Raw genomic sequence first — 55,421 nt, 5'->3', positions numbered from 1 at the left:
TTCCCTTCCGGTTTGGGAAAACGTCGCCTTCGGCCTGGTTCAGGGCAAAGGCATGGATCGCATTGAGGCGAAGGCTTTAGCACTGGAAAAGCTGGCTGCCGTGGGCCTCAATGAAGAAGTCGCCGAACTGTCTCCAGCAGAGCTGTCCGGCGGCATGCGTAAGCGCGTCGGCCTGGCCAGGGCGATTGCGAGTAATCCGGAAATCATCTTTTTCGACGAACCGACCACGGGTCTCGATCCGATCATGGGCGATGTGATCGATCGTCTGATCGTCCAATGTGTGCGGGGCCTTGGCGCGACGGCGCTCTCAATCACTCACGATATGGCCAGTGCGCGGCGCATCTCAGACCGGGTCGCCATGCTGTTTCAGGGCAAAATCATCTGGTCCGGCCCGACAAAGGATATCGATCACTCAGGTAATCCTTATGTCGAGCAGTTCATCCATGGCAGTTCGGAGGGACCGATCCAGATGCAGATCCGCTCGCTGTGACCCAGTGGTCTACCTGTTCAAGCACCGCACGAGTTTGCAGCGACTCATGGAAAATCTAAGGTACGCGTCGCCGAATGGCTAAGACCCAGTCCCGTTACGTCTGTCAGTCCTGCGGTGCCGTCACCGCAAAGTGGATCGGCCGTTGCGAATCCTGCAACGAATGGAACTCCATTATCGAGGAAGCGCCGCGTGAGACTGTGCCCGGTGGTTTGGGGCGCAGCAACGGACTCTCGGGCGCCCGGCGGAGCGCGGGCCAGCGGCTGGAGTTCGTCGAGCTTCAGGGCACCAGCGAGCAGGCACCGCGCCTGCCGACCGGCATTGCTGAATTCGACCGGGTCTGTGGTGGCGGCTTGGTTAACGGGTCAGCCGTCCTTATCGGCGGCGATCCCGGCATCGGCAAATCGACGCTCTTGACCCAGGCCGTAGCAGCTTTGGGATCGGGTGCAGGCGGTGTTGCCGTCAAATGCGCCTATATCTCCGGCGAGGAAGCCGTCGATCAAGTCCGGTTGCGCGCAAAGCGTCTTGGGCTCGATGGCACCAATATCGTGCTAGCCGCCGCGACCTCGGTACGCGATATCGCCGCCAGCCTGGACAGTGCCGACGCTCCGCGGATCGTCGTGGTCGATTCCATCCAGACCATGTATATCGACAGCCTGGACTCCGCGCCGGGCACCGTGACCCAGGTCCGGGCCTCCGCCCAGGAACTGATCCGTCTCGCAAAAAGGCGTGGTTTTGCATTGTTGTTGGTTGGTCATGTCACCAAGGAAGGCGTCATCGCCGGCCCCAAGGTGCTCGAACATATGGTTGACACAGTCCTGACCTTCGAGGGCGAGCGCGGCCACCCCTTCCGGATTCTTCGCGCAGTCAAAAACCGCTTTGGACCAACCGACGAAATCGGCGTTTTCGAGATGACCGAAGACGGTTTGAGCGAAGTTGCCAACCCTTCGGCGCTTTTTCTGGCAGAACGGCGCGGCAACGTTTCAGGCTCAGCAGTGTTCGCCGGGCTGGAGGGATCGCGCCCTGTTCTGGTCGAGATGCAAGCCCTGGTTTCACCCTCACCGCAGGCCACACCACGACGGGCTGTAATCGGCTGGGACACCAGCCGGCTGGCAATGGTGTTAGCGGTCCTTGAGGCCAGATGCGGGCTGGCATTGGCGGGCAATGAGGTATATTTAAACGTTGCCGGTGGGTTACGGATTGGTGAACCCGCTGCAGACTTGGCGGTGGCCGCGGCTTTGGTCTCCGCAGCGACGGATCAGGCGGTGGCGGATGAAACGGTGGTTTTTGGCGAAATCGGCCTGTCCGGCGAAGTCCGAGCGGTCAGTCAAGCGGATACTCGTTTGAAAGAGGCCGCAAAATTAGGCTTTACGCGTGCCTTGATTCCGCCCAGACGGTCACGAAGTAAGAAACGCGAATCGGATCACGGCCTGGAGATTAGGGAAATCGAGCATTTGCAGGATCTCGTTGCGATGTTTGCCGCGAAATCGGTCCGCCGGCGGGATGCCGAGGACGAATGACGCACCTTTCGATTAAAGCCTGAGACGAACGACTATGGAAAGCCTGCCCATCAACGTTGCGGATATCGCCGTTATCGCGGTTATCGTGATTTCCGGCATTCTGGCGCTGTTTCGCGGCCTCGTTCACGAGGTCTTGGCTGTCGGCTCCTGGATTGGCGCCAGTTTTGCCACGCTCTACGGCTTCGGTTATGCCCTGCCCTACGTCAAACAGGTGATTACCGTTGATCTTTTCGCAGAGGTCACGACCGCCGTCGTGCTGTTTGTCGCCGTACTGGTTGTCCTTACAATCTTCACCAGGATGCTTTGCCAGCATGTCAGAAACAGCGGTCTGGGACCGCTCGACCGTACGCTTGGGATGCTGTTCGGATTTTTACGCGGCGGAGTCATCGTCTGCCTGGCCTGGATCGCCTACACCTGGGCTATCCCACAACAGGATCATCCGGTGTGGATCGAAGAAGCCCGCACAAAGCCCCTGATTGAAGAAGGCGCTTTGATGTTAAATGCCCTGATCCCGGAACAGTATCGCAGCCGGGCGGAAGACACGGCGCGCGATGCGGTTGAAAAGGCACAGGATATCCAAGGCGCCAATCAGGCGTTTCAAGACATCGTCTCCCCTCGCCCCAAGGCAGATGCCCGAGAGGGGGAACCCGAATATAACCGGCTGATGCGCGAACAGATGCGCCGCGCAATCGAGGCAGCCGGTGACAAAGAGCCAGTGCGGGAGCAGGCCCAATGATGACTACCGATCCCTTCGACGACGACAAGTTACGCGAAGAATGCGGCGTTTTCGGTATCTTCGGGTACAACGACGCATCGGCACTCGCGGCCCTGGGCCTTCACGCGCTTCAACATCGAGGCCAGGAAGCTGCCGGCATCGTTGCCTATGACGGCGAACAGTTCAACGCCCACCGCGATCTCGGGCACGTCGGCGATATCTTTTCCTCCGGAGATGTGATGACCCGGCTCGCCGGGCAGTCAGCAATCGGACATGTCCGCTATTCGACGACCGGCGAGACGGCTTTGCGCAATGTCCAGCCGCTCTTCGCCGATTTGCACTACGGCGGCTTTGCGCTGGCACACAACGGTAACCTGACCAATGCGCGGCATTTGCGGCAGGACTTGGTCCGCAACGGGTCTCTCTTTCAATCGACCATGGATACCGAGGTCATTATCCATCTGATCGCCATGTCGCGTGGCGTGACACTGATTGATCGGATGATTGAAGCGGTCCGCAAGATCGAAGGCGCCTATTCTCTGGTCGCAATCACCGACAGCAGCGTTGTCGCAGTCCGCGACCCGCTTGGCGTACGGCCTCTGGTGCTGGGCAAACTCGGGGACGCCTACGTGGTCGCATCTGAGACCTGCGCTCTCGACATCATCGGCGCCGATTTTGTCAGGGACGTCGAGGCAGGCGAGATGATTGTGCTTGATTCCGCAGGAATCCATTCAATGCGGCCCTTCCCCGAGCTCAAGCAGCGTGCCTGCATCTTTGAATTCATTTACTTCGCGCGCCCCGATTCGATTATGGAAGGCCACAGCATCTACGAAGCGCGCAAGCGCATCGGGGTCGAACTGGCCAATGAAACGCCGATCGAGGCAGACGTGGTTATCCCGGTGCCTGACTCGGGTGTTCCAGCAGCAATCGGCTATGCAGCGGAAGCCCGGATCCCCTTCGAGCTCGGCATCATCAGAAACCATTATGTCGGCCGAACCTTTATCGAACCGGGGCAGCAGATCAGACATCTTGGCGTGCGCCTGAAGCACAACGCCAACCGTGGCATGATTGAAGGCAAGCGGGTCATTCTGGTCGACGATTCGATCGTGCGCGGCACCACTTCGATCAAGATCGTGGAAATGGTCCGCGCGGCCGGTGCCACCGAAGTTCATATGCGGATCGCTGCGCCACCGACAGCGCATTCCTGCTTCTACGGCATCGACACGCCCGAAACCAGTGAACTGCTGGCTTCGCAAATGAACGTGCCGGAGATGGCGGAACACATCGGTGTCGACAGCCTCGCTTTTATCTCAATGGACGGCCTCTACAGGGCCATGGGCGAGGAAAAGCGGGATAATGAAACGCCCCAGTTCTGCGATGCCTGTTTCACCGGCGACTATCCGACACGCCTCACGGATCATTCAGAACCAACGAACGCGCCGCAGCTGTCCTTACTGGCCGAGCTCGCCTGACGCCTTGCCGACGGCAAAGCAAAGGCGGCCACACCTTGAACTGATCGAAAGCGCCGAATGCCGCTGATCGCCAGGATCGTATATCTTACCGCGGCTGCAGCAGGCGGGTCGACGACCTCGCAGTTTCCCGAGTTCTTTCAGCAGTATCTGCAACGTTTGGGTGGGCACCTGGATCAGGCTGCCTTGCAGGCTGATCGGATCAAGGAGGCAGCAATTGCAGAAAAACTTCCACTTAAGGAATATCTGGATAGCTTTCTGACCAGTCAGATTCCGGCGCACCGACGGCAAGGTGAGATCCTTCTTCAGGAATTGGCCGACGTGGACCGCTTACGCATCAGCCTGGAAAGTTTGACCCAGTCGCCGGTTTGGCAGCGCCCCTTCATCATGGCGTCTCAGGCAGAGGCCGATATACTGGAGGCCGCGGCAACGGCTTACAAGCCTGCCGTCCCCATTACCCCGGAAGGTCTCGCTTATGCTGCCGCAGGCGCTTTTCTCGCGATCTTCCTCTTAAAATCGCTTAAATCCATTCCTTCTCTTTTTCGCCGAAAAGCACCGCAATGACCGACGAAACCACAGAACAAACTCCTTCCTCGACTGCCAACGGACGCCTTGCTGGCCGGATAGCCCTGATCACCGGGGCATCCCGCGGCATCGGCGCTGCAGTGGCGAAACGATTCGGCGCCGAGGGCGCGCACCTTATTCTGGTCGCGCAAACCGTGGGCGGCTTGGAGGAGATCGACGATGAGATCAGGGCTGCCGGTGGCGCCCCGGCGACTCTGGTGCCACTCGATCTTCGGAACTTCGACGCGATCGACCAGATGGGCGCCTCGATTTATGAGCGCTTCGGGCGCCTCGACATCCTGGTTGGCAACGCCGGACTTCTCGGAACCTTATCTCCGGTTGGGCACATTGCCCCCAAGGTCTGGAGTGAGACCCTGGACATCAATCTGACCGCCAACTGGCGCCTGCTGCGCAGTTTCGATCCCCTGCTCAAGCTATCGGACGCGGGACGCGCAGTCTTCGTAACTTCAGGGGCGGCTTCCAAGCACAAAGCCTATTGGGCGATTTACAGCGCCACGAAGGCGGCTCTCGATTCCCTGGTTAAGATCTACGCTGCCGAGAACGAGAAAACCAATATCTGCGCCAACTTGCTGTCGCCTGGTCCGATCCGGACTTCGATGCGCGCAAAGGCCTTCCCAGGTGAAGATCCCGAGACCCTGCGTACCCCCGAGGAGATAACGGAACTTTTCGTTGAACTGGCGTCTGCAGACTGCCAACGCAATGGTGAAATCGTCGAGGTACCGCGTTGACTTTCGTCACATAAAAGCTAGCAGCGTGTTCCGCAGGCGTCGCGTCGCCGTTGGTAGCTAATAATATTGCCCCGAGAGTCGAGTTCTAGAACGCAGCAGCGTAAAAGCGCCTGCTTCAATTTGGTCCGCCCTCTTTTTACACGAGACTTCACGGCCGGAAGCGACAAGCCAAGTTGGCGTGCGACTTCCGGTTGGGTCTTTCCGCCAATTTCCGTCAGCATCAAGATTTCCGCGTAAAGCTTTGGCAAACTTCGAATAAACGGTGTCAGACAAGCGGTAACTTCCGTGTTTGCGGCAACATCGGGAAGTTCTGAAGTCTCCACCGAGAGCGTATTCTCCGTCGATACGGCAGCATGTTTTCTCTGCTCCCTCGCCCGGCGGCGATAATGGTCAGTAATCACGTTGGTGGCGACACGCATCATCCAGGCCGTCGGATTGCTTGCGGCCGAGAGACCATCTTTAGAAGAAACCAGTTTGAGCAGAATATCACCGACAAGATCGTCTACCTCGTCGGGACGCACACGCCCGCCAACGTAACCGCGCAAACGCTGTTGGAAGCCCGCCCAGGTCTCCGAATTCACATTGCGATCATCCGGCTGGACGTCCTTAAACTCTGAAGTCGCCATCTTGGATCAGCACATTTCTGCGCCCTGCTCTCCGGAACAACAGACAGCACCAGACCTCTGTGGTTCTTCCTTTGGGGTATCATCGGTAATCCGGTACCACTCCCAACTTAGACCTTGCGGCTCTTGCGACCAGATTTTGTCCTGGGCCGCATGGCAGCAAACCTGATCGAATTCCAGCTTACCGGCCGATCCAGCCGTTTCCAGGCGTTGCGCCACATTGGCAAGCACATCGGCGTCAAACACTTCAACACCCAGATGGTTCAACCGTTCGCTGGCGTCACGGTTTTCAAAGAGTACCAGCTTCAGCGGGGGCTGTGTGATAGCGAAGTTAGCATAGCCCGGCCGGCGCTTATGAGGCTGGCAGTCGAAAAGTTTGCTGTAGTAATCTACGGCTTCGTCGATATCACGAACATTGAGAGCCAATTGAAGGCGCATTTTCCGTCTCCTTACGCTGTGTCGTCACTTCTTAAGACGCAGTGGCAGGCGAAAGGATGCAAAAAAAATTTAAAAGAACGTCAGAGCAGGCTAGCGCCCGTCCTTCGCGTAAGGATTATCGCCCTTTCTGAAATTTAGGCGGATGGGCGTGCCGTAGAGATCAAAATCGTCTCGCAGAGCGTTTTCGAGATAACGCCCGTAGGACAGCGGCAGATCGTCCGCCTTGGTACAGAAAATGGCAAACGTCGGTGGCCGGCTTTTCGCCTGTGTCATGTACTTGAGTCTGATCCTGCGGCCACCCGGCGCGGGCGGCGGATGGGCCGAAGTCACGGCATCGAGCCAGCGGTTCAGAGCCGAGGTCGAAATCCGCTTATTCCAGACTTTGTAAGCATCAAACACGCGCTTGAGCAGATTATCGAGGTTCTGCCCCCGAAGTGCCGATATGGTGACAACCGGAACCCCGGTCAGCTGCGGCAGTGAACGCTCCAAGCGATCACGCAGGTCCTTGATGACATCATTGCGATTGCGACAGGCATCCCATTTGTTGACGGCCAGGACCAGCGCCCGCCCCTCTTCCTCCACCATGCGTGCGATGGTCAGGTCTTGTTTCTCAAGCGCAGCGTCGGCGTCGAGGACCAACACAACCACCTGTGCAAACTTGATGGCCCTTAAGCTATCTGCCACCGAAAGCTTTTCGACTTTGGACTGGACCCTGGGGCGACGCCGGATCCCTGCTGTATCGAACAGCTTGATCGGCCGATCACCATAGGTCCATTCAACACCAATGGAATCCCGCGTGATGCCCGCTTCGGGCCCGGTCAGGAGCCTGTCTTCACCGAGCAGGCGATTGATCAGGGTTGACTTGCCGACATTGGGGCGCCCGACGATCGCGAGTTGAAGAGGTCGCGTTTCGACATCGTCTTCATCATCAGACATCTCATCGTCTGACGCCACGCCACCAAGAGAAGCTCTTTCCTCCTCCCAGCGTTTCATGTGCTCGTCAACCACGTCATAAAGATCCGTCATGCCGAGGCCATGCTCGGCGGACATGGGTACGGGCTCACCCAATCCGAGCCGATAGGCGTCCATCAGGCCGCTATCCCCCTGTCGGCCCTCGCACTTATTTGCCAGCAAAAATACAGGTGTCGGCGTGCGCCGCAGCCACTTTGCAAAGTGCTCATCCATCGGGGTCACACCTGCGCGTGCGTCGATGATCAGAAACGCCAGGTCTGCGTCTTCGACAGCCTGTTCGGTTTGGGCGCGCATACGCGCTTCGAGACTGTCGTCGAAGGCTTCCTCCAGCCCTGCCGTATCGATGACCGTAAAGGTAATATCGTAGAGTTTGGCTGTGCCCTCCCGGCGGTCGCGCGTGACACCTGGCTGATCGTCAACCAGGGCCAGCCGCTTGCCAACCAACCGATTGAACAGCGTCGATTTGCCGACATTCGGTCGGCCGATAATGGCTACCTTGTATTCCATTTTCTTACTTTAACTGCCCCGGTCCTTTGGACCCGGGGCATCCGAAAAGCCGTTAGCGCATCACCACCAGGTCCGCACTGTCGGTCAAAAAATATAGGCTGTTGCCGGCCACCACGGGTGACAGAGCTGCACCGTCGGGAAGTTCGATAAAGCCCAGGACCTCGCCGGTATAAGGCGAGATCGAAACTGCCTCACCGTGCGAGCCGGCCACGATCAGGCGATCACTGGCCAGCACCGGCCCGGACCATTGAATCAGGTCTTCCTGATCTTCCTCGTCTTCAAAGCGTTGCAACGGCCGGACCCAGCGCAGCCTGCCGTCACGCCGGCGCAGCGCCACCACCTGGGCATCATTGGTCAGAACGAATACGAACTCGCCTGCCACCCAGGGCGTCTGCACCCCGCCAAGATCAATATCCCAAGCCCGGACACCGCGTTCGATGTCCAATGCGATCATGCGGCCGGAATGACTGATGGCCAGCACGACGCCGCGGTCAATGACCGGCTGGCCACGAATGTGCGCCAGATCCGCAAGCGGATCGATACGGTTGACTGAAGACAGGCTGTCGCTCCAGATCACCCGGCCGTCGGTGACAGAAAGCCCGATGATTTCACCCGATGAAAACGGCACGACGACAGTGGATCCTGCGACTGCCGGACTTGCTGCGCCCAGCAGGCCGGCATCTTCCTGAATTCCGATGTGACTCCACAACCGGCGGCCATCGTCGGCAGCCAGAGTCAGAAGCTGATTGTCCAGAGTGACTACGAAAACACGCCCGCCATTAACGGTCGGCGCCGCCCGCAGCGGGCCCGGCATGTCTTTTTCCCAGATGATGTTCCCCGAGCTGGCATCAAGTGCAAAGACACGGGCAAAGCCAGTGGTTACATAAATCCGGCCTTCGGAGTAAGCGATGCCGCCTCCAAAAAATCCATCGTCCTCATCCTCGGGTTCCAGGTCCACACGCCAATACTGCTTGCCGCTGACCGTATCGTACGCAGAGATCTCGGTCTGCGCGTCCATGGTGAAGACGACATTTTCGACGACGATCGGCTGTGCCAGCAGGCTCTGCGAATCATCAGAACCCTCACCGATGTCGGACCGCCAGGATTCTTCAACGTTGTCGTTCATCGAGAGGTGATACATGGCATGCGTCGGATTTCCGCCGGCATGGGTCCAAAAGTTGTTTTCGAAGGGTTTAGGCAGAATGATCTGTTGATCGGCGATTTCAGGATCGGGCGTTAGGCCCTTGTCCAGTGCCAGGATCGCAATGCGGTCGCCCGGCAAGCGCGGTTCTTCGGCCGAATCGAACCAGTCTGTGATCCCGCAGCCGGCAAGGCCGAGGCCCAAACCGCAAAGGGCGGCCAGAGTCAAAAATCGCTGCTGCATGGAGTTCAGTCCTTCAGGGCCTCAATCATCTGCGTGGCACGCGCACGGATACCCGCAGGTGCCGACAAGTCGTCTGACAGGCTCGTAAAGAGCTCCCGTGCCGTCTGCTTGTCGTTCTCTCTGAGCGCCAGAATGGCCAGGAGCTCTGTTGCTGTGGGACGGAAGGCTTTTCCGGGCGATGCCAGAGGCTCCAGCCGAGCTTTGAGGCTTTGGATATCTCCATCGTCAATCTGATGCATCGCCGAAAGCAGGGTTGCGACCGCGCCGAAGGCTTCGTCTGTTCCACGCTCCGTGGCAATCCGGTCCCACGCAGCAATGGCCTCGTCGGTTTTTTCCGCAGCCGCCAGCAACCGCGCTTCCTCAAAGGACGCGAGCACGCTGTAGCTGTCCGAGCCGGACGCAATCTCCGAAAAATCCGCTAACGCCTTGGCATCGTCCGCCTGACTGGTCGCCAGCGTCAAAGCGGCGGCATAGGCGTCGGACCGGGCGCTGCGTTGCTGTAGATCGTAAGCTGTCCAGGCCTGATAGGCCGCCGTACCCGCCACAATCAGGACGGCAACGCCAATGATGTAGCGGCCATAACGTTTCCAGAACGCGGTCGCCTTGTCGCGCTTAAGATCGTCGTCTACTTCTTGAAATATATCGGCCACGCGTTTTCCTCTTACTACCTACTTTTTGGCAGAGATCTGCCGTCCTTCACCCTGCGGCACTGAAGCGGGCGCTAACATAGCTCGCCAGTGCGCGGTTGATAAGGCCTTTCCCCACATATCGGCTATATCCCGCCGATCCGTGGGTACCAGACAAAAGCGCCGACTTTCGCCTGGAATCCGCCATTTTGGGAGCTATCCACATCGTATTTATCCGATCCACGACACGAAATTCACCCAGATGAGAAAGGACATAGGATTTTGGCGCCAAAAACACAAATCTTTCCAGCACTGTAAGGGCATAAAGCACGCAAATTTGCCAACAACAGTGTTCTAATCCTTTCTTAACCGCCTCACTTCAGACTGAAATGCGCGGGACTGCGGCTTCGTGGGTCCTTTTTTGTCCCAAAGGCGGGCCTTTCTGGGTCCAAAAAAGGTATTTTGGCAAAGGTGAGACGCATGATGTTACGTATGACCGCCCTAGGCACATGCCTTCTAGGCCTGACCGCCTGTGAGCCTTCGACTCAGGTCATGCTGACCGGCGCCAGCATCGTCAGTCTCGCCCATACCGAAAAGACCGTCGGCGATCATTTCAATACCTGGGCATTCGACAAGGACTGCTCCATTGTGCAATTCGTCAACGGTGAGGAATACTGCCAGGAATTCGAGGATGAACAGTCCGAAATACCTCAAGAGCAGGCGCTTCATTGCTATCGGACCATTGGCGGAGTTTCCTGCTATCGCGAGCCCGATAAATCATCCACCGCACAAACCAAGGTCTATTGAAGCCGTGGTTTTTAAATATCCAACTATTTAAGTAGCTTGGATATAATTCTTAAAGCTTAGTATCGCCTTTCACCTCCCTTCCCGCTTCAATTTTGATGCAACGACTGGACGTCGCGTTAATTTTCGGAGACACTTATGTGAGGTTTTGGGAGGTATTGGCTTATATGGCAGAGCTGTATCGCATCGATGGACGCCGTGGCAAAGGCGGAACAACGTTCTTCGATCGTCAGGAGCTCGGTCAGCTACTGAACCTTTACAGCCGACGTGTGGCCAGCGGCGAATGGCGTGACTACGCCATAGATCAGGTCAACGGCAGCGCCATCTTCTCAATTTTCCGGCACACCATGGATTCCCCGCTTTTCTCTATCGCAAAGCGGTCTGAAGCACGGGGGCGCGGCAAGGAGTATATAGTCTACAGCGGTCGGCGGCAGCTGACCCGCGCCCAGACCATGTCCGAGGCCCTGTCGTTTCTCGAAAAGAAACCCAGGGTCGTTTCATGACTGGGGTCGCCTTCCCTTCTCAACAGCTTATCTGAAGTCCGGCACTTCCGGGGCTGGTTCCAACATTGTGTCATTTGCTAAACGACGCCGCAGGGCTATTCTTGCGCCGTCATAGTATCTCTAAATATCAAGGTTCGCGGGTTCCGCATAAATCGCGGGTGGCCGCAACAGGGAGAAAACGTCGTGATCGTTGAGCAGATTTGGACCGGCAACGCCTACCGCAACTTCAATTACCTGATCGTCTGTAGCGAAACCGGGGAAGCCCTGGCCATTGATCCCTTGGATTCGGACAAGTGCCTCGCCGCTGCAAAACGCAAGGGCTGGAGCATTACCCAAGTTCTCAACACCCACGAGCACCATGACCACATCGGCGGCAACGACGCGGTCATTGCGGCCACCGGCGCCAAGCTGCTGGCGCACAAAAATGCGAAAGACCGTATTCCGGGTATGGACCAGGGGCTTGATGCGGGTGATGTCGTCCGGGTTGGAAAATCTGTTGAGCTGGAGGCGCTGGATACACCCGGCCACACCATGAGTCACGTATGTCTGTTGTCACGCGGCGACCATGCAGGGCTGTTCTGCGGCGATACTCTCTTTAACGCAGGCGCGGGCAACTGTCACAACGGCGGCCATCCGAACGAACTCTACCAGACCTTTGCCAACCAGCTTGCCAAATTGCCGGACGAAACCCGGATTTATCCGGGGCACGACTACATCGCAAACAATCTGGAGTTCACCTTGAACCGGGAGCCAGATAACAACCGTGCAGCCGAACTGCTCGAAAAGATCGAGGATCAGGACACAAATCAGGCCATGGTTTCCACCTTGGCGCTGGAGAAGGAGGTCAATACTTTCTTTCGCCTGCACAGCCCCAGTGTCATTGCGACGCTTCGGGAGTCGTTTCCCGACCTCCCTGAAAATCCCGATCCAAAAACTGTGTTTATCAAGCTGAGAGAGCTCAGGAACAGCTGGTAAGCTGTTGTTTTCTAGTTATCACCTTTGGCCAGGCTCTTGGCCGGAGTGTTGATTGCAACAATTGCGTTGCCGTCAAAATGCAGGCGGTCGATTTCATCGTAGGACCAGATCTCGCCGAAGGGATTGGCCGCAACTTCCGCAACCTCGTGCGGTTTGCCCCAGGCCAGACAGGCCATTTCCTTGGTCGCCCCAAGCCACAAGCCGCGTTCTTTCAGATTTGCCGCGTCTTTGCCATCGAGCTCCAAGTCGGCTATTCGCCGGAGGCGTTCGGCCTCGCGAGCCGCTCTGGGCTGCTGGTCAAACTCGACACAAGCACGAGAATAGGGGTCACTTAGGCAGGCCAGCCGGGACGAGATAATGCTATGCGCGTCCGGCTCCGGTTTTGCCAGCCAATCACAGGCTGCTTGAACCTGCATCGGCGACACAATTGCCACAAGAACTATCGCCAGCCACTTCATCGGTCCCTCCCTACCTGGTCTCGACATCACCATCACTACATGGCGCGTTTAAGTTCAGCCCGCTGATATAAATCGTGAGCCGGACGAGCGTCACAGCTTCCTGCCCGACGTCGCCTTCCTCTACACCTGGACGCAATACCATAACACAATTCCGGTCATGAGGCTGCTTCGCACTGCAGCAATGATAGATGCAGTTCGCAATCGCGGAAATTAGCCCATCACCCCTGTCGCTCTAAGGCAGAGAAAGACTATACTTTAATAGCGGGCGAATCGGATGTTGCAGCGCCGTTGTGGTGCGACTGAGTTCAGCTTCTCGCCGAAGACAAGGTACCCAATAGCTGTTTATGAATATGCCAAGGATTTCCCTGTCGAATGAAAGTGCCGCGCAATGACTGAGTCGAGCTATCTGCTCGAGGTTCTGATCGTTCTTGTGGCGGCCGTCCTGGCAGTCTCGCTGTTTCGGCGCCTTCGCATGGACCCTGTGCTGGGTTATCTTTGCGCCGGTGCCGTCATCGGCCCTTATAGTCTTGGGTTAGTGCAAGGCATCGCCACCATTCAAGCGCTTGCGGAACTGGGCGTTGTCTTCCTGCTTTTCACCGTTGGCCTGGAACTGCCGATTGCGCGTATTCGGGTCATGCCGTTCCGCGTGTTCCTGCTGGGCATCGCACAGGTAACCATCACCGGCGTTGCAATCTCGGCAGCCGTGGCTGCCATGGGGGTCCGCCCGGAGGCCGCCGGGATTATCGGCTTTGGCGTCGCGCTATCTTCCACGGCCATCGTGCTCCGGCTGCTCGCGGATCGCGGTGGTCTCACATCGCAAACCGGACGCGCCGCTTTTGCCATCCTGATTGTACAGGATCTGATGGTTGGGCCGCTGTTGGTCGGCGTCTTCGCAATTGGCGACCAAAGCAGCGACCTGCTGACTCTGTTGGGCGAAGCCGCAGTCAAGATGATCGTGACCGTTGCCTTGATCCTGGGGATCGGCCGCATTCTACTCCGTCACATCTTCACCCAGGTCGCCGCAACCCGTGAACCGGCAATCTTCGCCGCCATGACACTGTTCGTTGTGCTCGGAACCGGTGTCGCGACCGAGCACGTCGGATTGTCCCTCGCCTTCGGCGCATTTCTGGCCGGGATGCTGATGGCCGAAACCCAGTTCCGCCATCAGGTGGCTGCTGAAATTCAGCCTTTCCGCGGGTTACTGCTCGGATTGTTCTTCATGACAGTCGGCATGGAGATCCATCCAAGATTGATCATCGAACAGGGGGCAACGGTCCTGTTGCTGGTTGCCGGCCTTTTAGCCGTGAAGGCGATGATCCTTGGGCTACTGGCAAAACTGGCCCGGCTGTCGCTGGCAGACGCCGTTCACTTAGGAGTATTGCTGGCGCAAGGGGGCGAGTTTGCCTTCATCCTGATCGGTGCCGCCGTAACCCAGAGCATCATCGAGCCCGCCTTGGGTCAGATGGTGATCGTGGTCGTTGCGCTCACCATGCTGGCTACGCCTTTTCTGGCCGGCCTCGGTCAAAAGGCATCCAGTCGGATTGAGCGCAACGAAGTGCCGAGCATCGAAGAACTCGCCGAGAGCGACACAAAGCTGCAGGGTCATATCATCATTGCCGGCTTCGGCCGCGTCGGCGCCACTGTCGCCAAGCAGTTTACCGAAGCCAAAGTACCGTTCCTGGCAATCGACATGGATCCCCACACGATCGCCCAGGCTCAAAAACGCGGCCTCCCCGTCTACTACGGCGACGTGACACGGGCTGAAGTCTTGGAAGCGGTCAATGTCGAAGCTGCCCGAGCGATCGTCATCGCCCTAGACGATAAGCATGTATCGCTGCAGGTGGCTGCAATCCTGCGCTACATTTTCCCCAAGCTCAAAATCCATGCCCGTGCCCGCGATCTTGCACATGCGCAGGAATTGGAGACGATCGGCGCCGACACGGTCGTCACGGAATTGGTGCCCACAGGCCTGCAGCTGGCCCAGGTTGTACTCGACGACGACAGTGGTCAAGAGGAAGAGAAAGCCCCCTAGACCGTGGCCACCTCAGCCGCCAGGTTGGAAGATCAATCGTGTTTTATGGAAAGTCCTCGCCTTTTGTGCGATGAAACGGAAGGTGGGGCATCGATCGGCCAGGACGAATAGAAAAAGGCCAGGATTAAAATGATCGGACTCGAGAACATTTTCCTGGCGGCCATTGTTCACGGCTTACTGCAGATTGCCGTACTCTTATTCAATCGGCGGGGCAATCGACGCGCGAACGCGGTATTGGCGTTTCTGATCGGCATTGTCATTTTGTGCATGTGGAACGTCTACGTCTACAAGGCAGACCTGCCACGGCACTGGTTACTGGTCGATGTCTATTATTGGGCGTCGATTTTTCTGTGGGGGCCGTGCCTCTATTTGTACGTCGGCATCATTTCGGCTCAACGAAATCTGAACCTGCCTCTGTTGCTGCGGCATTTGAGCCTCCCCGTTTTACTTATTTTGATGCAGCTCCCGCTCCATCTTTTGAGTAGGCAAGGCTGGATCGCTGCGGAGCAACTATCTGTTCTGAAAGATATTGTTCTCCTCGCCTTTTATCTGCAGATGGGCGCCTATTTCATTTTCTGCTTTGGCCTTTTGCGGTCATACGACCAAAAATTGAGAGAGAATTATTCGCGCCTGGATTCCATCAACTTGTCCTGGTTGAACCGCCTGACAATCGTTTTCGCTTTTGTTGTCTCGGTCGATATGATTCTGACCGTATCAGGTATGATTCTGGACGCACCGTCGCCGTATTCCGTGGTTTATCTGACTGCCGAGTCGATTTCGGTGTTCGCGATTGGATATTTTTCCCTATCTCATCCCGAGGTCCTACTCCAGCAAACGATTGATGAGGAACGCCCAGCTTTCAATGGCGAGGCGCTGGACGATAGGGTTGCCGCAGCCTTGGCCGCGAAGCTAAACGTTGTGATGCGCGAGTCTCAGGCATACAGGAAAAACGATTTGAGACTATCAGAGCTGGCGGACATGGTCGGCGTCAGCCGCCCGGTCCTGTCTCAATTCATCAATCATCATCACGGCAAAAACTTCTACGATTACGTCAATGAGTTCCGCGTGGGTGCGGCTGCCGAGAGTCTTGCCGCCGACCAACGAGCGAATATCGAAAAAGTCGCTTTCGATGCCGGCTTCAACAACCGGGTTTCCTTTAACAACGCCTTTAAGAAGTTCAAGCATATGACACCTTCTCAATACCGGCGCGGCAGACGCACAGACGGTGGTACGCTGGAAGCCCCAAACGAGGCCACATGACCGAAAGGTGTGTTTTGTAGCTTTCAATCTCGCGTCTCATTTAAGTTACTGTAATACTTGACATAATTCAGCTTTGTAAATTTATACAAATTCAGGTTTACAAATAAATCGGTAAATCCGCTCCAGATTAGCGCTTCCGCTGTTTCTACCTCCCCCGATTTTTGCTTGGGATCTACGATCAATCACGTTCTTGACCGGGAGGAAACTATGAGAATGCGGCTCAAAGATATCGCCGTCATGCTTGTCGCTTGTACCGTCGCGGTGCCGGCCTGGGCTGGCGACTTCAAAGTTCATCGCTACGTAGCTGAAAAGTGGAATACCAACAGCTATTGGCTGGAAAGCGATAGCGGCATCGTCGTGATCGATGCACAGTTGTTCAGATCCGATGCAAAACTCATGGCCACCATGATCAAATCGACCGGCAAGCCGGTGGCGGGCGCCTTCATAACCCATGCCCACGGCGATCATTTTGGCGGCCTGAATGCGCTGTTTGAAGAGCTCGGCAGCTTCCCTGTCATCACGACCCAAAAAACCGCCGATGGATTTAAACCCACCCATGAGAGTTATCTGACCTATGGGTTTGGAGACGATTTTGACAAAAAGCTCGTGGAAGCCGACCGGATCGTCGAGGACGGTGCAAAGCTGAATCTTGCAGGTATCGATCTGATGGTCGACGAAATCGGTGCCGGAGAAAGCGAAAACAGCATCCTGATCTATCAGCCGGACAGAAAGATCCTCTTCACGGGGGATGCGACAATGCATTCAGCGCACTTTTACCTCGGCGAAGGTTTTTCCGAGGGTGCTTTAGCACAGCATCGCCACATCCAGAAAACCTATGGGGACGCGAAACTTCTCTATCCGGGTCATGGTGATCCGGCGACCCCTAGAAGCGTGCTGGCCTCGGAAATCGAATACATCACGTTTCAGCAGTCCCTTGTCAAAGAAGCTCTAAATATGCCCGGCAATATGAAAGAAGATGGGACCGGCCTCAAAGACGATGCGGTAAAGAAAATCGTTGCTGCAATCCTTGCCCGCTATCCGCATCTGGGAGACTACGATATCGGCGCAGAAACCTTTCTGGGGTGGAATGTGTCGGGCTTGGTACGCGAACTGAAAACAGCCGACTAACTCTGATCGGGCCGTGCCGCACGGAGATGCTGTGATCGAAACCAGATGGATTCCAACAAATTCCGTGACAGAACTTCTGGGCGATACGGTTCAAAATCAAAGCTTTTACGAACCGCGGCACATGCCTCGAATGGCTCCGGCGGGCAGCTCCCCAACAGCGGGAGCAGCCCGCCCTCTTCCACTGGTCTCGGGTGAAAAGGCCCCATTACATCGAACATTTTCAGCCTTCAAGACCGGTAAGAAGTGATTTTTCGGTGAACCATTCGACAAAATGCAGAGTTGCACCAAAGTATATTCTACCCTTATTAAGTGATTTACTCGGCAAAGGCATGGCAGAATTCTGCGCAATCGCGCCCGAGGGCCCTAATTGTCTGCCTTCGTATAAAGCAACCATACGAAGAATCCACCAACCTAGTTCAACGGGCATAACGCTTCCCTAAGACTTTTCCGCCAATATTTCGACCTATTCATTCGCCCAGCACGACGTTCATCGTGCCCATGGGATCAGAGCTATTTGGGCTGGCCAGCCATAAACTGGTTTACATCGAAACAGGGACTACAGTGATGACCGACAGCTTCGTTCATTCGGAAAAAGTGGCCGAAGCCGCATTTGCCGAAATGCGCGCGAAACAAATTCCGATGACACCTCGGAATTTCAACATCTGGTATGACTACTGCAACGGTAACAATCCAGGTTTGTGCCAAGCTGTCGATCGGCTAATCAAAAGTGATTCGAAGTTTACCCAGGACGAAAACGCCAACCTCTACGCAGAGTATTTCGGCACCGAGAAAAGCAGCCGCGAAATTGATGAAGCCGGCGGTCAGATTCAAAACATCGCCGAACAGATCGTCACCCAGTTAAAAAGTGCGACGGACATTGCAGCGGACTACGGCAAAACTCTTGGGGATTTCTCCGGCGAATTGGCAAAAGCCGCAGACGGCACGGCGGACGAGTTGAACGTTCTGATCCGTGACGTCATGGTCGAGACCCAAAAGGTCGCGCAGCGCAACAAAGATCTGGAAGAACGGCTCAACGATTCCTCCCAGGAAATAAACGAGCTGCAGGACGATCTCAAAAAGGTTCGCCAGGAAGCCATGACCGATGGCCTGACTGGGTTGGCTAACCGTAAATGTTTCGATGTCCGCCTCGCGGAGGGCATGAACAGCTCAACGGAAAGCAATGAAAAGCTCTCCCTATTGCTTCTCGACATAGATTTCTTCAAGAAATTCAACGATACCTACGGACACCAAATTGGCGATCAGGTGTTAAAGCTCGTTTCCCAGAATCTGCGTAAGACGGTCAAGGGTCAGGATACTGCGGCACGCTATGGAGGCGAGGAGTTTGCCGTCATCCTGCCAGACACCGAACTGGTAAACGCGATAAAACTGGCTGAGACCATCCGGGTGAATCTCGCCAAACAGGTCTTGAAGAACCGTCGGACCGGTGACTCCTTCGGTAAAGTCACCGTTTCCATCGGCGTCGCAACGTACCATAAGGGTGAATCGATGGAAGACCTGATCCGGCGTAGCGACAGGGCACTCTACAAAGCCAAACAGGACGGCCGGAACCGCGTGGTCAGTGAGGCAGATGGTGGCAAAGCCAACGTTAGTGTCGCCTGAACAGGCGCTCTAATCGCCATCGAGCTAATAATGCGGCGGGGGCGCCGTGTCCGGCACTTCACTCTCCGCTTCAAGAACCCTCAGCCGGTCGAGCAGCCGATTGACCTTTGCCGTAAGTGCATCCAGGTTCGACCACTGTTTGGCCATGACCTCACTCATATCCTGCAGCACGCGTTCCTGTTCGGCGACGTGCGCTTCCAGCCGGTCGATTTTGTCCTGTAAGTCCTGGGTCATGGTGCCTTTCTAACACCGCAGGACAGGGGAGCAAGTCTCGAAGTTCAACTCACCGCTTCATCTTCGGAAAGCGGACCGTGATAGATCATCTTCCAAACGCCGCCTTCGCGCTGAAAGATGTTCTTCATTCTTACGTTGCCGGGATTTAGCTGTTCATTGCAGAACACGGTTGCCAGCTTCTCGGCAAAGCTGATGCCTTCGACGACGCAGGTGATACGTGGCGGCCGCTGCAAGATGAGCGACCAGCTTTCCATCACCGCCTCGCGTCCGTCTACCCGCCAACCGGAAGGATGCTGAAGCGAGACAGAACCTTCTTGCGCCCAAACCGCATCCATACCGGGCTCATCACTCTCCCGAAATGCACGGTAGAACTCACTGTTTATGGTGAGGATCGCGGCCTTATCGATCTTTGATTGAGCCGTGCTTTGGGCCGCGACAGGATTTAGAAGTCCGATGGCGAGGACAAGAAATAGCCCCGGAAATACCCCCGTGCCAACCTTCTCCGGATAGGTTTTGCGCCACATCATCGCCGTCATCTCCCTTTACCTGCCGGTGTTCCCATCTACTACAAGCGACGCGCCTTAAAGGACCGCGTGGCATGGACCATTAGGTTGTCGCCGGCCATTACAACGGCCGATAGCGGAGATTATACCGAGCCAATGCTGTTCAGACTTTATCGTCAAAATTTAATGTCAGGCAGAGGCGCTTCCTATTCACATCACCGTTAACGTGGCTGTTCCCAGCCAGAGGCTTATAGGTAAAGGTTGCATCCCAGCGGCGATCCTTAAAGGATCTAGACCGGACCTCAAGGACATCAGACGATGCGTAAACCTCACCTTCGCGGACGCGGCCCAGACCTCCCGGTTTTGGACCAGGTCGTTCAGTACGACATCCAACCCGGCTACGTGGTTTTCACCCTGCCCGCCCCCAAACGCTTGAGAGTTTTGGCCGGTGGAGTGACGGTCGCAGATACCATAGAGGGCCTCATCCTCTTAGAGTCAGACCATTTACCGATCTACTACTTTCCCATTCATTCCGTGCGCATGGATCTCTTTGAGGGCAGTGAGCGCCAGAGCCATTGCCCCTACAAAGGTGAAGCGGAATACTACAGCCTGAAGGGCAAGAGCGGCGCCTACGATGACATCATGTGGCGTTACGCGAAACCGATCCCCGGCTGCCCGCCGATCGGCGACTACGTCTCTTTTTATTGGCACGAAGTCGACCACTGGTTCGAGGAAGATGAAGAAGTCTTCGTCCACGCGCGCGATCCCTACCGGCGCATCGACTGCCTGCCCTCGAGCCGCCGGGTGCAGGTTGTTTTAAACGGCCTTGAGGTCGCCGATTCACGTAGCGGCGTGTTCCTTTTCGAAACCGGCCTGCCGACCCGCTATTATCTGCCGCCGGAAGACGTCCGCACGGACCTTTTGCAGCCCAGCGGCACAACCAGCCAATGTCCGTACAAGGGTCAGGCCGGCTACAAACGAATTACGGTTGCAGGCAAGACGCACGAGGATATTGTCTGGTACTACCCGGATCCGGTTCGGGAGGCGGATCGCATCAAAGGCCTTCTCTGCTTTGCCAACGAGTTCGTCGACCGCATCTTGATCGACGGTGTCGAACAGCCCCGACCGGTTACGAGTTTCTCGCACGGATACAATTATCACGGAACCAAGGCGTCGGCGGAGTAAGCTCAGTGGCTCACACCGCCCGGAGCCGCGAGACCTTCGATTTCGACATTTACGCAAGCCGGCTTGCCTGAACGAAACGCCCGCGTAAGTGCATCATCAAGCTCGCTCAGATCGCGGACATATTCTCCGTGGGCGCCGAGGCCCGCAGCCGCGAGGTCGTAGCGCGCATCGCTGAGACCGCAGCCGATTAAACGTTCCTCGCCATAGGCCCGCAGCTGAATCTGATGCTCTGCGTTCCAGCGCCTGTCATTACCGACGATCACAACAAAGGGCGTGTTTTCACGTACGGCCGTCTCAAACTCGGCAAAGTGAAATCCGACGGTCCCATCGCCCATGAGCGCAACCACCTGCGCCTCGGGACAGGCTTTCTTTGCGCCTATGCCATAACACAGGCCGCCCCCGATCGCCCCGCCCGGGCCATTGATGATGCGCCGTTCGCCTTTCGTGATCGCCTGCGCCCACTGACCGAATTCGCCGCCGTCGCAAATGACGATCGAATGCGGCGATTTTTCAACCTCCTTTTGAACGGCAGCGCAAAGAACAGCTGACGAAATGGCGCCGCTCTCCGCAGTCTCATCAAGTCTGAAGCCCCTAGCGCTGATCAAAGTCGTGACCTCTTGCCGCCAGGAAGAACGGCTGTCCGCTGCCTTCAACTGTCCGGTCAGGGATTCGGCAATGCGTCGCGGATTTGCCAGAAAAGCTGAGGTCAGACGCGATTCCAGATTATGTTCGGCGCGATCGAGCGCCTGCTGTTCCGCATCGACGACGAGCCAGCTGCGACAGGATTTAAATATCGCTTCGTCACCGAAGGAGAGCATAAAATCGATCGGTTTCCCAAGGCTGACGATCACATCGGCCTTCTCAAACACCTGCCTCAAATCACCGAGTGCTGGATCGTTAAGACCGCGCGGGCTTTCCATCGGCACAACCGGCGCCCCCGCCGCGTCCGCAAGGCGGGACAGCAAGTCACCGGCGCGCGAAGGATTCAAACAGGGGCCCGTCAGAATAAGCGGACGTTCCGCCTTTTCCAATGCCGTCTGGATGAGCGTAAGATCCGATACCGCAAGGTCTGCTTGGTCCCGGAAAGCGTCGGCATCCGGCCGCAGTGTTCCGGCGGCGACTTGGGTTTCGAGCACATCGAAGGGAAGAGCCATATGCACCGGCCCTGGCCGACCTGATTTTGCGATTTCGATGAGGCGTGCTGCATCGTCTCCGATTCGCTCCGCCGACAGCGCGCGCAAGGACGCTTTGGTAAGCGGCCGTGTGATTTCCACCTGAGCTAGCTCCTGAAAGCCCCCCTTGCCGTCCAGCGCAACGGGCGCGTCGCCGGTCAACAGCAGCAGGGGGCTCTCAGAGGCACGCGCCGAATAGAGAGGTCCAAGTGCGTTCCCAAAGCCGGGCGCAGCGGTTACCAGAGCAACTCCTATTTGACCCGTCACCTGCGCCCAGGCCTCGGCCATGAAGACGGCCGCTGCCTCGTGCCGCGTGTGGATAATCTCGATGCCAGCGTCGATGCAGGCATCATAAACCGGCATGATCTGATTGCCGGAAAGACTGAAGATCTTCGTGGTGCCAGCCGTTGCCAGCGCCTGCACGAGAACATCAGCGCCTCTCATCGGGAGGGGCCTTTAAATGTCATTGTGAGTTCCAATTAGTTTTGCGTTGCTTGTTTCGAATTTCGGAAGCCGGCGCGAACTACGGCCACCACAGTTATGACGGTCATGGTCCAGAAGACCCAGGTGATAGGTCCGCGAACCAGCACGTCCGGCGAACCACCCGACATCAGCATCGATTGACGGAAGTTATCTTCCAGTAACGGACCGAGAATGAAGGCGATGAGGAACGGAGCTGCGGGCAGATCGAAGCGGAGCATCAGAAAGCCGAGACCGCCCATGGCAAACATAACGCCGATATCGAAGATGTTGTTGTTCACGGCAAAGACTCCGAAGACACACAGGACCAAGACCGCCGGGAACAGCACGCCGCGCGGAATGTCGGCGACGAAGCGGAAAGCGCGAATGGCAACAGAGCCGACCAGAAGCAAAATGACCGAACTGATGATCAAACCCATGAAAAGGCCGTAGATGATATCGGCGTTGGTCACGAACATCAGGGGGCCCGGTTGAAGACCATGGATCATGAAGGCGCCAATGATAATCGCGGTAATGACATCGCCCGGCACCCCAAGCGCCAGCAGAGGAATAAGTGTCGCCCCAGCGACCCCGTTGTTTCCGGCCTCGGCGGCGGCAACACCTTCAAGTTCGCCCTTTCCGAAGTTTTCTCTGTTGGGCGACTTCCGGCGCGCCTCGCTGTAGGACAAGAAAGCCGACGGCGCGGCACCGATCCCCGGGATGCTGCCCAAGAAAACACCGATCACACTGCCGCGTACGATCGATTTGAAACAGGCCCTATATTCGGCAAAGCTCACCCAATTGCCACCCAGTTGGCGCGTGGAACCATCGTTACCGCGCGGATCCCATACCTTTGTCAGAATCTCGGGAATCGCAAAGAGGCCGATGAGAACCGCAATGAAATTCAAGCCGCCCATCAGGTTGGGATCATTGAAATTGAAGCGGTTCGTTCCGTAGACAAGATCGAGACCGATGGTTGCAAGCAGCAATCCCATGAGTGCGGACAATGCGCCGCGCAGCAAGCTCTGTCCGGAGACACCCGCGATAATCGTCAGCGAGAAAAGAATCAGCGTGAAAAATTCGGGCGGTCCAAAATTGAGCGCAAAAGACGCCAACCAGCCGGCAAAGAGAATAAGGGCAAGGTTCGAAATCAGATCTGCTGTACATGACGCATAGAGCGCCATGCCCAGAGCCTTGCCGGCCTGCCCCTTCTCAGCCAGCGGATAGCCATCTAAAATCGTCGCACTCGAGGCAGGAGTCCCAGGCGTCTTAATCAGGATCGCCGGGATGCTTCCGCCGAATATACCGCCCTTGTAGACGCCGAGCAGAAGAAGAATGCCGGTGATGGGCGAGAGGGCGAAGGTGAACGGCAGCGTCAGCGCAACGGCCATGGTCGCCGACATGCCCGGAATGGCGCCCGCAATAACGCCGACGACCACACCCACTGCCAGGGCCAGAAAGCTCTCGATATTCGAGACCAGCTCCCATCCCAGCAGAAGATTGTCGAAGAAACTCACGGCAGCCTCACGAATTCGCCCTGGGGAACAGCCACACCGGCTACATGCGCGAAGAAAGCGTAGAGAACCAGAGGTACCAGAATTGCGGCGATTACCGCCGTCTTTGGATGGCGAGTCTGAATGAGGAACGCAACGGCGATGAAGGCAGGGATGGACGCCCAGACCAATCCAATCCAGGGAACGGCCGCCAGATAGACCACCAGGATCACTGTCATAACGGCGAGACGGAGCCAGTTGCCTGGTTCGCTTTGGGCTTGATCCGGTGTTTGGTCTTGGCCCGCCGTGACGGTTTCACCTGCCCCTGCCCGCGCGGCACTCACAAGAATCCCCAATCCAACCAACCCGATCAGACCAGCGAGGATCTGAGGCCAGAACAGAGGCGACAAGACGATATTTCGAATATTTGACGGGGCGGATATTCCATAGGGAATGCCGACAAAAAAGAGGAAGGCCGACGAAAGAACCGCCGCGCCTCCAATACCCAATTGCTTATGACGACTACTCACCTGATCCGCCCCAACGGGCGTGCGGCACCCGAATCTGATGCCGCACGTCCCCTATCCCTCAGCCTTCAATACGCATCCCAAGTTCGTCAACCAACGCACGGAAGATCTTGTACTGCCCGTTGATGAAGTCCTGCGATTCCTTCGGGTCCATCAGGCGAATGACCGAGCCGCGAGCTTGCATCTTTTCGAGAAAGCCAGCGTCGGCTGTTGCTTCCGTCAGATACTTACCCCACACCTCGGCAACTTCATCGCTCATGCCTGCCGGACCTGCGATACCGGTCCAGCCGACCAATTGCTGCAATGCCGGTTTTCCGAGATCGACAGACGTGGGCGCGTCAAAACCGGTCACTGGCTCAGCGGTTGTGACCATCAGCGGACGAAGCTGTCCATTGGAAACAAAACTCGCAAGCGCGGAAGAGTTCGTGCAGATAAAAGTCGCCGTGCCGTTCAAAACGGCGGTCGCAGCCGCACCGCCGCCCTTCAGCGGAATATGAGTGGCTTGCTCGAGTGGTTTTTCGACGCCGAACTCGCGCAGCACCATCGCGCCGGCAAGATGCAGCAATGAGCCAACACCCGAAGAACTGTAGCTGACGCTGCCGGGGCTGCCCTTTACCTTGGCGATCAGATCATCCATCGACTTTATGTCCGAGCCCGCCTCGACGGCGCAGGCAACCGGGTTGATCTCGTAAACACCGACAAAACGGAAATCATCCAGCGTATAGGGTAGCGTTGCCTTCATCGCCGGATTCACACTGTGTGAGCCGACGCGTGCAAAGAGCATGGTGTAGCCGTCTTTTTTCGCATTTTGTACAGCGACCGACCCGGTCGCGCCACCAGCCCCGGTTTTGTTGATCATCACCAGCGGTTTGCTCGCGACTTTGCCGAGTGGATCGGCAAGGGTACGCGCTGAGATATCCGTCGCTCCGCCCGGGCCGTAAGGAATAACCATTGTGACCGCGCGTTCGGGGTATTCGGCGACCGCAACGCCTGCAGTCAGGCCCAAGGCCAGGGCACTTAGCGCACCCACCATCATCTTCTTCATCGTTTTCTCCCTAGTTCTTGAGCAACTTAATAGGCCTTTGAGCGGGCCAACTCATTCTAGCTCTTGAACACAGCCTATTATTAAGTCACGATTTACAACAACCACTAATCCTAACGATTATTGTTAGAAAAACTTACGAATTATCCTCTTGAAGCCATGACCATTAGAACGCTTAAAACTCTGATTGCGATCGCCGATTACGGGACCTTCAGCGCAGCGGCCGATGCTGTTTTCGTCACCCATGCCGCCGTCAGCCAACAGATGAAAGCCCTGGAGGACGAATGGCAGATAGCGGTCTTCGACCGAAGCAAGCGCGTGCCCGAATTAACGCCCGTCGGCAGAGCCCTCGTCGCCAAAGCCAGGGAAGTCGTGAAGGACTACGAGAATATCGTTCCCTCCGTCCTGGGGGATGACGGCCTCAGCGGAGAACTGAAACTCGGGGCGATCCCAACGTCGCTGACGGGGCTGGTGCCCTTATCTATTTCCATGCTGAAGTCCGAATATCCCGAGCTGTCGGTCCGCGTTGTGCAAGAACTGACCACAAGCCTCGTAGAACAGGTCGAACGGGGCGCGCTGGATGCAGCCATTGTCACCCGGCCTCATGTTTTGCAATCGAATCTGGTGTGGCAAAACCTCGCGATAGAAGTGATGGAGTTGTTGGCGTCCCCGGCAACCACATCCAACGACCCCAGGTACTTGCTGGAAACACAGCCCTATATTCGCTTCACGAGAAACGCTGTCGTTGGTGGCATGATCGAGAACTGGTTGCTGGAGCAAAAAATCGAGGTCAAAACCAGTATGGAACTGGAAAACCTGGAAACCATTTCTCCGATGGTTTTCAGCAATCTCGGCGTTTCCATTGCACCGCGCAGCTGTGTCACTCAGCCTAATCCCCTCCCCCTCAAGCATATCTCTCTAAGCGATGTTCCTTTCACACGCGAACTGGGGCTGATCTCGCGGCCCGACAGCGTAAAATTCCGGGTTATCGAAGCCCTGGTCGAGAAGCTGCTAATGGCGGTCAAAATCGGCGTCTATGCGCCGAAGTTCGGTCAAGAAGAAGCGCCCGCTGAATGACGCTCGAATTTTTGTTCTATCTTGCGGCAGGTGCCTGCGCGGGCGGGTTCGTCAACGGCCTGGCCGGGTTCGGCACGTCGCTTTTTGCCCTCGGCTGGTGGCTGCAGGTTATGCCGCCTGTCCAGGCCGTTGCCATTTCACTGGTCATGTCAGTCGCCAGTGGCCTTCAGGGTGTGGTGCTGGTGCATCGTTCGATCGACTGGCGACGCCTGTCGCGCTTCATGATTCCGGCCGTTATCGGCGTACCCATCGGGATCGGCTTCTTGGCCGATGTTAATCCAATGCATTTGAAGCTCGTGGTTGCCGGCTTTCTAATTCTTTACGGCGGATTCTTTGCATTCCGACGCAGCCTGCCGAAACTCACGCGGCCCACGCCCGTGATCGATATGGGTGTAGGATTCATCGGCGGCATCCTGGGGGCTATCGGTGGACTGTCGGGCGCCCTGCCAACCATGTGGTGTTCTATGCGCCCCTGGTCGAAAATGGAACAGCGTGCGGTGCTGCAGCCGTTCAACGTCGTTATTCTCAGTCTCGCGACAGGTCTCTTGTGGATTAAAGGCGGATATGACCTTGAAACAACTCTCAGCATTGCCGCCGCCTTTCCGGTCACCCTGATCAGCGCGCAGGTCGGCATCACGGTATTCAAACGGCTGACCGACGATCACTTCCGGCGGCTGTTGATCGTGCTTATGCTGATCTCCGGATTGGTGCTCCTTCTGAGGGAACTGCCCTGGGATGTCTTCACGAATGGTTAGCGTACCTTCTTCCGAAGCCTGCCTTCATCGGATCGATGTGTCGGTATACCGCGTTCCTCTAAGCGTTCCGGTCTCTACCTCCTTCGGCATCATGGCCGACAGACCGGCGGTTTTCCTGCGCTTGACCGATACCGAAGGTGCCTTCGGCTGGGGAGAGGTGTTCGCCAACTGGCCGGCTGCCGGGGCCGAGCACAGGGCACGGCTTTTGATGCTGGACCTTGCCGAGATGGTTCTGGGCACAACGCTCCAAGCGCCTTCCGAACTCTTTTCCCGACTGGAACGTCAAACTCATATCAGAGCCCTGCAGTGCGGGGAATGGGGCCCCTTCCGGCAGGTGATCGCAGGGCTCGACGTAGCGGTCCATGATCTTTTCGCGCGCAAGGCAGGCCTGCCGTTGAGAACATTCCTCAATGCAAAGGCATTGGATTGCGTTCCAGCCTACGCAAGCGGAATTCACGTGAAAGACGGCATCGACGCCATCACCCTTCAGCGCAAAGCCGGTCACCGTGCCTTCAAGGTCAAGGTGGGATTTGGGGGCGGTGCCGACCTCGCCCAACTGTCGGCCACTGCAGCGTCACTGAAGCCGGGAGAGCGACTCTTCGCCGACGCAAATCAGGCCTGGTCATTGCCCGAGGCATTGGCCTTTCTGAATGCCGCGAAAGACCTGGATCTGGGTTGGATGGAAGAACCAATTCTGGCTGACGCACCTGAATCGGACTGGGTTGAACTCGCGCGCGCAACGAACATCCCGCTCGCGGGCGGCGAGAACATCGCGGGCCGTGTCGATTTTGATCGAGTGATCACCTCGAAGGTTCTTAAGTATGTGCAGCCGGATGTCGCCAAGTGGGGCGGTATCAGCGGATGTCTGGGCGTGGCCCACCGCGCATTGGAGGCAGGTTTGACCTATTGTCCGCATTTTTTAGGTGGCGGAATCGGGTTGATGGCCTCCGCACATATTCTGGCGGCGACAGGTGGCTCCGGATTGCTGGAAGTCGATGTCAATCCCAACCCGCTGCGTGAAGACTTTAAGGCAGCGGCGAACCAGGTGGCCGGGGGATACTTCAAGCTTTCGGAAGATATCGGGCTAGGTATCGATGAACTGCCGCCGGGGATCGAGCGCTTCAAAACGCTCGAACTGACCAAAACCTTTGGTCACTAGTGTGGTGGAGCTGCAGTTCCAGTCACTTATGACGTCTTGGCAGGTCCGCCACATGAACGCCTATATCACTTCATCAGTGCGATCGTCGGTTTCGCCATACCGTTTCAACGTCGCGGGCCGCGTGCCTTCGTAAGCTTTCTCGATAAAGGCGGAAATCTTGGCGTTTTCGCGCTCGAACAGGCAGTTACCTTCTAAGTCCGACGCAACGATAAAGGGACCCATGTTGTTGCACTTGAGCACCCACATGGCCTGGGCCAGGCCCAATTCCTCGTTCCAGTGCACGGCCTCGACATTTTCGACCCCGCGCCCCAACAGAGCACCGGTACCGTAGCCGACCGTCGTCAGGTAAATCGCCCCATTAGGGACGAAGTGTTGCTTGTAGTCAGCCTGGCTCATTCCCCCCTTTCCGACGATCAGCTTGGCGCCAGATTTGGCCATCCACTCTCCGATCCATTTCGAGAAGCGAAAGGACGCCGTCGCCGTCACCGCTCCCATCGTGAAGGAACCGTCGGCATTGATGGTCGCCGCCGGCGAACAGTGAAAGTTTGCGGCGCTCTCAGCCGGCAGCTCCATCGGTATGTTTGCCTGATCGTCGAGCGCGCGCATGTAAACGCCCTCGCGCGCCGTGTACATCAAGCCGTCCAGATAAACGATGTCGCCCAATTTCAGAGCGGACAGCGCCTGCGCGCTCGGCGTCGTGCTCAGGCGGACTTTACTTGGCTTTCCGGAATGTCCCATTCCACCGTCTCCCGACGTTGATAATCAGTGAACCAGTCCGGGTCGGTCCGGAATTCGACCCGTCCATCCGCATGGACGCGCGCCACGGCCCGCCGGGATGAAAGGCAGAAGGCATGCACGCTCATCTGCATGCCGCCGGTATGGCAGTAACCGACCTCGATGTTGCAATCGATCACCATCGACTTGCCGACGAAACCCATGGCCCCCATTCCGATGGAATTTCCCAGCTCCTTGAACTCGTCCTCAAGTGCGGCGATCTTCGGGTCCGGATTGCGGTCCCCGACCGTGCGAAGGCAAGCCGCACGTTTGCCCAACACCATGCAGGCATCTTTCGAGCCGCCCAGGCCGATCCCAATAATAGCCGGCTGGCAGGCAAGCCCGCGTTTCCCGAAGGCGACCAGGCTGTCGAGAAAAAAGCGTTTGATTCCCTCGATCCCGTCGGATGGAAAAAGCATCCGATAATCGGTTCCGAAAAGCCCTCCCTTGTGAACGGTGATCAGATCGATCCATTCGCCATCGGGCTCAAAGCCATATTCGATCTCCGGCGCACCGATGCCAACGTTGTTGTCGTGATCGGTGCGCCAGAGAGGATGTACGCGGTTGGGCCGAAGAGGAATATTGGAGGTGGCATTGGCGGTCGCCCGGCGCAGCGCCGCCTCGAGCGCCACAGGCCCGCCTTCGATCCGGGCTTCGTTGCCCATCTTGACGTACCAGCGTGGACAGCCCGTATCGCCGCACATTGCGCGGCGATCTTCCTTCGCTGCCTCGTAATTCTCCAGCATCGCCTGCAGAACGAAAGACGAAAGGTCGCCATCTTCTTCGGCCGCGGTCGTTTGCAATCCTGCCAGATAGTCCTGCGGGATCTCGATCGCAGCCTTGGCCATCAATTGTTCAGCGGTCCGCTGTATCACCTCGATTGAAATCATTGTGCCGCCTCCACCAGGCTTTCCGGTTCGCCGTCTTTCAACACGGTCTCCCCGGGTTTGACGATGGTGAACCTGACCGCCTCACGGGTGACCTTGGTCTCGCCATCGCTCTGTCGGGCAACCGTGAAGTAGGAGCTCTCAATCTCACCGCTCTCGGGGAAGTCCTCGCGGTAATGCGCGCCGCGTGAGTTTTCCCGGCTCAGTGCCGCCTTGGCGATGACTTCTGAAATCTCGACAAGGCTGCGCAGATTCAACCAATCGTGCCAACTGAGGTTGAAGGCGAGATTCTCACCCGCAACGCCCAACTCCATCAGTTCGGCCCCGATCTCCGTGACTCTCGACAGACCACGTTCGATCCCGGGACCAGTCCGCAATACACCAACGTCGTCCCACATGACATCCTGCAATGCTTTGCGCAGCATCTGGATGTTCGCAGGCTTTTTGCCAAGCGGATGGCAGGCACGCTCGACCTCCGACCGCAAGATCGTTTCGTCCGGATCTCGTAGGACCGTCATGCTTTGAACATCTGCGCCCATGATATCCCCGGCGACGCCGCCATAAACTGTGGAATTTGCCACACCGTTGCCGCCGAGCCGGTTCGAGCCATGCGCGCCGCCGGCGTCTTCACCTGCAACATACAGGCCCGGCAAAGCGGTATGGGTATCCGGATCCACAACAACGCCGCCCATAAAATAATGCGCCGTCGGTACGACCTCGACCTTGCCGGCCGCGAGGTCGAAGCCACTATCCGCGCAGCGCTTGACCATCCCCTTGAACTTTTGGCGTACCGTGTCCGGCCCCAGGTGTCCCATGGAAATATAGACGCCACCGTTTTCGGAGGTGTTATTTTTACGCATCTCGTCATAGATGCCCCGGCTGACCACGTCGCGCGTCGCCCGTTCGCCTTTTTCGTCGAGATCGAACATGAAGCGGTGGCCATGGCCGTTTAAGAGCTGACCGCCCGCGCCACGCAACCCTTCCTCCAGGACTGTGCCGGTCATCTTTGTATCTTCACCCGCCAGCAGACCGGTGGGATGAAACTGCACCATCTCCATGTCACGCAAGGGCAGCCCCGCACGCAGGGCCATCGCCAGACCATCCATGGTCTTGTCGCCGGAAGGTGTATGAAATTTATACATGGTCGGGCCACCGCCCGTCGCCATCAAAACCGTCTTCGCGCGCACGAAACGAAAACCGCCGCTTCGCATGTCGATGAAAAGCACGCCGGCTAACCCGCTTCCGTCCCGTGCCGGGATCAGACTGATGGCCCGATGCTCTTGCAATTTTTCGAGCGGCCGCGCCAGCACCTGCTCCATCAGCCGGCTGATAATCTCGATTCCGGTCAAATCGCCTTTATGGACGGTACGATCGAATGTCTGTCCGGCAAATGCCTTTTGATGCAGCGAACCGTCGACGTTGCGGTCGAAGAAGCATCCGACTTCGTTTTCCAACTCCCGCACGCGCTCCACGGCGGTTTTGCAGAGCTTCCAGGCCATATCCTGATCCGGCAGCCACTTGCCGCCTTTGATCGTGTCCATGAAATGGCGTTCGACGGAATCGCCCCGCCCCAGCGCCACATTGTATCCACCCTGCACCATGCGGGTGCAGCCGCATTTCCCGATCAGCCCCTTTACCGCAATCGTGATTTTCTTGTCGGGTGCTGCCTTTTGCGCGTGAAGCGCCGCGAACAAACCCGCACCGCCTGTGCCCAGGATCAGGATGTCCGTGTCGTGCCGTTCCAGTTTGCTCATGTCTGACATCATCACACAGCCTGCAAAAAGAACGTGCCTGAAACCAAAAACGAGGCCGCCACTGCGCTTGCGGCCAGCGTCTTCTGGCGCGGCGACCAGGGCAGAAACTCAAGCGCCAGAAGCCTCAGGCCGCCGAAGATGTGGATAGCCAGGAGAAAGACCAAGCCGAATTCGGCCAGCTTGACGATGGTATAGTCCGTCCACCGCAGAAACCCGTCCAGGCGTTCGGGCTGGGTAAGCGCAAAGGCCAGGACGTAAAAATGCAGCGGCAGGAACAGCACCAGCGCGAGACCGGAAACCCGATGCAGCAAGAAAGCATACCAGAGCGGATGAGATCTATGCGGGCGGATCATAGGGCCGTCACGGCGTAGACGGCACGTGCTCCCATGTAGAGAAGGCCTAGAAAAACGGTCCAACTCAAGGCATTGAGAATTGTCTCTTTGATCTTAAAGCTCTCAAAGAGGATCACGCGAAGACCGATGGCGGCATGAACCGAAACGGCCGCGACGAAGCTGCCATAAAACAGCATCCAGGCAAGGCTGCCCTGGGTACGTGCCAGGATTTCGCCGGCCGACAGACCGCCCTGCACCGCGTAGATCATCATCGCAATATGCCCGAGGGTAAGCGGTATCATGATCAAAGCCGAAATGCGCTGCGCCATGTAGAGTCTCAAGTCCAGCATGGTTCAATCCCTTCGCCGAAAAAAAGACTTCGCTGTCTCTCGCTTCAGGCCCGCGATGGAGGCCGTCGGGTTGAGCTCATTCGGACAGAATCTCACACAGCTCTGCTGCGAGTGGCAGTTATGGCATCCACCCTTTTGCGATACGGCATCAAGCCGAACATCATGCCCGGCGTCCCGTTCGTCGTTCATCAAGGTCCAGGCACGGTTCAGCGCGGCGGGACCGAGATAGTCGGGATTTGCCTCCACGACATCGCAAGCCGCGTAGCAAACTGCGCAATTAATACATTCAATCGCGCGATCCGCCTCGACGCGCATGGGATGTTCCGAGCTGATCGCCTCAATGGCATCGGCGCGGGTTTTGGAAGGATGAAAAACTCCTTCGGCCTTCACCCATTTATCAAAAAACGGATCCATGTCGGCGACCAGGTCCTTGATGACCGGCAGATTGCGCAGCGGCTCAACCGTCAATCTGTTGTTCTTCAGAACCTTTTTTACGTGGGTACGGCAAGTCCAGCGTGGTTGGCCGTTGACCATCATCGCACAAGAACCGCACATTCCCACGCGACAGGCAAAGCGATAGGATAGGGTTGAGTCGGCATTCTGTTGGATCCAGGAGACCACATCGAGAATGGTCTGGCTTTCACGCTGTGGAACGTCAAAGCCTTCAAAACGCCCGCCCTCGCCGTCCGACCGCCAGACTCTTACTTCCATTGTTTGCCCGTTTGGCATGTCCCGAATGTTCGACACTATCTACTCGCCTGGTTTTCCGTGCTCGTTGGTACAAATCCAAACCGCGGAAAACTCCACCGATTCACCGGAATTACACCATAGTCAGGGCAGTCTAATGGTGAGTTATTCTAACAAAAAGGAACAAATACTAACCTATTTAGTAAATTATTTTTACATAAAACTGGGGACTGTTTGGCTGATAAATCCTGGTTAGGAGGAGGGATTTAGGCAAAATACCGAAGGGCCAAGACGCAAAAACCAGTTGTCACGCCCGCTCAGAACTGACGGAAATACAGACCCCCAGGTGATCGGACCTCGCGCGAACACCTCTCCAACGGAAACGCTCGAACGCGATCAGTCAGAACTAAGGCTTTCGGCCCAAGCCAGCGTCCTGGAAACCACTTCTTTCTCAAGACCCTCGAAGCCATGATGATGCAATGGACCATGCGGGTCGCCTGTCATGCCTCCGCCGGAAAATTCCATATAGTCTTTCTGGGGGGCGTCCAGATTTTGAAAGAAAGCTTCAGCACTTTCGGGACGGCAGATACGGCAGCGGTCATTTCGATGATGAACGACTAAGACAGGAACCTCGATCCGATCGCCGACGACCCTCTCCATCGCAAACCTGTTCCGCTTTTCAATCTCGCTGAGGTAAATGCCGGAATAAAAGATAATTCCCTGGATCCTGTCGCCATGATTTTTTGCGAAATGCCCAACCGAGACGGTTCCCCGGCTGATGCCCGCTAAAAAAATCGGCAGGTCGTTTTCTCGCTTCACGCTTTCGACGAGGCGTAAAATCCGTATCACATGATCGTCCGACAAACGATCCGCAAAAGAGATTTTTCGCTTCACCGGATTTGGAAAGATGAAGACATTGGCGCCGGCGTTCACGAAGGACCGACGCTGCCGGATAAGGAAGTTCTGCGAATTCAGGTTTCCCCGCCAGCCGCCGCCCCCGGCTAACAGCAGTATGTTTACCCGCGAGGCGGCATTTGTGATCTGATAAACCGGAAGTTCAGAGATCCCCGCAACGACGATCTTTTGTTCTGCCGCGAGAGCGTGGCTCGCATAAAGAAGCATCAGAAGCGGGAAGATCAGAAGCCTGCATTTTCTTGATCTGAAAAACACGCGGTGCCCCACTTTTCGGCTTTCACTTTGTTACAAAGCGATTGCCGGCATCACTCCCACTCGATGGTCCCCGGCGGTTTCGAAGTCACATCGTAGACCACCCGATTGATGCCCCGCACCTCGTTAATGATCCGCGTCGCCGCCGCCGAGAGGAATTCGTGGTCGAATGGATAGCTGTCAGCGGTCATGCCGTCGGTCGAGGTCACGGCCCGAAGCGCACAGACGTAGTCGTAGGAACGCCCGTCCCCCATCACACCCACGGTCTTCACCGGCAGCAGCACCGCGAAGGCCTGCCAGATGGCATCGTACAGGCCTGCCTTGCGGATCTCGTCCAGATAAACGGCGTCGGCCTTGCGCAGGATCTCGCATTTTTCGCGGGTGATATCACCCGGGATGCGGATCGCGAGACCCGGCCCGGGAAAGGGATGCCGGCCAATCAGACTCTCGGGCAGACCCAGTTCGCGTCCCAGCTCCCGCACTTCGTCTTTGAAGAGTTCGCGCAACGGCTCGACAAGGGACATCTTCATGCGTTCCGGTAAGCCACCCACATTGTGGTGCGACTTGATGGTCACGCTGGGTCCGCCAATGAAAGAGACCGATTCGATCACATCAGGATAGAGCGTGCCTTGTGCCAGGAAGTCAGCACCACCCAGACCTTTGGCTTCCTCGTCAAAGACATCGATAAAAGTCCCGCCAATAATCTTGCGCTTGGTCTCTGGATCGGAGACGCCCGCCAGCTTGCCCAGGAAGAGATCGCTGGCATCCTTATGGATCAGCGGAATGTTGTAGTGGCCCCGGAACAGCTCAACCACCTGGGTTGCTTCGTCCTGGCGCAGAAGACCATGGTCGACGAAAATACAGGTGAGTTGATCACCGATGGCTTCGTGAATCAGGACCGCCGCGACGGAAGAATCGACACCTCCCGAAAGGCCGCAGACCACTCTGCCTGACCCCACTTGGGCGCGGATCTTCTCAATCGCCTGCTGGCGGAAGGCCGCCATGGTCCAATCTCCACTGCACCCGACGACTTTGTGGGTAAAGTTCGACAGCAGCTTGGCACCGTCCGGGGTGTGCATGACCTCAGGATGGAACTGGACGCCGTAGATCTTGCGCTCATCGTTGGCCACCATGGCATAGGGAGCGCCTTCGGAGGTTCCGACAATCCGGAAACCTTCCGGCAGGCTGACCACGCGGTCGCCGTGGCTCATCCAGACCTGGTGCCGCTCGCCGCTGGACCAGAGGTCCTCGAAAAGACCGCAGCCGTCGGTCACATCCACGTAAGCCCGGCCAAATTCCTGATGGTCCGAAGGATCGACCTGCCCGCCCAGTTGAGCACAGATGGTCTGCATACCGTAGCAGATGCCCAAAACGGGAACACCGAGATCAAAGGCGACATCGGGTGCCCGGGGCGTGTCGCTCGCCGCCACTGAGGCCGGGCCGCCGGAGAGAATGATGCCACGCGGGTCAAAGTCGCGTACGCGGGCCGGATCGGCGTTAAAGGGAATCACTTCACAGTAGACTCCGCTTTCGCGAACGCGCCGGGCGATGAGCTGGGTCACCTGCGAACCGAAGTCGAGGATAAGAATGCGGTCTGTCATGCGCGGGAAATTAGGCGTCAGGCCAAGCCAAGTCCAGCACGCAACCACCGCCGCCGCAGAGAATCTTCACGATTATTGCGGCGAAGGTCTCAACGACCGGCCTGACAGTGCTAGATATCGGGCGTGAGTGCCCTCAAGGCGCTGGAATCAGGCCAACCATAGGCCACTTCTTCCAGGAGAGTTCCGGCAAAGCGTTCCCGCCGCTCGGCGATTCGCTCGCCACCCAAAGCTTCATAAAAGAAACGTGACGGATTGCTGGCCAGGACCCATATGACCGCCGACTCCATGTCCGCTTCGAGCAAGGCTTGAAACAGTCTGCCCAGCAGTTGCCTGCCGATACCCATGCCCTGCCAGTCAATATCTACATAAAGGGTGTAGATCTCGCCGCTAAACGGCAGTTCCCGGTCGCGAGACGGCCCGGCGTGGCCAAAGCCGACGATCCGGCTCTTCTCCATCGCGTCAGCAGCAGGCCGTGTCTCCACCAGCTGGATGGATTCGCGTTTGCTTTTTCTATCGATCCAGCGACGCCAGGACCGTGCCTGTTCATCGATTGTCATGGAGGCAAGATACTGGTTCGGAACCATTCCTGCGTAGGTATGGCGCCAGGTTTCGATATGGACCCGTGCCAGTTCGCGGCTGTCTTGTCGGCGCGCCTCACGGATATGCAGCTTCGCGCTCATCCTCCAGCACGGCGCTCCAAAACTGAGACAAAAAACCCGTCCGTGCCGTGTTTATGCGGTGTGAGTAAAAGATGTGCCTCTTCGGTCGGACAGGCGACTTCGGGCAGAACCGACGCCCAGACATCGGAAATGCGGCACTGCGTGAATTCGTCGTTATTTTTGAGAAAGGCCTCGACCTGTGCTTCGTCTTCCTCCTGCAACAGGGAACAGGTGGCATAGATCAGGCGCCCGCCTGGACGCACCAGTCCGGCGGCAGCTTGCATCACTTCAGTCTGCGCCGTCAGATATTCCTGCAGGCGTTCCGGGGTTAAAGCCAAGCGGGCATCAGGCTGGCGACGCCAAACACCACTGCCCGAGCAGGGGGCGTCGACCAGAACCCGATCAAAGGTCCCGGCATTTTCCCGCACCCACTCATTGTCAGGCAGTCTTCGCTGTTCAACCGCGCCGACCCCAGCCCGCTCCAGGCGCGGCACCGCCCGACGCAAGCGTTCGCCATCTAAGTCCAGCGCAACCAGACGCCCTCTACTTTTCATATTGGCCGCCAACCCGAGGGTTTTGCCGCCAGCCCCTGCGCAATAGTCCGCAACGGCCATACCTGGTTGGACATCGCAGAGCAGTGCGATCAACTGCGAGCCCTCGTCCTGTACTTCGATCAGACCGTCGCGAAAGGCACCGCTGGCTTGCAGCGCCCGGCGCCCCTCGACCCGCAGACCAATGGGGGAGATGCGAGTCTCGTGGGTTTCCACCGAGTCCTTGGCCAGCGCATTTTGTGCCGAAGCCCGATCACCCTTTAAACTGTTCACCCGCAGGACAACTTCGGCCTCTTGCTGCAGTGCCGACATTTCGACAGCCATGTCCTCGCTGAAACGCGCCTGCAAATGCCCGTGTAACCAAGGCGCGACTTCATCACGGACCCAGGCGGGTTGCTCAGGATGTTCGAGTCCGGCACCGGAAAGCGCAGCAATCAGGCTCTGTTCGTCGGCGGTCAGTCGTGATGGCCCGTAGCCTTCACCGTCGAAAAACATCTCGAGATCTTCAGGAGTCATCTTTTTGGCAAGAACCAGAACTGCAAGCAGCCGCGCACGCGTCGTAGCCTCAGCGCAGCCTGTCCGTTCCAACCACCAGGTCACACGCAGCCAAGTCCGGAGCGCGGAATAGGTCAGATCACCGATTTCCCGGCGATCCTTGGATCCGACGTAACGGCGGCTGCGGGTATAGGCTGTCACGACTCGGTCGGCAGGCACGGCCCTCGCCTCAAGATCTTCGAGGATCTCAATGACGGCACCTATCCGTGCTCCCGGCCTCATGACGGCCTGCGTTTAAAAACCGGCGCGCGCGCCGTTTTGTTAAACCGAGTTCCGGTAATTGGGGGCTTCGCGTGTGATCGACACGTCGTGGACATGACTTTCCCGTAGTCCGGCATTGGTGATCTTCAGGAACCGGCAACCGCCGCGCATGTCGGCGATAGTGGCGTTTCCGGTGTAGCCCATAGAGGCCCGCAGACCGCCGACGAGTTGATGAATCACGGCCGAGACGGGCCCCTTATAGGCGACACGTCCTTCGACTCCTTCGGGCACCAGCTTGAGGCTGTCAGAAACCTCCTGCTGGAAATAGCGGTCAGCGGAGCCGCGTGCCATGGCGCCCATCGACCCCATTCCACGGTAGGATTTGTAGGACCGGCCCTGATAGAGGAAAACCTCGCCCGGACTTTCCTCGGTCCCCGCCAACAGCGAACCGACCATGATGCAGTCGGCACCGGCAGCGATCGACTTAGCCAGATCGCCCGAGAACTTGATACCACCGTCGGCAATGACCGGTGTGTCGCTGGCACGGCAGGCTTCGACCGTATCGAACAGAGCCGTCAACTGCGGCACGCCAACACCGGCCACCATGCGGGTCGTGCAGATGGACCCCGGACCAATTCCGACCTTGATTGCATCGGCACCCGCGTCGACCAGTGCCTTGGCCGCCTCGCCCGTGGCCACGTTTCCAGCGATCACTTGAGCCGCATTGGAAAGCCGTTTGACGGCCCCTACTGCCGTCATGACGCCGCGGGAGTGACCGTGAGCGGTATCCACCACGATGACGTCCGCGCCAGCCTCCATCAAAGCCTCAGCCCGTTTCAGGCCGTCGTCGCCGACACCGGTCGCGGCCGCGACGCGCAGGCGGCCCTGGTCGTCCTTACAGGCGTCGGGATAGGCAATCGCCTTTTCCATATCCTTGACCGTGATCAGCCCGACACAGCGATAGTCATCGTCAACCACCAGCAGCTTTTCGATCCGGTATTGGTGCAGCAGGCGGCGCGCCGTATCGTGATCGGCGCCGTTCTTGACCGTAACCAGGTTTTCCTTGGTCATCAGCTCGTTGATCGGCTGGCGGTGGTTTTCGGCAAAGCGCACATCCCGGTTGGTCAGAATACCAACCAGCTTGCCGCTGTCCCGCTCCACGACCGGAATGCCCGAGATCTTGTGATACTCCATCAGCGCCAAGGCGTCAGCCAAGGGCTGATCCGGATGAATCGTGACCGGATTGACGACCATACCGCTTTCGAACTTTTTGACGCTGCGGACCTCGTCGGCCTGCTCTTCAATCGTCAAATTCTTATGGATGACCCCCATTCCACCAGCCTGAGCCATCACGATCGCCAGGCGGCTTTCGGTCACCGTATCCATCGCGGACGACAACAGAGGGATCCCAAGTTCGATCGAACGGGTCAGACGCGTGCGGGTGTCGGTCTGTGTGGGCAGGACGGCGGACTCCGCAGGCTCCAGAAGAACGTCGTCAAAGGTCAGTGCTTCGCGGATGTCCATGCCAATCCTCTCTTGAGCGTGACCCTTTCTTGATTCATCCAATCAAGAGTCCAGGTCGCCTTCTAAGCTGTTTGAATAGAGACTGACTCCGGTTTTATTTTGACTTGCAATAAAACGATCAGGCTCCAATGAATTGGCGCTGCATCATACACATAGGCTGTGCAATGCCAAGCGGATTGCACATGATTCTTTGAAGTCAACCGCAAGACGGAAAAAATTGATCTCTTTCAAGAGTTTCTGCTTGAATGATCACCTATAAAGCCGTCCAGGCGATCAGGATTCACCCTCTGGTCCTCGAAAGCCGGTCGCCACCAGATACATCTCGGCGGAGTCGCTTCGGCTCGCTGCCGGTTTAACGTGCCGGACCTTGGTAAAATGACGTTTCAACATATCCATCAATGTCTGTTCGGCGCCGCCTTGAATGACCTTTGCAACAAAGGATCCCCCCGGTGCCAACACCTGGATAGCGAACTCCAACGCCGTTTCGACAAGACCCATGATGCGCAGGTGATCGGTCTTGGCATGCCCGATTGTGGCAGCTGCCATGTCCGAGAGCACGATATCGGCGGCCCCGTCCATTTCGGCCTTCAAGCGATCCGGAGCATCATTGTCCAGGAAATCCCCAACCAGCAGGATGGCACCCGGGATTTGCTCGATTTCCAGCAGATCGATTCCGACAACCTTGCTGCCAGGGGCCGCGCGTTCCAGTGAAACCTGCGTCCAGCCGCCAGGTGCGGCGCCGAGATCGATGATCCGGCGCGCCTTGGACAGGAAATCGTATTTTTCGTCCATCTGCAGCAGCTTAAAGGCCGCACGCGAGCGGTAGCCGCGCTTCTTTGCTTCGGCCACATAGGGGTCGTTCAGTTGCCTTTGCAGCCAACGGGCGGAAGAATTGGAGCGCCGCTTGGCGGTCTTTACCCGGACCTTCAAGCCGCGTCCCGACAGTCCGCCTTCGGACTTCGCGCCACCTGATCTTCCCGCACCGGATTTTACGCCACTGGGTTTGCCACGGCCGCGGCCGCCGCCTTTGCCTCGAGAGGAGCCGGTCATAAAAGAATTCCGTATCAGGACCGATTAGAAGACGGATAAAGTCCCTATATCACAATCTGTTAAGTCGCAATACCACGCATCAGGGTAAAGATAATCCCCTCGCGCAGACCGCGGTCCGCCACCCGCAGGCGCTCAACAGGCCATGTCCGGCAGAGCGCGTCAAGGATCGCACAACCGGCCACCACCAGATCCGCCCGCTGATGACCGATACAGGGGTGGGCCGCACGCTCATCATAGGTCATGCGTGCAACCCGCCGGTTCAGTCCTTCAATCGCCTCGCGGGACAGATAGGCGCCGTCGACATGGCGCCGGTCATAGCGGGCGAGATCCTTCTTGATGCCCACCAGCGTGGTCACCGTACCTGACGTCCCCAGCATCTGGACCCGCCGGCCCTGAACCGAGTCGAAAATTCCGTTTTCGTTTTCAAATGGTGCGAGGGCTTCGAGAACGTCCAAAACCATGCGCTCGTAGCAGGATTCCGAAATGTCAGCGCCGCCATAGCGTTCTGCCAGATTCGTAACGCCCATCGGCAGAGATTTCCATGCAAGCAATGTAGGCTGATCCGGTGCGGAATCCCGTCCCGACGGCTCATTTTCCCAACTATCGGGCGTCCCGCCATCCGCCTTAGTGCCGTTCAGTGGCACCGCACCTTGGCTGCCGCACAGGCTCTGGAATGGCTGTGAATAACCGGGCAATCCTACCCAGCAAACTTCGGTACTTCCGCCGCCAATGTCAAAAACCAGAGCCGTTTCGACCTTAGGATCGAACAATGGAGCACAGCCGTAGACAGCGAGCCGGGTCTCCTCAAGGCTCGAAATCAACTCGAGTTTCAATCCAAACTCAGCTTCGACCTGAGCGCAAAAATCGGCGTAGTTACTGGCGCGCCGACAGGCTTCGGTTGCAACGCAGCGCGCCTTGGTGACGCCCAGACGATGCATCTTTCCAGCACAAATTTTCAATGCCCGCAAAGTGCGTTCCATGGCGACATCAGACAGACAGTCGGATTGGCTCAAGCCCTCCCCCAGACGCACGACCCGCGAAAAGGTATCGACAACGCGGTATCCATTTGGGGCGGGTTTGGCGACAAGCAGACGACAGTTGTTCGTGCCCAGATCGAGCGCCCCAAAAACCTGGGAGCCTGCTCCGCGGTTGCCATTTCTGCTTCTGGCAGCTGTGGCGTTTCTCTTCGTGCCACTGCCGTGCCGTCCACCAAGGTGATTGCCGGTTTTGTCGCGCGCACCGCAACTCCGGCGTCGTGAACCTCCGCTCACGCCCCCGTATCTGGCCTCAAGGGTCCAGCCTCCCAACCTCTGTTCAACGGCGGTTCTCGATCGACCGCCTTTACAGAAGTTTTACCCCACGGGCGGTAAACAAGCCAGCACCTCGGCCCCTCTCCAGTACCAAAGGAGAAAAGAAGGAATTCGTCCGCTGCAAAGAAAAGCAGTTGAAAGCGCGGCGCACTGGGACTAAATAGGGGCCGCACGTCAACGAGACGGCGGCTGGTCACGGCCCTGTCCGCATCGTTGGGGGATAGTTTAGCGGTAGAACTCTCGGCTCTGACCCGAGCAGCCCTGGTTCGAATCCAGGTCCCCCAGCCAGATTTTCCAAAGAATAGCTGCAATCAGATAACAATCCGCTGTGCTCCTGAGCACTGCCGTGCCGTCGTCGACGCCTTGGTCCCGCGGTAACTGCATAGCTAAATGACAAATACAACTTCGACGGATATGCTCGCTGAAATCTGAATCGGCGGTTGGAAAAACTTTGGAATATTTAAAAACTGGGACTGCCAGGCTTTTGGCGGCAGGTGGTCACGCTCGTGCTGGATTTTGGCGCTGGACGTGGAGTCTTATAGTTCTCTTGGTTGGCTACTTCGCCTTGGCGATATTGCTCCACACAATGTTTATTAATTTTATTTTCGACGGTGCAGTCTGCAATTTGTTGACCGAAGAAATCGGCTCGCGACGGGCTGACGTGCTCATCAGGACATCCTATTGGTTCCTGTCGGTCGCAGCGATGATCCCCGCCGCTGCACTCGCCTTAAAAGTTGTAGGACTGAAGATTACCGACATTGTTTCACCAAAAACTGCCCCCAATTGGCTTCTTTCCGTCATCGCAGCCTTTTCGGTGTTTCTGATTGTCACTCCTATCAATCTGATCAATCTCTGGACCCACAGCCAGCGGTCCGATGTAACCTTCGATCCGTTGTCGGGATTGGCCCTGATCTTCATTCCGATCATCTTGATTCTCATCATTTTTCAGGCAACTGCGGAAGAAATAGTGTTCAGGGGATACCTGGTGCAGCTGGTGGGCCGCTGGACCAAATCCTGGTGGGTCATCACATTGATAATCGGCGGATTGTTTTTCGCAGTTCATTTGCCAAGCCCGATATTCGATGTTTTGGGCTGGCTCGCTTATCTCAACTACATTCTGCTCGCGGTTCTCTTTACGCTCCTAGCACTCATCACGGGACGCTTGGAGTATTCGATTGGCGCACATATCGGCTGGAACTGGGGTTTGCTGGTCCTCGATTACAATTCCCCTTCGGCACCCGATCTCTATCTGGGCGCCGGCGCAATCGTATACACAGGCACAGTTGATCCGGTGTTCATTGATGGCGTGTATGCCGTCCTTCAATTCGTCGTCGTTTTTCTTGTCTGCCTCATTCTCCACTTCCGTTACTTCGCACCTTACCGGAGATAGACATTTCTCGGCATCGATCATCTGTCATGACCAGACAAAGGCCATAAAACGCCGGAGGCGTTACAATCGCCGCCTAAGAGGCCGACTGGCATTCTCAGCCGAACCCGATATGCTCGCAGCGATGTAGATCGGCATTCGGATAAGTCGTGGAGTCTTTGAAAGCAGGTACTGCCAGGCTGCTGGCTGGCGGAGATCAGGCCACAGGTAGCATCTGGCGCTGGATCTTCAGCTTTGCAGTTCTTTGTGGCGGGATTGTCTTCATTCACTTCCTGAACCGCATTCCAGCCGTCCGGCACTTCCTCGGCTGGGTCCTGTTCGATCTGCTGCCTTATGCACCAAACGACCCGCAAAGCCTTGAACTGGTTTATTCGAGTTTCACCTTTATCTTTATCGCGGTGCAGATCATTCCGATCCTGATCGCCCTCCGCATAGTCGGGCTCACGGCCTCCAAAACCGTCGCCCCAAGCGGCCGTGCTCGCTGGGGACTGGCGATTTCGGTGGCGATCGCAATCTCCCTTATCCTCATCTTTGTCGGCTTGATTGGCATCTGGCTGGATGGAGAGCGCCGTGACCTGCAGTTAGCCGCCATCTCAGATGCGGTCTGGGTCCGGCTTCCCGTCGTATTGTTCGCCATTACCTTTCAGGCCGCTGCAGAAGAACTGCTGTTTCGAGGTTATCTGCTGCAGACGATCGGCCGTTGGCTAAAATCCTGGTGGGCTCTTCTGCTTGTTGTCTCCGCTCTGTTTTGCGCACCGCATCTGGTTAATGCGGAATTCGACCTGTCGGAATGGCTGACCTACCTGCACTACGTCCTGGTTTCACTCGTCTTTACGGGGTTAGCGCTTGCAACCGGGCGCCTGGAGTATTCGATTGGCGCGCATATCGGCTTAAATTGGAGCACCATGATCATTGAGGTCAGTTCCACTCCGAGCCCCGAAGCCGCACTTGGCGACTTCCTGTACCTGCGATTATGGGATCCAAGCCTGATTGATGCTGCATATGTGGTTTTTCTGAACGGCTTTATGCTCGTCTTCTGCCTATGGCTTCATTTCCGCCATGTCGAGACAAGGAGGGTTTAGATAGCTCGTATGACCCCCGATCTTGAACAACGGATCAGAGGCGGCATTTGGGGTCTCCTGGTAGGAGATGCACTGGGTGTTCCCTATGAGTTTCATCCAGCGGAAGAGATCCCGCCCTACAATGCTATCGAGTTCATGCCGCCTTCCGGTTTCGCCCGCGCGCATGCAGGAACCGCGCCGGGAACCTGGAGCGACGATGGTGCTCAGGCGCTCTGCCTGCTTGATTCGCTTTTGCAGTGTGATCGTCTGGACCCGGAAGATCTTATGCAGCGGCTTTTTGATTGGTATGAGTCGGGATATCTGGCCGTTGGCGGCGTGGTCTTCGATGTAGGGGTTCAAACAGGTCAGGCTTTCGCTGCCTTCCGCTCGGGCACAGCGGCAGTGGATTGCGGCGGCGCATTACCGGAGGGCAAAGGCAACGGCTCTCTCATGCGTGCGCTTCCTCTGGCGATCTGGCACCAGGGTTCGGATGAAGAGCTCGTTCGTGACGCTTTCCTCCAATCCAGCGTCACGCATGGGCATCTAAGGGTCCGGCTTTGCTGTGCGCTTTACTGTCTCTGGGCTCGCGCTGTCTTACGCGATGCAGCTGAGCCCTGGTTACAGGCAATCGAGAGTATCCGCCGCATCTTCCCGGCCGCGTCGCCCGAACGAGAAGAATTCGAGGCGCATATCCGACCCGAGGCTGAAGCAAGCTGCAGTGGCGGCGGCTACGTGGTCGACAGCCTGAGATCGGCGCGTTTAGTTTGCCAGCAAGAGACCTATGAGGCCGTCGTCCGCCAAGCCATCCGGCTCGGAAACGACACTGATACATCGGCCTGTATCGCCGGTGGAGTCGCCGGCCTGCAATTCGGCATCGATGCAATTCCAGCGCACTGGCGTGCGAAGCTGCGCGGACAAGAGCTCTTTGCCGAGTTGCTGGAAAAGCTCGTGGACAGATGCTGTATCGATTAAGCCCCCGGTTCGAAGATTTATCCTGTTCCGGTCATTTTTCTCCTGCCCCCACCTTGACAAAGCATGGCCCGCCCGCTTGTTTGGCGCCAGCTTTCCTCGGTCAGAGTCTGATCGCTTTTCACTGTATTAGCGAAAAACGTGAATCAGCCTCTATTTTAATAGGTTAGAGGGCGATTCACGTTCTGGGCCGCTTCCGTCAAGAACGATCGCACTCGAGAAAAATCGGAACCGATCCGCATGTCCATCCCCCGTTACAGCCGCCCCGAAATGACCCGCATCTGGGAGCCGGAAAACCGCTTTCATATCTGGTTTGAAATCGAGGCACATGCCTGCGACGCGCAGGCCGAACTGGGGGTTATCCCGAAGGACGCCGCCAAGGCTGTGTGGGACCGGGGCGCCTTCGAAGTTGCGCGGATTGACGAGATCGAACGGGAGACCCGGCACGACGTTATCGCCTTTTTGACGAACCTTGCCGAGCACGTTGGGCCGGAAGCCCGCTTTGTACATCAGGGCATGACGTCGTCCGATGTACTGGATACCTGTCTGGCGGTTCAGTTGACCCAGGCCACCGACATCCTGCTGGCGGACATGGACCGGGTGTTGGCCGCCCTGAAGAAACGGGCTCTGGAGCACAAGGACACGGTGTGCCTTGGCCGCAGTCACGGTATCCATGCCGAACCGACCACCTTCGGCCTGAAGCTCGCGACCCATTACGCCGCCTTCAAACGCGGCAAAGAACGCCTGCTCCAGGCGCGCAGGGAAATCGCCACCTGCGCCATTTCCGGCGCGGTCGGCACCTTCGCCAATATCGACCCGGCGGTGGAAGCCCATGTCGCCGCAAAGATGGGCCTGGAGGTCGAGCCGATCTCCACCCAGGTGATCCCGCGCGACCGTCACGCCGCCTTCTTCGCAACCCTCGGCGTCATCGCCAGCTCGCTGGAGAACCTGGCGGTCGAAATCCGGCATCTGCAGCGCACCGAAGTCCGTGAGGCCGAGGAATACTTCGCACCGGGCCAGAAGGGATCTTCGGCCATGCCCCACAAACGCAACCCGATCCTGACCGAAAACCTGACCGGCCTCGCCCGGGTGGTCCGCGCCGCAGTCACACCGGCTTACGAGAATGTAGCTCTTTGGCACGAACGGGATATCTCGCATTCTTCGGTGGAACGAGTCTTCGGCCCCGACGCGACTATTACCCTTGATTTCGCCCTGTCGCGAATGGCTGGGGTGATCGAGAAGATGTATGTCTATCCGGAGAGCATGCAGAAGAACCTGGATCAACTCGGTGGTCTGGTGCATTCGCAGCGGGTTCTACTGGCACTCACCCAAGCCGGTATCAGCCGTGAGGATGCCTATTTGATTGTTCAGCGCAATGCCATGAAGGTCTGGCAGGAGTCCGCCGACTTCCTAAGCTTGCTCAAAGCCGATGAAGATGTGGCAGGTAAGATGGATGAAGCAGCGCTTGCCGCCTGCTTCGATGCCGGCCATCACACCAAGCGGGTAGATGTGATCTTCGAACGCGTGTTCGGGTAGAATTTACCGCGTAAAACGCTAACGGCTTCGGCGACGAAAATAAGGACTTCCGCCACTCCGGGCCGGAGCCTTAGAACTTGCCGTTGTCGTTTTTCCACTCACTCCGCGGTGCGATTTTTTCGGTCGTGTCCCAATGCTCCACTAGTTTGCCCTGCGCAACACGGAAGAGATCATAAAAGGCGGAATGGACCCCGCCGAAGTTTCCTTCGCTGACGCAAAGCACGAAATTTCCTTCGGCCAAGACACGATGGACACGCTGATAGTCAATGCACTTGCACTCCTTGTCCGTGGCCTTCAAAGCAGACCGGAGCGTAGAAATGCCATCCGCCAGCCGCGGATTATGTTCAGCAAAGGCGCCCTCGTCGACATATTCGGTTAGCTGCTGGAGATGTCCGCCGACAAGCACGGTTTCAACAAAACTTCGAACGAAGGAGCGATTGCGTTCCGTCAGATCATGGTCAGAAGCCTCAGTTGGTCCGTCGACCATACTGCGCCCGGTTTGGTTCGGTCCTTGCCGCTCCTGAATATTGTCCCAGTGTTCCACCGCCTGACCGTCGTCAAACCGGAAGATCTCAAAGCCAATTCTCCGGCTCGCGAAATCGTACTCGGTATGTGCAAAGACGAAATCGCCGTCCTCGAAGGCCCGCACGATATTCACCCGGGGTGAAGTCTTGGACAGCCGCAAAAACAAAGCAGCCAAACCCTCGCTTCCTTCCTGGGTCTGAGGGTTGTGCTGAATGTATTTTTCCTCATTGACCACAGCTATGGGACCGGGATCGCCGGATTCGATGCTTTGCAGCAATGCCCGGATCTGGTCTTTCTTTGACAAGGCCGTCATGTTCACAAATCCCATCCGTGCCAAGAAACTGCACATATGAAAAGAGCCATCGGCGTAGATCCGATGGCTCTTTTGTATCCGTCTAACCCTAGCCGCTATTCGGCCATGATCTGCTCTTTTGCCAGTTCGATCATCTCTTCCATCTTTTTATCGAGCTGATGGGCAGAAACATCGACCGATTTGTCGGCAAAATCGCCTAGAACCTTGCGCTTCACATCGTCGTCGCCCGGCTCCTCCATATCGGCCATCACGACCTCCTTGGCATAGGCTTCGGCATCGCCGCCGCTCAAGCCCATATGCTCAGCGGCCCAGAGTCCAACAAGCTTGTTGCGGCGCGCTTCGACCTTGAACTGCAATTCCTGATCGTGCTTATACTTGTCTTCGAACGCCTTTTCGCGTTCATTGAAGGTGCTCATCTCGCCGTCTCTCCTCGCTACTTTGGTGTGACCGCCGCCTTTGCACAGGCTGCCGCAGGCACGGGTGTTGGGCGTTTGGATTATTCCAAACATATAGTGGCTAAACAGCAACAGGAAAACCGATTTGCGTTCAGATTCTCCAGATTCCTTCGGTCGGCTCATTTAATGTGTACAGCCGTCATTCTCCGCCGTCCCGGACATAAATGGCCAGTTCTTTTCGCTGGCAACCGGGACGAAATGCGTGACCGGCCCGCGGCGGGCCCGGCGCAGCACTGGGAGGATCGGCCGGAAGTCATTGGCGGACTCGATAAAACCGCTGGCGGCACCTGGTTGGGAATCAATCAGTATGGCCTTCTGTCTTCCATACTTAATCGCATTGGCAGCCTTGGGCCAAAGGACGGGAAACGGAGCCGCGGTGAGCTGGTTCTTGAGGCTCTGGACCACGGCGATGCAGAAAGCGCTGCGAAAGCGCTCTCCAATCTCAATCCGGCGGCCTACCGCAGCTTTAATCTGATCGTCGCGGATAACCGTGACGCCTTCTGGCTGAGGAATATGGCGAACGACGATACCCGCGAAGTCGAGTGCTTTGAGATCCCGGAGGGGCTCTCGATGCTTTCAGCCTACGACCTGAACGATCCTGCTTCAGCCCGCATCCGCCAACATCTGGAGGATTTCAAGCAAGCCGATGTTCCCAATCCCGAAGCGCGGGAATACCAGAAGGATAGTTACCTGCCGAGTGGCTGGGAAGGCTGGCACCGCCTGTTGCGCCGGGACGCTGCCGCCTCGGGAGGCGATCCCTATGCGGCCATGTCGGTACAGCTCGACAATGGCTTCGAAACGGTTTCAAGCTCGCTGATCGCTCTGCCTTCAGCCGAATTCAAAAGCGAACGGCCGCAGGACGCCCGGATCCGCTGGCTCTATGCCGACGGCTCGCCCAAAACGGCAGTATACCGCCCTTTAGACTTCGGCGAAACATGAGCACCGGCCGGATCATTTCACTCGGCTCCATCTCGCCGCTCAAGGGTGTGCTTTGTATGGTCGGCGCCGGACTGTTTTTGACACTGAACGATGCGGTGCTCAAGTGGCTGACAGGAGATTATCCGGTCGGGCAGATCATGTTTCTGCGTGGCCTTTTTGTCTTCCTGCCGATCATACTGCTGGTTTGGCATGCGGGCGGCCCCAGAAGCCTGCGGGTCGGGCGCATCACCCCTCATCTGCTGCGCGGCGCATTAATGGTGGCTGGGACCTTTCTCTTTATCAATGGCCTGCGCCATCTGCCCTTCGCCGATGCGATCTCGATCACCTTTGCGGGCCCGCTGTTCGTGACCGCACTCGCGGCGCCTCTGCTTGGTGAGGTTATCCGCTGGCGGCGCTGGCTCGCCGTGGGCATCGGATTTGCAGGCGTCCTGATCATTATCCGGCCGACCAGCGAAGTTGCACAATGGGCCGCAATTTTCCCCTTGGCGGCCAGCGTAACGGGTGCTCTGCGAGATATCTTGACCCGGAAAATGTCCCAGCACGATTCCAGCATCGCGGTCATGTTTTACTCGACCATCGCCGTCACTGCCGCAGGAGGCGTGACCTTCGTCGGCGGCTGGGAGCCGGTCCAGCTTGAGGATATCGGCCTGTTTTTCCTCTGCGGATTTCTGCTCGGCTGCGCCCATTTCCTGATGATTGAAGCTTTCCGTCTTGCCGAAGCCGCCCTGGTGGTTCCGTTCAAGTACGTAAGTATGGTTTGGGCGGTCGTGCTTGGATTGGTCATCTGGGGCGATATTCCGGACGCCTGGACCTTCGCCGGAGCGGCCGTTGTGATCGGCAGCGGCCTCTATATTCTGCACCGGGAAAGGGCCAGCAAAACAGAGGGTTAACCTTCGCGCCCCCCCGGCTTCGTCACCACTGGTTACAGGTTATTTGTGCAGCGCCGCATCACCTGCTATATGGTGCACCCCGCCGTTATAGCAGTCTCTTCGGGCATGACGTTTTTTAAGCCATGAACGTAGCTGTTATACTGCGGCGAAGCTTTCCCGATCGGACAAAAAAGATGCGACGCAGACGGATATACGAGGGTAAGGCCAAGGTCCTTTTTGAGGGCCCTGAGCCAGGCACCGTAGTGCAATATTTCAAGGACGATGCCACTGCCTTCAACAATCAGAAGAAGGGCACCATCACCGGCAAAGGGGTCCTGAACAACCGCATCTCCGAGCATCTCATGCTACGCCTTGCGGAAATCGGTATTCCGACTCACTTCGTCCGTCGTCTCAACATGCGCGAGCAATTGGTACGCGAAGTCGAGATCATCCCGATCGAAGTCGTGGTGCGCAACGTTGCCGCCGGCACTATCTGCAAACGCCTGGGCGTCGAAGAAGGCACACCGCTTCCCCGCTCAATCGTCGAGTATTACCTCAAGAACGACGAACTTGGCGATCCCTTGGTTTCGGAAGAGCACGTGACGGCGTTCGGCTGGGCCTCGACCCAGGATCTCGACGAGATGATGCAGTATGCTCTTCGATCGAATGATTACCTTTCCGGTCTGTTCTATGGCATCGGCATGAAGCTGGTGGACTTCAAGCTCGAGTTCGGGCGGCTGTGGGACGAAGAAGAAATGCGGATCGTCCTGGCCGACGAAATCAGCCCGGATTCCTGCCGGCTCTGGGACATCAAGACGAACGAGAAGCTCGACAAAGACCGCTTCCGGCGGGATCTCGGCAAGGTCGAAGAGGCTTACCAGGAAGTTGCCAGACGGCTGGGCGTACTTCCCGAAGCCGGCCCGATCGACATGCAGGGCCCGCAGGTGATGCAGTAGCGCGCCCGGACGCCTCTATGACTGTTTGCCTCTCCGCAAATGTCAATGCGATCGCCGAGTTGCGCAACCGGCGCAATCTGCCGTGGCCGTCCGTCATTGCGCTCTCACGCCTCGCGCTTTCGGCAGGTGCGGCGGGGATCACCGTGCATCCACGGCCCGACGAGCGCCATATCCGGCTGTCGGACGTCCCTGAAATCGCCGAGATGATCGAAACTGAGTTTCCGGATCGGGAGTTCAACGTTGAAGGCAATCCCGACGCCCGCTTTGTCGAACTCGTCGAGCGGGTCAAGCCCGATCAAGTCACCCTGGTTCCCGACGATATTCGTCAGGCCACGTCGGATCATGGATGGGATATTGCCCACCATCGTGAATTTCTTACCGACATTATCGCGCGGATCAAGGCAGGCGGCATGAGAGTTTCCGTCTTTGTTAATCCAGAGCCGGGCACGGCGAACCTGGCGCAGGAGGTCGGCGCCGATCGCATCGAAATCTACACCGGTCCTTATGGCGGGGCTTTGACGCCTGATGTTCAATCCAGGGAACTAGACCATGTCGCTGCAACCGGGCGTGCGGCAGAAGCTGCAGGGATTGGCGTAAATGCCGGCCACGACCTCACACTCGACAATCTTCAGCCTCTGGTAGCGGCCGTTCCGAATCTCCTGGAAGTCTCCATTGGCCACTGCTTGACGGCGGATGCCCTGATCTACGGTATGGAAGGCGCCATCGCACGTTACCTGGAAATCTGTGATCCAGACGCAGGCGGCTCCCCTACTTCCTAGGCCCCCTTTATTTTGAATTCGAAAAGCAAGCTCTCGTGATTTGACAAAATCAAGAGAGCTAACGAAATCCAGATGTGGTTAAGCCGGAATTTACCCTAGCTTAAGGCAGATCATACTAGGTTCTCAAAGGTCCGCGAGCCGCTGTTGGACCGATTGCGGCACGCCGGCAGAATTTGCTGATTGGTCAAAGAAATCCGATGTCTCAGAATTCGATTTTTCGCCTCGCCGTTTCTGACGGAACCCCCGTTCGCTCCCTCCTTACGGCGCTCGTTGTGGGTCCAATCCTTACCGCTATCAATCAGGGGGACGCAATCCTGTCAGGTGCCGGTATCGATTTGGGAAAGGCCGCACTGACCTTTGTGGTTCCCTATATCGTCGCCACCGCAGGAGCCGTTCAGGCAAAACGGTCTGCTGACAAGGCGATATCTACGGAGACCTCAGACACCAAAGACCAAAGCGCTGTTCAAGCACCGTCTTCGATCGATCAGTCCGTGGCAGTCAACGAAACAGAGGTAGCGCCGTGCAACCGGCCTGACCCAGCTCTCCTGGACGAAGCCCACGAAATCGTTGGAACTATTCGAGGCAATGCGGTCAAGGTAAACACAACTTCGAAAGCTAGAATTGGCTTTATTTCCGATTTGATTACCGCCTCGCAGGACGTAAAAACCGAAGTCGATGCCATTCAGGAGCTCGCAACGGCGATCGATACCTGCCTTTTGGCTGCCCATCGCGATGCCGGTGAGGTGGTTTCTCACGCCAAGTCTATCGCCTCAAACGCCGAGGAAGGCGTCACTCTGTCCGGCGACGTGGTTTCAGCAATCAACAAACTGCAGGATGATTTCGTTCAGATTACCGATATCTCCACAGGTATCGGCGCTATCGCGAAACAGACCAATCTGCTGGCGCTCAATGCGACGATTGAGGCCTCGCGGGCCGGCGAAGCGGGGAAAGGCTTTGCTGTGGTCGCGGCGGAAGTCAAAACGCTCGCCACCAACGCCGGACAATCGGCCGACCAGATCAACGGAGTTCTGGCTAACCTGACCAGCAGTATCGATGAAGTTCTCCGGCGTCTTGAACAGCTGTCCAAAAACCTCAAGCGGTCATCTGACGCCAGTGCCCAGGGCCAGACTCAGACCGGCAAGATCGCAGAAGCCATAGATGAAGCCGTCGACGTGGCCAAACAGACAGCGAGCCAGGCCGGTGCACAGGCCGAGCGGTTCAGTTCTGTTGCGGATCGCCTCGATCAGATGAAGCAGGATGCCGAGGCCGCGGTTAAAGGCTCGGGAACCAATATCAAACTCACTGAGAACGTTCTGGGCAAGCTTGAAGTCGCCAAACGCCAGTTGGTAGGGTGACGCCAGATTTTATTGCTTTTTTCTGCTATTAGAGCGAGTTACTTGGTTCGTTTGATTTTTCGCTCTAACGCTGTCGTCAAACCGTCAACGCCCTTACTGGCCGCAACACCGGCAAATTCTTCGCGGTAAGTTTTGGCCTGACTAACGCCATCCACCATGACATCCGTAATTTTATAGTTCCCGGTGTCATTGGAGATAACCCAGAAGAGATTGAGCGGCTCGCCTGTGGCATTCTCGATATAGGTTGCAACCATGCTCGTTCCCTCGCCCCGGTCCTTGGCGGAGGTGACCGAAAAGCTTTTAGGCTCGGAATCCGTGACCAAGCGCAAATAGGCGGCAACCAGATAATCCGAGAAGACCTCCTGAAAGCGCGCCCGTTCGTCATCACTGGCCTTAGACCATTCGCCAGCCACCACGTAAGCACTGATCGAATCGATCCCCACGCCATCGCGCAAAACCGAATCCAGTGCTTCTTTGCGGGAATCCACAGTCATGTCGCCAGCCGCGACGATAGACACCACCTGATCGCCCATATCCTGAACGAACTTTGCCGCGCCATCGCTTGCCTGCTGTGCCCAGGTCCCGACACTGACCATCGCAATAAGTACATATGCGAGCGATAGAGTGAGTCCGTGCCGTTTCATCGCTTTACTCCGCCGCTGCTACGTCAAACACACGTTCAAAAGTCTCTTTGTCGTACCCAAGCTCATAAACCGACGTCCTGTCGAGGTGCAATAGACGGCGATAAATTGACACAGAAGTAAAGGATTTTAGCCGACTTCGATGAAAGCGGCATGACAGTGGCACATTCTTCTCAAAAGCCCGCATGTCTCCTTGTCAGAGCCGGGCCGGATCGCTAGATTTCGCGCGCCTCCACAGCCACATTCTTCCACGGAGTCCCGCGTGAAAGCTCGCGTTTACGTCACCCTCAAAAACGGGGTCCTCGATCCACAGGGTAAAGCCATTGAGCATGCCCTCTCCGCACTCGATTTTCAGGGCGTCGATCAAGTGCGCCAGGGCAAGCTGATCGAGCTTGACCTGAGTGAGTCCGATCCAGAAGCCGCCCGCAGCAATGTCGCCGCCATGTGCGAAAAGCTGCTCGCCAACACCGTGATCGAAAACTACACGATCGAGCTCGACAGCTAATTTCAGCTCACGGGTTTACGGACAATGACCACTAGAGGTCTGCGCCTTGCAGCAAGGTGCGCTCAATGATCATAAGTTCCTAGAGAGGAAATCACGCAATGAAAGCCGCGGTTATTGTTTTCCCCGGATCAAACTGCGACCGCGACGTCCAGGTGACGTTACGCCAGGTCAGCGGTGTCGAACCGGTGATGGTCTGGCATAAGGAAAGCAGCTTCGAAAACGTTGATCTGATCGTCCTGCCGGGCGGCTTCTCCTACGGGGATTACCTGCGCAGCGGCGCTATGGCAGCGAAATCCAATGTGATGCGCGAAATCGCCAGCCGTGCCTCCGCCGGTGTTCCGGTCCTGGGGATCTGTAACGGCTTCCAGGTTCTGACTGAAACCGGCCTGTTGCCGGGCGTGCTGATGCGCAATGCCGACCTGAAGTTCGTCTGTCGGGACGTTCACTTGAAGGTCGAAAGCAGCCAGAGCCTCTTCACTTCGGCCTATGAGACCGGACAGGTCGTGCGGATCCCGGTCGCCCATCACGACGGCAACTATTTCGCCGGTGATGAGGAGCTGGATCGGCTGGAAGATAGGGGCCAGATCGCCTTCCGCTACGTCGATGCGGTAGGTGAAATGGAGGGTTCGGCCAATCCCAACGGCTCGGCGCGCAATATTGCCGGCGTCTACAACGAAACCAAGACAGTCCTGGGCCTGATGCCCCACCCTGAGCGCCTCGCCGATCCACAGCTCGGTGGCACCGATGGTGAAGGCCTGTTCAAAAGCTTGCTGGAGAGCCTGTCGTGAGCGAGATCACCCCGCAAATAGTGGCGGAACACGGCCTGAATGAGACCGAGTATCAGCGCGTGCTCGAGATCATGGGGCGGGAACCCAACCTGCTCGAATTGGGCATCTTCTCGGTAATGTGGTCGGAGCACTGCTCCTACAAGTCTTCCAAGAAATGGCTGAAGACCCTGCCGACCGATGCCCCGCACGTGATCGAGGGACCGGGCGAGAACGCCGGTGTGATCGATATCGGCGATGGTCTGGCTGCCGTCTTCAAGATGGAGAGCCACAACCACCCCAGCTTTATCGAACCTTATCAGGGAGCGGCCACCGGCGTCGGCGGCATCCTGCGCGACGTTTTCACCATGGGTGCCCGCCCGATCGCCAACCTGAATGCTCTGCGTTTCGGTTCGCCGGACCATGGCAAGACCCGGCATCTGGTCTCCGGTGTGGTTGCTGGTATCGGCGGCTATGGCAACTGTGTCGGCGTGCCCACCGTTGGCGGCGAAGTCAACTTCGATC

General features: G+C 57.2%; 58 protein-coding genes and 1 tRNA gene (2 of these 59 cut by a window edge). 30 read left to right on the top strand and 29 right to left on the bottom strand.

The window, feature by feature from the left end:
• The 6 genes from QMZ18_RS27645 to QMZ18_RS27620 form a co-directional block, all read left to right on the top strand.
• Positions 1–490 carry the 3' portion of an ABC transporter ATP-binding protein gene (locus tag QMZ18_RS27645; RefSeq protein ID WP_282609624.1) on the top strand. Its footprint begins 305 nt before the window's first position, so only the last 490 of its 795 coding nucleotides appear in the window; its start codon lies off the left edge, out of view; it ends in the stop codon at positions 488–490.
• A 74-nt stretch (positions 491–564) separates the two neighbouring features.
• Entirely contained in the window at positions 565–2,007 is a 1,443-nt protein-coding gene (radA, locus tag QMZ18_RS27640; RefSeq protein ID WP_282609623.1) for a DNA repair protein RadA, read from the top strand.
• Positions 2,008–2,041: 34 nt separating this feature from the next.
• Positions 2,042–2,743, top strand: coding sequence for a CvpA family protein (locus tag QMZ18_RS27635; RefSeq protein ID WP_282609622.1), 702 nt, complete (start codon positions 2,042–2,044; stop codon positions 2,741–2,743).
• A complete protein-coding gene (gene purF, locus QMZ18_RS27630) occupies positions 2,740–4,194 on the top strand; it encodes an amidophosphoribosyltransferase (protein ID WP_322097340.1) in 1,455 nt (484 codons plus the stop codon). Before QMZ18_RS27635 ends, purF begins: the two co-directional genes overlap by 4 nt.
• 57 nt (positions 4,195–4,251) lie before the next feature.
• A complete protein-coding gene (locus QMZ18_RS27625; protein ID WP_282609621.1) occupies positions 4,252–4,755 on the top strand; it encodes a DUF2937 family protein in 504 nt (167 codons plus the stop codon).
• Entirely contained in the window at positions 4,752–5,504 is a 753-nt protein-coding gene (locus QMZ18_RS27620; protein WP_282609620.1) for an SDR family NAD(P)-dependent oxidoreductase, read from the top strand. The genes QMZ18_RS27625 and QMZ18_RS27620 overlap by 4 nt, the downstream gene beginning before the upstream one ends.
• A gap of 17 nt (positions 5,505–5,521) precedes the next feature.
• Here the strand turns inward: QMZ18_RS27620 and QMZ18_RS27615 are convergent, their stop codons facing one another.
• The 5 genes from QMZ18_RS27615 to QMZ18_RS27595 form a co-directional block, all read right to left on the bottom strand.
• Positions 5,522–6,130: a sigma-70 family RNA polymerase sigma factor gene (locus QMZ18_RS27615; RefSeq protein ID WP_282609619.1), complete on the bottom strand. Its 609-nt coding sequence runs from the start codon at positions 6,128–6,130 to the stop codon at positions 5,522–5,524.
• 6 nt (positions 6,131–6,136) lie between these two features.
• On the bottom strand, positions 6,137–6,565 hold the full coding sequence (locus tag QMZ18_RS27610; protein WP_282609618.1) for an ArsI/CadI family heavy metal resistance metalloenzyme: 429 nt from the start codon (positions 6,563–6,565) through the stop codon (positions 6,137–6,139).
• A gap of 90 nt (positions 6,566–6,655) precedes the next feature.
• Entirely contained in the window at positions 6,656–8,044 is a 1,389-nt protein-coding gene (gene der / locus QMZ18_RS27605; RefSeq protein WP_282609617.1) for a ribosome biogenesis GTPase Der, read from the bottom strand.
• A 52-nt stretch (positions 8,045–8,096) separates the two neighbouring features.
• Positions 8,097–9,428, bottom strand: coding sequence for a PQQ-binding-like beta-propeller repeat protein (locus QMZ18_RS27600; protein ID WP_282609616.1), 1,332 nt, complete (start codon positions 9,426–9,428; stop codon positions 8,097–8,099).
• A 5-nt stretch (positions 9,429–9,433) separates the two neighbouring features.
• The gene (locus tag QMZ18_RS27595; protein ID WP_282609615.1) at positions 9,434–10,078 is read right to left on the bottom strand and encodes a tetratricopeptide repeat protein; all 645 of its coding nucleotides are present in this window, start codon (positions 10,076–10,078) and stop codon (positions 9,434–9,436) included.
• A gap of 456 nt (positions 10,079–10,534) precedes the next feature.
• Between QMZ18_RS27595 and QMZ18_RS27590 the strand changes: the two genes are divergently transcribed.
• The 3 genes from QMZ18_RS27590 to QMZ18_RS27580 all read left to right on the top strand — a co-directional run bounded on the left by QMZ18_RS27590 (position 10,535) and on the right by QMZ18_RS27580 (position 12,336).
• The gene (locus QMZ18_RS27590; protein WP_282609614.1) at positions 10,535–10,861 is read left to right on the top strand and encodes a hypothetical protein; all 327 of its coding nucleotides are present in this window, start codon (positions 10,535–10,537) and stop codon (positions 10,859–10,861) included.
• A gap of 164 nt (positions 10,862–11,025) precedes the next feature.
• Positions 11,026–11,361, top strand: coding sequence for a DUF2794 domain-containing protein (locus tag QMZ18_RS27585; protein ID WP_282609613.1), 336 nt, complete (start codon positions 11,026–11,028; stop codon positions 11,359–11,361).
• A gap of 183 nt (positions 11,362–11,544) precedes the next feature.
• On the top strand, positions 11,545–12,336 hold the full coding sequence (locus QMZ18_RS27580) for a hydroxyacylglutathione hydrolase (protein ID WP_282609612.1): 792 nt from the start codon (positions 11,545–11,547) through the stop codon (positions 12,334–12,336).
• An 11-nt stretch (positions 12,337–12,347) separates the two neighbouring features.
• Here the strand turns inward: QMZ18_RS27580 and QMZ18_RS27575 are convergent, their stop codons facing one another.
• The gene (locus QMZ18_RS27575; RefSeq protein WP_282609611.1) at positions 12,348–12,794 is read right to left on the bottom strand and encodes a hypothetical protein; all 447 of its coding nucleotides are present in this window, start codon (positions 12,792–12,794) and stop codon (positions 12,348–12,350) included.
• Between the two features lie 388 nt (positions 12,795–13,182).
• Here QMZ18_RS27575 and QMZ18_RS27570 point away from each other — a divergent pair, with 388 nt between their 5' ends.
• The 3 genes from QMZ18_RS27570 (at position 13,183) to QMZ18_RS27560 (ending at position 17,214) form a co-directional block, all read left to right on the top strand.
• Positions 13,183–14,826: a cation:proton antiporter gene (locus QMZ18_RS27570; protein ID WP_282609610.1), complete on the top strand. Its 1,644-nt coding sequence runs from the start codon at positions 13,183–13,185 to the stop codon at positions 14,824–14,826.
• Between the two features lie 129 nt (positions 14,827–14,955).
• Complete coding sequence (locus tag QMZ18_RS27565; RefSeq protein WP_282609609.1) at positions 14,956–16,086, top strand: helix-turn-helix domain-containing protein; 1,131 nt, start codon at positions 14,956–14,958, stop codon at positions 16,084–16,086.
• A 213-nt stretch (positions 16,087–16,299) separates the two neighbouring features.
• Positions 16,300–17,214, top strand: coding sequence for an MBL fold metallo-hydrolase (locus tag QMZ18_RS27560; RefSeq protein ID WP_282609608.1), 915 nt, complete (start codon positions 16,300–16,302; stop codon positions 17,212–17,214).
• A 220-nt stretch (positions 17,215–17,434) separates the two neighbouring features.
• Here the strand turns inward: QMZ18_RS27560 and QMZ18_RS27555 are convergent, their stop codons facing one another.
• Entirely contained in the window at positions 17,435–17,641 is a 207-nt protein-coding gene (locus QMZ18_RS27555) for a hypothetical protein (RefSeq protein ID WP_282609607.1), read from the bottom strand.
• A 137-nt stretch (positions 17,642–17,778) separates the two neighbouring features.
• Here QMZ18_RS27555 and QMZ18_RS27550 point away from each other — a divergent pair, with 137 nt between their 5' ends.
• Positions 17,779–18,834, top strand: a complete 1,056-nt coding sequence (locus QMZ18_RS27550; RefSeq protein WP_282609606.1) for a GGDEF domain-containing protein — start codon at positions 17,779–17,781, stop codon at positions 18,832–18,834.
• A gap of 24 nt (positions 18,835–18,858) precedes the next feature.
• Here the strand turns inward: QMZ18_RS27550 and QMZ18_RS27545 are convergent, their stop codons facing one another.
• A complete protein-coding gene (locus tag QMZ18_RS27545; RefSeq protein WP_282609605.1) occupies positions 18,859–19,068 on the bottom strand; it encodes a SlyX family protein in 210 nt (69 codons plus the stop codon).
• A gap of 44 nt (positions 19,069–19,112) precedes the next feature.
• Entirely contained in the window at positions 19,113–19,595 is a 483-nt protein-coding gene (locus QMZ18_RS27540) for a nuclear transport factor 2 family protein (protein ID WP_282609604.1), read from the bottom strand.
• A gap of 294 nt (positions 19,596–19,889) precedes the next feature.
• On the opposite strand from QMZ18_RS27540, the gene QMZ18_RS27535 reads away from it, so the two are divergent.
• Positions 19,890–20,756, top strand: coding sequence for a DUF427 domain-containing protein (locus QMZ18_RS27535; protein WP_282609603.1), 867 nt, complete (start codon positions 19,890–19,892; stop codon positions 20,754–20,756).
• 2 nt (positions 20,757–20,758) lie between these two features.
• Here the strand turns inward: QMZ18_RS27535 and QMZ18_RS27530 are convergent, their stop codons facing one another.
• The 4 genes from QMZ18_RS27530 to QMZ18_RS27515 are packed head-to-tail and all read right to left on the bottom strand — an operon-like array spanning position 20,759 to position 25,452.
• Positions 20,759–22,372, bottom strand: a complete 1,614-nt coding sequence (locus QMZ18_RS27530) for a thiamine pyrophosphate-binding protein (protein ID WP_282609602.1) — start codon at positions 22,370–22,372, stop codon at positions 20,759–20,761.
• A gap of 35 nt (positions 22,373–22,407) precedes the next feature.
• On the bottom strand, positions 22,408–23,904 hold the full coding sequence (locus QMZ18_RS27525; RefSeq protein WP_282609601.1) for a tripartite tricarboxylate transporter permease: 1,497 nt from the start codon (positions 23,902–23,904) through the stop codon (positions 22,408–22,410).
• The gene (locus QMZ18_RS27520) at positions 23,901–24,410 is read right to left on the bottom strand and encodes a tripartite tricarboxylate transporter TctB family protein (RefSeq protein WP_282609600.1); all 510 of its coding nucleotides are present in this window, start codon (positions 24,408–24,410) and stop codon (positions 23,901–23,903) included. The genes QMZ18_RS27525 and QMZ18_RS27520 overlap by 4 nt, the downstream gene beginning before the upstream one ends.
• Positions 24,411–24,468: 58 nt before the next feature.
• Positions 24,469–25,452 carry a tripartite tricarboxylate transporter substrate binding protein gene (locus QMZ18_RS27515; RefSeq protein WP_282609599.1) on the bottom strand — a complete coding sequence of 328 codons (984 nt, stop codon included), beginning with the start codon at positions 25,450–25,452 and terminating at the stop codon, positions 24,469–24,471.
• Positions 25,453–25,608: 156 nt separating this feature from the next.
• Here QMZ18_RS27515 and QMZ18_RS27510 point away from each other — a divergent pair, with 156 nt between their 5' ends.
• The 3 genes from QMZ18_RS27510 to QMZ18_RS27500 are packed head-to-tail and all read left to right on the top strand — an operon-like array spanning position 25,609 to position 28,440.
• Positions 25,609–26,526, top strand: a complete 918-nt coding sequence (locus QMZ18_RS27510; RefSeq protein ID WP_282609598.1) for a LysR substrate-binding domain-containing protein — start codon at positions 25,609–25,611, stop codon at positions 26,524–26,526.
• Positions 26,523–27,281, top strand: coding sequence for a sulfite exporter TauE/SafE family protein (locus tag QMZ18_RS27505; protein WP_282609597.1), 759 nt, complete (start codon positions 26,523–26,525; stop codon positions 27,279–27,281). The genes QMZ18_RS27510 and QMZ18_RS27505 overlap by 4 nt, the downstream gene beginning before the upstream one ends.
• Positions 27,274–28,440: a mandelate racemase/muconate lactonizing enzyme family protein gene (locus QMZ18_RS27500; RefSeq protein WP_282609596.1), complete on the top strand. Its 1,167-nt coding sequence runs from the start codon at positions 27,274–27,276 to the stop codon at positions 28,438–28,440. The genes QMZ18_RS27505 and QMZ18_RS27500 overlap by 8 nt, the downstream gene beginning before the upstream one ends.
• A 60-nt stretch (positions 28,441–28,500) precedes the next feature.
• Here the strand turns inward: QMZ18_RS27500 and QMZ18_RS27495 are convergent, their stop codons facing one another.
• From QMZ18_RS27495 to QMZ18_RS27435, 13 genes are all read right to left on the bottom strand, one after another.
• Entirely contained in the window at positions 28,501–29,178 is a 678-nt protein-coding gene (locus QMZ18_RS27495; RefSeq protein ID WP_282609595.1) for a fumarate hydratase C-terminal domain-containing protein, read from the bottom strand.
• Entirely contained in the window at positions 29,142–30,104 is a 963-nt protein-coding gene (locus QMZ18_RS27490; RefSeq protein WP_282609594.1) for a fumarate hydratase, read from the bottom strand. The genes QMZ18_RS27495 and QMZ18_RS27490 overlap by 37 nt, the downstream gene beginning before the upstream one ends.
• A complete protein-coding gene (locus tag QMZ18_RS27485; RefSeq protein ID WP_282609593.1) occupies positions 30,101–31,855 on the bottom strand; it encodes an L-aspartate oxidase in 1,755 nt (584 codons plus the stop codon). The genes QMZ18_RS27490 and QMZ18_RS27485 overlap by 4 nt, the downstream gene beginning before the upstream one ends.
• Before the next feature lie 11 nt (positions 31,856–31,866).
• A complete protein-coding gene (gene sdhC, locus QMZ18_RS27480) occupies positions 31,867–32,208 on the bottom strand; it encodes a succinate dehydrogenase, cytochrome b556 subunit (RefSeq protein ID WP_282609592.1) in 342 nt (113 codons plus the stop codon).
• Positions 32,205–32,537, bottom strand: coding sequence for a succinate dehydrogenase (locus QMZ18_RS27475; RefSeq protein WP_282609591.1), 333 nt, complete (start codon positions 32,535–32,537; stop codon positions 32,205–32,207). Before QMZ18_RS27475 ends, sdhC begins: the two co-directional genes overlap by 4 nt.
• A 3-nt stretch (positions 32,538–32,540) precedes the next feature.
• Complete coding sequence (locus QMZ18_RS27470) at positions 32,541–33,284, bottom strand: succinate dehydrogenase/fumarate reductase iron-sulfur subunit (protein ID WP_282609590.1); 744 nt, start codon at positions 33,282–33,284, stop codon at positions 32,541–32,543.
• A 336-nt stretch (positions 33,285–33,620) separates the two neighbouring features.
• Positions 33,621–34,394: an alpha/beta hydrolase gene (locus QMZ18_RS27465; protein ID WP_282609589.1), complete on the bottom strand. Its 774-nt coding sequence runs from the start codon at positions 34,392–34,394 to the stop codon at positions 33,621–33,623.
• Between the two features lie 50 nt (positions 34,395–34,444).
• Positions 34,445–35,992 carry a glutamine-hydrolyzing GMP synthase gene (gene guaA, locus QMZ18_RS27460; protein WP_282609588.1) on the bottom strand — a complete coding sequence of 516 codons (1,548 nt, stop codon included), beginning with the start codon at positions 35,990–35,992 and terminating at the stop codon, positions 34,445–34,447.
• A 110-nt stretch (positions 35,993–36,102) separates the two neighbouring features.
• On the bottom strand, positions 36,103–36,672 hold the full coding sequence (locus QMZ18_RS27455) for a GNAT family N-acetyltransferase (RefSeq protein WP_282609587.1): 570 nt from the start codon (positions 36,670–36,672) through the stop codon (positions 36,103–36,105).
• Positions 36,669–37,979 carry an RsmB/NOP family class I SAM-dependent RNA methyltransferase gene (locus QMZ18_RS27450; RefSeq protein ID WP_282609586.1) on the bottom strand — a complete coding sequence of 437 codons (1,311 nt, stop codon included), beginning with the start codon at positions 37,977–37,979 and terminating at the stop codon, positions 36,669–36,671. Before QMZ18_RS27450 ends, QMZ18_RS27455 begins: the two co-directional genes overlap by 4 nt.
• Before the next feature lie 39 nt (positions 37,980–38,018).
• A complete protein-coding gene (gene guaB, locus QMZ18_RS27445; protein WP_282609585.1) occupies positions 38,019–39,482 on the bottom strand; it encodes an IMP dehydrogenase in 1,464 nt (487 codons plus the stop codon).
• Between the two features lie 273 nt (positions 39,483–39,755).
• Positions 39,756–40,532, bottom strand: a complete 777-nt coding sequence (locus QMZ18_RS27440; RefSeq protein ID WP_282609584.1) for an RlmE family RNA methyltransferase — start codon at positions 40,530–40,532, stop codon at positions 39,756–39,758.
• Positions 40,533–40,591: 59 nt separating this feature from the next.
• Positions 40,592–41,803 carry a Ppx/GppA phosphatase family protein gene (locus tag QMZ18_RS27435; protein WP_282609583.1) on the bottom strand — a complete coding sequence of 404 codons (1,212 nt, stop codon included), beginning with the start codon at positions 41,801–41,803 and terminating at the stop codon, positions 40,592–40,594.
• Positions 41,804–42,056: 253 nt separating this feature from the next.
• On the opposite strand from QMZ18_RS27435, the gene QMZ18_RS27430 reads away from it, so the two are divergent.
• The 5 genes from QMZ18_RS27430 to purB all read left to right on the top strand — a co-directional run bounded on the left by QMZ18_RS27430 (position 42,057) and on the right by purB (position 46,795).
• A tRNA-Gln gene (locus tag QMZ18_RS27430) sits at positions 42,057–42,130 on the top strand.
• 298 nt (positions 42,131–42,428) lie between these two features.
• The gene (locus QMZ18_RS27425; RefSeq protein WP_282609582.1) at positions 42,429–43,232 is read left to right on the top strand and encodes a CPBP family intramembrane glutamic endopeptidase; all 804 of its coding nucleotides are present in this window, start codon (positions 42,429–42,431) and stop codon (positions 43,230–43,232) included.
• Positions 43,233–43,378: 146 nt separating this feature from the next.
• A complete protein-coding gene (locus tag QMZ18_RS27420; protein ID WP_282609581.1) occupies positions 43,379–44,311 on the top strand; it encodes a CPBP family intramembrane glutamic endopeptidase in 933 nt (310 codons plus the stop codon).
• Between the two features lie 9 nt (positions 44,312–44,320).
• The gene (locus QMZ18_RS27415; protein ID WP_282609580.1) at positions 44,321–45,262 is read left to right on the top strand and encodes an ADP-ribosylglycohydrolase family protein; all 942 of its coding nucleotides are present in this window, start codon (positions 44,321–44,323) and stop codon (positions 45,260–45,262) included.
• Between the two features lie 237 nt (positions 45,263–45,499).
• Positions 45,500–46,795, top strand: coding sequence for an adenylosuccinate lyase (gene purB, locus QMZ18_RS27410; protein WP_282609579.1), 1,296 nt, complete (start codon positions 45,500–45,502; stop codon positions 46,793–46,795).
• Positions 46,796–46,865: 70 nt separating this feature from the next.
• On the opposite strand, the gene QMZ18_RS27405 is transcribed toward purB, so the two are convergent.
• The gene (locus QMZ18_RS27405) at positions 46,866–47,633 is read right to left on the bottom strand and encodes a nuclear transport factor 2 family protein (protein ID WP_282609578.1); all 768 of its coding nucleotides are present in this window, start codon (positions 47,631–47,633) and stop codon (positions 46,866–46,868) included.
• 95 nt (positions 47,634–47,728) lie between these two features.
• Positions 47,729–48,049 carry a DUF1476 domain-containing protein gene (locus tag QMZ18_RS27400; protein WP_282609577.1) on the bottom strand — a complete coding sequence of 107 codons (321 nt, stop codon included), beginning with the start codon at positions 48,047–48,049 and terminating at the stop codon, positions 47,729–47,731.
• Between the two features lie 165 nt (positions 48,050–48,214).
• On the opposite strand from QMZ18_RS27400, the gene QMZ18_RS27395 reads away from it, so the two are divergent.
• From QMZ18_RS27395 to QMZ18_RS27375, 5 genes are all read left to right on the top strand, one after another.
• Complete coding sequence (locus QMZ18_RS27395; RefSeq protein WP_282609576.1) at positions 48,215–49,027, top strand: NRDE family protein; 813 nt, start codon at positions 48,215–48,217, stop codon at positions 49,025–49,027.
• A complete protein-coding gene (locus QMZ18_RS27390; protein WP_282609575.1) occupies positions 49,024–49,917 on the top strand; it encodes a DMT family transporter in 894 nt (297 codons plus the stop codon). The genes QMZ18_RS27395 and QMZ18_RS27390 overlap by 4 nt, the downstream gene beginning before the upstream one ends.
• 173 nt (positions 49,918–50,090) lie before the next feature.
• The gene (gene purC / locus QMZ18_RS27385) at positions 50,091–50,852 is read left to right on the top strand and encodes a phosphoribosylaminoimidazolesuccinocarboxamide synthase (RefSeq protein ID WP_282609574.1); all 762 of its coding nucleotides are present in this window, start codon (positions 50,091–50,093) and stop codon (positions 50,850–50,852) included.
• A 17-nt stretch (positions 50,853–50,869) separates the two neighbouring features.
• A complete protein-coding gene (locus QMZ18_RS27380) occupies positions 50,870–51,631 on the top strand; it encodes a pyridoxine 5'-phosphate synthase (protein ID WP_282609573.1) in 762 nt (253 codons plus the stop codon).
• Positions 51,632–51,828: 197 nt separating this feature from the next.
• Positions 51,829–52,986: a methyl-accepting chemotaxis protein gene (locus QMZ18_RS27375; RefSeq protein ID WP_282609572.1), complete on the top strand. Its 1,158-nt coding sequence runs from the start codon at positions 51,829–51,831 to the stop codon at positions 52,984–52,986.
• A 38-nt stretch (positions 52,987–53,024) separates the two neighbouring features.
• Here the strand turns inward: QMZ18_RS27375 and QMZ18_RS27370 are convergent, their stop codons facing one another.
• Positions 53,025–53,630, bottom strand: a complete 606-nt coding sequence (locus tag QMZ18_RS27370) for a phospholipid-binding protein MlaC (protein ID WP_282609571.1) — start codon at positions 53,628–53,630, stop codon at positions 53,025–53,027.
• A 259-nt stretch (positions 53,631–53,889) separates the two neighbouring features.
• On the opposite strand from QMZ18_RS27370, the gene purS reads away from it, so the two are divergent.
• The 3 genes from purS to purL form a co-directional block, all read left to right on the top strand.
• Positions 53,890–54,132, top strand: a complete 243-nt coding sequence (gene purS / locus QMZ18_RS27365) for a phosphoribosylformylglycinamidine synthase subunit PurS (protein WP_282609570.1) — start codon at positions 53,890–53,892, stop codon at positions 54,130–54,132.
• A gap of 98 nt (positions 54,133–54,230) precedes the next feature.
• Positions 54,231–54,920, top strand: coding sequence for a phosphoribosylformylglycinamidine synthase subunit PurQ (purQ, locus tag QMZ18_RS27360; protein WP_282609569.1), 690 nt, complete (start codon positions 54,231–54,233; stop codon positions 54,918–54,920).
• A protein-coding gene (gene purL, locus QMZ18_RS27355) for a phosphoribosylformylglycinamidine synthase subunit PurL (protein ID WP_282609568.1) crosses the window boundary here: on the top strand, positions 54,917–55,421 show its 5' end (the start). 1,694 nt of this gene lie beyond the right edge of the window; 505 of the gene's 2,199 nt are visible here — the first part of the coding sequence; its start codon is at positions 54,917–54,919; the stop codon falls past the right edge of the window. Before purQ ends, purL begins: the two co-directional genes overlap by 4 nt.

The organism is Pelagibius sp. Alg239-R121 (genome assembly GCF_947331435.1).
Taxonomy (GTDB): domain Bacteria; phylum Pseudomonadota; class Alphaproteobacteria; order Kiloniellales; family Kiloniellaceae; genus Denitrobaculum.
This window is presented reverse-complemented; position numbering and strand designations above follow the sequence as displayed.

Bases quoted from the DNA above. Each gene is read 5' to 3' on its own strand.
- QMZ18_RS27370 (WP_282609571.1), bottom strand. From the start codon at position 53,630: ATGAAACGGCACGGACTCACTCTATCGCTCGCATATGTACTTATTGCG.
- QMZ18_RS27620 (WP_282609620.1), top strand. From the start codon at position 4,752: ATGACCGACGAAACCACAGAACAAACTCCTTCCTCGACTGCCAACGGA.
- QMZ18_RS27535 (WP_282609603.1), top strand. From the start codon at position 19,890: ATGCGTAAACCTCACCTTCGCGGACGCGGCCCAGACCTCCCGGTTTTG.
- purC (WP_282609574.1), top strand. From the start codon at position 50,091: ATGCGACGCAGACGGATATACGAGGGTAAGGCCAAGGTCCTTTTTGAG.
- QMZ18_RS27585 (WP_282609613.1), top strand. From the start codon at position 11,026: ATGGCAGAGCTGTATCGCATCGATGGACGCCGTGGCAAAGGCGGAACA.
- QMZ18_RS27515 (WP_282609599.1), bottom strand. From the start codon at position 25,452: ATGAAGAAGATGATGGTGGGTGCGCTAAGTGCCCTGGCCTTGGGCCTG.
- QMZ18_RS27485 (WP_282609593.1), bottom strand. From the start codon at position 31,855: ATGAGCAAACTGGAACGGCACGACACGGACATCCTGATCCTGGGCACA.
- QMZ18_RS27565 (WP_282609609.1), top strand. From the start codon at position 14,956: ATGATCGGACTCGAGAACATTTTCCTGGCGGCCATTGTTCACGGCTTA.
- QMZ18_RS27560 (WP_282609608.1), top strand. From the start codon at position 16,300: ATGCGGCTCAAAGATATCGCCGTCATGCTTGTCGCTTGTACCGTCGCG.
- sdhC (WP_282609592.1), bottom strand. From the start codon at position 32,208: ATGATCCGCCCGCATAGATCTCATCCGCTCTGGTATGCTTTCTTGCTG.
- guaA (WP_282609588.1), bottom strand. From the start codon at position 35,992: ATGACAGACCGCATTCTTATCCTCGACTTCGGTTCGCAGGTGACCCAG.
- QMZ18_RS27425 (WP_282609582.1), top strand. From the start codon at position 42,429: ATGTTTATTAATTTTATTTTCGACGGTGCAGTCTGCAATTTGTTGACC.
- QMZ18_RS27400 (WP_282609577.1), bottom strand. From the start codon at position 48,049: ATGAGCACCTTCAATGAACGCGAAAAGGCGTTCGAAGACAAGTATAAG.
- purB (WP_282609579.1), top strand. From the start codon at position 45,500: ATGTCCATCCCCCGTTACAGCCGCCCCGAAATGACCCGCATCTGGGAG.
- QMZ18_RS27545 (WP_282609605.1), bottom strand. From the start codon at position 19,068: ATGACCCAGGACTTACAGGACAAAATCGACCGGCTGGAAGCGCACGTC.
- QMZ18_RS27625 (WP_282609621.1), top strand. From the start codon at position 4,252: ATGCCGCTGATCGCCAGGATCGTATATCTTACCGCGGCTGCAGCAGGC.
- QMZ18_RS27590 (WP_282609614.1), top strand. From the start codon at position 10,535: ATGATGTTACGTATGACCGCCCTAGGCACATGCCTTCTAGGCCTGACC.
- QMZ18_RS27615 (WP_282609619.1), bottom strand. From the start codon at position 6,130: ATGGCGACTTCAGAGTTTAAGGACGTCCAGCCGGATGATCGCAATGTG.
- QMZ18_RS27575 (WP_282609611.1), bottom strand. From the start codon at position 12,794: ATGAAGTGGCTGGCGATAGTTCTTGTGGCAATTGTGTCGCCGATGCAG.
- QMZ18_RS27405 (WP_282609578.1), bottom strand. From the start codon at position 47,633: ATGACGGCCTTGTCAAAGAAAGACCAGATCCGGGCATTGCTGCAAAGC.
- QMZ18_RS27390 (WP_282609575.1), top strand. From the start codon at position 49,024: ATGAGCACCGGCCGGATCATTTCACTCGGCTCCATCTCGCCGCTCAAG.
- QMZ18_RS27375 (WP_282609572.1), top strand. From the start codon at position 51,829: ATGTCTCAGAATTCGATTTTTCGCCTCGCCGTTTCTGACGGAACCCCC.
- purQ (WP_282609569.1), top strand. From the start codon at position 54,231: ATGAAAGCCGCGGTTATTGTTTTCCCCGGATCAAACTGCGACCGCGAC.
- QMZ18_RS27500 (WP_282609596.1), top strand. From the start codon at position 27,274: ATGGTTAGCGTACCTTCTTCCGAAGCCTGCCTTCATCGGATCGATGTG.
- QMZ18_RS27600 (WP_282609616.1), bottom strand. From the start codon at position 9,428: ATGCAGCAGCGATTTTTGACTCTGGCCGCCCTTTGCGGTTTGGGCCTC.
- QMZ18_RS27450 (WP_282609586.1), bottom strand. From the start codon at position 37,979: ATGAGGCCGGGAGCACGGATAGGTGCCGTCATTGAGATCCTCGAAGAT.
- guaB (WP_282609585.1), bottom strand. From the start codon at position 39,482: ATGGACATCCGCGAAGCACTGACCTTTGACGACGTTCTTCTGGAGCCT.
- QMZ18_RS27380 (WP_282609573.1), top strand. From the start codon at position 50,870: ATGACTGTTTGCCTCTCCGCAAATGTCAATGCGATCGCCGAGTTGCGC.
- QMZ18_RS27530 (WP_282609602.1), bottom strand. From the start codon at position 22,372: ATGAGAGGCGCTGATGTTCTCGTGCAGGCGCTGGCAACGGCTGGCACC.
- purF (WP_322097340.1), top strand. From the start codon at position 2,740: ATGATGACTACCGATCCCTTCGACGACGACAAGTTACGCGAAGAATGC.
- QMZ18_RS27570 (WP_282609610.1), top strand. From the start codon at position 13,183: ATGACTGAGTCGAGCTATCTGCTCGAGGTTCTGATCGTTCTTGTGGCG.
- QMZ18_RS27510 (WP_282609598.1), top strand. From the start codon at position 25,609: ATGACCATTAGAACGCTTAAAACTCTGATTGCGATCGCCGATTACGGG.
- QMZ18_RS27540 (WP_282609604.1), bottom strand. From the start codon at position 19,595: ATGATGTGGCGCAAAACCTATCCGGAGAAGGTTGGCACGGGGGTATTT.
- QMZ18_RS27440 (WP_282609584.1), bottom strand. From the start codon at position 40,532: ATGACCGGCTCCTCTCGAGGCAAAGGCGGCGGCCGCGGCCGTGGCAAA.
- QMZ18_RS27415 (WP_282609580.1), top strand. From the start codon at position 44,321: ATGACCCCCGATCTTGAACAACGGATCAGAGGCGGCATTTGGGGTCTC.
- QMZ18_RS27505 (WP_282609597.1), top strand. From the start codon at position 26,523: ATGACGCTCGAATTTTTGTTCTATCTTGCGGCAGGTGCCTGCGCGGGC.
- QMZ18_RS27555 (WP_282609607.1), bottom strand. From the start codon at position 17,641: ATGCCCGTTGAACTAGGTTGGTGGATTCTTCGTATGGTTGCTTTATAC.
- QMZ18_RS27610 (WP_282609618.1), bottom strand. From the start codon at position 6,565: ATGCGCCTTCAATTGGCTCTCAATGTTCGTGATATCGACGAAGCCGTA.
- QMZ18_RS27475 (WP_282609591.1), bottom strand. From the start codon at position 32,537: ATGCTGGACTTGAGACTCTACATGGCGCAGCGCATTTCGGCTTTGATC.
- radA (WP_282609623.1), top strand. From the start codon at position 565: ATGGCTAAGACCCAGTCCCGTTACGTCTGTCAGTCCTGCGGTGCCGTC.
- der (WP_282609617.1), bottom strand. From the start codon at position 8,044: ATGGAATACAAGGTAGCCATTATCGGCCGACCGAATGTCGGCAAATCG.
- QMZ18_RS27495 (WP_282609595.1), bottom strand. From the start codon at position 29,178: ATGGGACATTCCGGAAAGCCAAGTAAAGTCCGCCTGAGCACGACGCCG.
- QMZ18_RS27490 (WP_282609594.1), bottom strand. From the start codon at position 30,104: ATGATTTCAATCGAGGTGATACAGCGGACCGCTGAACAATTGATGGCC.
- QMZ18_RS27635 (WP_282609622.1), top strand. From the start codon at position 2,042: ATGGAAAGCCTGCCCATCAACGTTGCGGATATCGCCGTTATCGCGGTT.
- QMZ18_RS27455 (WP_282609587.1), bottom strand. From the start codon at position 36,672: ATGAGCGCGAAGCTGCATATCCGTGAGGCGCGCCGACAAGACAGCCGC.
- QMZ18_RS27395 (WP_282609576.1), top strand. From the start codon at position 48,215: ATGTGTACAGCCGTCATTCTCCGCCGTCCCGGACATAAATGGCCAGTT.
- QMZ18_RS27550 (WP_282609606.1), top strand. From the start codon at position 17,779: ATGACCGACAGCTTCGTTCATTCGGAAAAAGTGGCCGAAGCCGCATTT.